Annotated in this window: 64 protein-coding genes (2 of these 64 running past the window's edge); 17 read left to right on the top strand and 47 right to left on the bottom strand. The window is 68.5% G+C overall.

What is annotated here, in order from left to right; all coding sequences use genetic code 11:
- The 4 genes from QSK25_RS29705 to eccCa all read right to left on the bottom strand — a co-directional run.
- Window positions 1–186, bottom strand: partial view of a tetratricopeptide repeat protein gene (locus QSK25_RS29705; protein WP_285643117.1) — the beginning only. 1,419 nt of this gene lie to the left of the window's left edge; 186 of the gene's 1,605 nt are visible here — the first part of the coding sequence; its start codon is at window positions 184–186; its stop codon lies beyond the left edge, outside the window.
- Between the two features lie 45 nt (window positions 187–231).
- On the bottom strand, window positions 232–1,005 hold the full coding sequence (locus QSK25_RS29700; RefSeq protein ID WP_285643115.1) for an AfsR/SARP family transcriptional regulator: 774 nt from the start codon (window positions 1,003–1,005) through the stop codon (window positions 232–234).
- 2 nt (window positions 1,006–1,007) lie between these two features.
- Window positions 1,008–3,707, bottom strand: coding sequence for an AfsR/SARP family transcriptional regulator (locus QSK25_RS29695; RefSeq protein WP_285643113.1), 2,700 nt, complete (start codon window positions 3,705–3,707; stop codon window positions 1,008–1,010).
- Between the two features lie 1,185 nt (window positions 3,708–4,892).
- Window positions 4,893–8,918, bottom strand: coding sequence for a type VII secretion protein EccCa (gene eccCa, locus QSK25_RS29690; RefSeq protein ID WP_285643111.1), 4,026 nt, complete (start codon window positions 8,916–8,918; stop codon window positions 4,893–4,895).
- Window positions 8,919–9,148: 230 nt separating this feature from the next.
- Between eccCa and eccD the strand changes: the two genes are divergently transcribed.
- Both eccD and mycP read left to right on the top strand, forming a co-directional pair.
- Window positions 9,149–10,552, top strand: a complete 1,404-nt coding sequence (eccD, locus tag QSK25_RS29685; RefSeq protein WP_285643110.1) for a type VII secretion integral membrane protein EccD — start codon at window positions 9,149–9,151, stop codon at window positions 10,550–10,552.
- Entirely contained in the window at window positions 10,549–11,952 is a 1,404-nt protein-coding gene (mycP, locus tag QSK25_RS29680; RefSeq protein WP_285643109.1) for a type VII secretion-associated serine protease mycosin, read from the top strand. The genes eccD and mycP overlap by 4 nt, the downstream gene beginning before the upstream one ends.
- A 76-nt stretch (window positions 11,953–12,028) precedes the next feature.
- Here the strand turns inward: mycP and QSK25_RS29675 are convergent, their stop codons facing one another.
- From QSK25_RS29675 to eccB, 4 genes are all read right to left on the bottom strand, one after another.
- A complete protein-coding gene (locus QSK25_RS29675) occupies window positions 12,029–12,361 on the bottom strand; it encodes a hypothetical protein (protein ID WP_285643107.1) in 333 nt (110 codons plus the stop codon).
- A gap of 85 nt (window positions 12,362–12,446) precedes the next feature.
- Entirely contained in the window at window positions 12,447–13,529 is a 1,083-nt protein-coding gene (locus QSK25_RS29670) for a WXG100 family type VII secretion target (protein ID WP_285643106.1), read from the bottom strand.
- Between the two features lie 8 nt (window positions 13,530–13,537).
- On the bottom strand, window positions 13,538–13,855 hold the full coding sequence (locus QSK25_RS29665) for a type VII secretion target (RefSeq protein WP_285643105.1): 318 nt from the start codon (window positions 13,853–13,855) through the stop codon (window positions 13,538–13,540).
- Window positions 13,856–13,929: 74 nt separating this feature from the next.
- Entirely contained in the window at window positions 13,930–15,543 is a 1,614-nt protein-coding gene (eccB, locus tag QSK25_RS29660; protein WP_285643103.1) for a type VII secretion protein EccB, read from the bottom strand.
- Window positions 15,544–15,816: 273 nt separating this feature from the next.
- On the opposite strand from eccB, the gene eccE reads away from it, so the two are divergent.
- From eccE to QSK25_RS29645, 3 genes are all read left to right on the top strand, one after another.
- Window positions 15,817–17,022, top strand: coding sequence for a type VII secretion protein EccE (gene eccE, locus QSK25_RS29655; RefSeq protein ID WP_285643102.1), 1,206 nt, complete (start codon window positions 15,817–15,819; stop codon window positions 17,020–17,022).
- Window positions 17,019–17,747, top strand: a complete 729-nt coding sequence (locus QSK25_RS29650) for a hypothetical protein (protein ID WP_285643101.1) — start codon at window positions 17,019–17,021, stop codon at window positions 17,745–17,747. Before eccE ends, QSK25_RS29650 begins: the two co-directional genes overlap by 4 nt.
- A gap of 221 nt (window positions 17,748–17,968) precedes the next feature.
- On the top strand, window positions 17,969–19,531 hold the full coding sequence (locus QSK25_RS29645) for a S8 family peptidase (protein ID WP_285643100.1): 1,563 nt from the start codon (window positions 17,969–17,971) through the stop codon (window positions 19,529–19,531).
- Window positions 19,532–19,956: 425 nt separating this feature from the next.
- Here the strand turns inward: QSK25_RS29645 and truA are convergent, their stop codons facing one another.
- The 9 genes from truA to QSK25_RS29600 all read right to left on the bottom strand — a co-directional run bounded on the left by truA (window position 19,957) and on the right by QSK25_RS29600 (window position 25,197).
- Window positions 19,957–20,805, bottom strand: a complete 849-nt coding sequence (gene truA / locus QSK25_RS29640) for a tRNA pseudouridine(38-40) synthase TruA (RefSeq protein WP_285643351.1) — start codon at window positions 20,803–20,805, stop codon at window positions 19,957–19,959.
- A gap of 2 nt (window positions 20,806–20,807) precedes the next feature.
- The gene (rplQ, locus tag QSK25_RS29635) at window positions 20,808–21,389 is read right to left on the bottom strand and encodes a 50S ribosomal protein L17 (protein WP_285643099.1); all 582 of its coding nucleotides are present in this window, start codon (window positions 21,387–21,389) and stop codon (window positions 20,808–20,810) included.
- Between the two features lie 44 nt (window positions 21,390–21,433).
- Window positions 21,434–22,492: a DNA-directed RNA polymerase subunit alpha gene (locus tag QSK25_RS29630; protein WP_285643098.1), complete on the bottom strand. Its 1,059-nt coding sequence runs from the start codon at window positions 22,490–22,492 to the stop codon at window positions 21,434–21,436.
- Between the two features lie 151 nt (window positions 22,493–22,643).
- Window positions 22,644–23,249, bottom strand: coding sequence for a 30S ribosomal protein S4 (rpsD, locus tag QSK25_RS29625; RefSeq protein ID WP_285643097.1), 606 nt, complete (start codon window positions 23,247–23,249; stop codon window positions 22,644–22,646).
- Window positions 23,250–23,272: 23 nt separating this feature from the next.
- Window positions 23,273–23,680, bottom strand: a complete 408-nt coding sequence (gene rpsK, locus QSK25_RS29620) for a 30S ribosomal protein S11 (RefSeq protein WP_030472036.1) — start codon at window positions 23,678–23,680, stop codon at window positions 23,273–23,275.
- Window positions 23,681–23,717: 37 nt separating this feature from the next.
- Window positions 23,718–24,098 carry a 30S ribosomal protein S13 gene (gene rpsM / locus QSK25_RS29615; RefSeq protein WP_045309821.1) on the bottom strand — a complete coding sequence of 127 codons (381 nt, stop codon included), beginning with the start codon at window positions 24,096–24,098 and terminating at the stop codon, window positions 23,718–23,720.
- Between the two features lie 220 nt (window positions 24,099–24,318).
- Window positions 24,319–24,432 (bottom strand): 50S ribosomal protein L36, encoded by a 114-nt coding sequence (rpmJ, locus tag QSK25_RS29610; protein ID WP_010148647.1) that lies wholly within the window; start codon window positions 24,430–24,432, stop codon window positions 24,319–24,321.
- A gap of 25 nt (window positions 24,433–24,457) precedes the next feature.
- Entirely contained in the window at window positions 24,458–24,679 is a 222-nt protein-coding gene (gene infA, locus QSK25_RS29605; protein ID WP_005166804.1) for a translation initiation factor IF-1, read from the bottom strand.
- 122 nt (window positions 24,680–24,801) lie between these two features.
- Window positions 24,802–25,197: a hypothetical protein gene (locus QSK25_RS29600; RefSeq protein ID WP_285643080.1), complete on the bottom strand. Its 396-nt coding sequence runs from the start codon at window positions 25,195–25,197 to the stop codon at window positions 24,802–24,804.
- On the opposite strand from QSK25_RS29600, the gene QSK25_RS29595 reads away from it, so the two are divergent.
- Window positions 25,187–25,393 carry a hypothetical protein gene (locus tag QSK25_RS29595; RefSeq protein WP_285643079.1) on the top strand — a complete coding sequence of 69 codons (207 nt, stop codon included), beginning with the start codon at window positions 25,187–25,189 and terminating at the stop codon, window positions 25,391–25,393. The genes QSK25_RS29600 and QSK25_RS29595 overlap by 11 nt on opposite strands.
- Window positions 25,394–25,595: 202 nt before the next feature.
- On the opposite strand, the gene map is transcribed toward QSK25_RS29595, so the two are convergent.
- The 28 genes from map to rpsL form a co-directional block, all read right to left on the bottom strand.
- Window positions 25,596–26,378 carry a type I methionyl aminopeptidase gene (gene map, locus QSK25_RS29590; RefSeq protein ID WP_285643077.1) on the bottom strand — a complete coding sequence of 261 codons (783 nt, stop codon included), beginning with the start codon at window positions 26,376–26,378 and terminating at the stop codon, window positions 25,596–25,598.
- Between the two features lie 59 nt (window positions 26,379–26,437).
- The gene (locus QSK25_RS29585; protein WP_285643076.1) at window positions 26,438–26,986 is read right to left on the bottom strand and encodes an adenylate kinase; all 549 of its coding nucleotides are present in this window, start codon (window positions 26,984–26,986) and stop codon (window positions 26,438–26,440) included.
- On the bottom strand, window positions 26,987–28,297 hold the full coding sequence (secY, locus tag QSK25_RS29580; protein WP_285643075.1) for a preprotein translocase subunit SecY: 1,311 nt from the start codon (window positions 28,295–28,297) through the stop codon (window positions 26,987–26,989).
- Window positions 28,298–29,315: 1,018 nt separating this feature from the next.
- Window positions 29,316–29,759, bottom strand: a complete 444-nt coding sequence (gene rplO / locus QSK25_RS29575; protein WP_285643074.1) for a 50S ribosomal protein L15 — start codon at window positions 29,757–29,759, stop codon at window positions 29,316–29,318.
- Window positions 29,756–29,941, bottom strand: coding sequence for a 50S ribosomal protein L30 (gene rpmD, locus QSK25_RS29570; RefSeq protein WP_090094710.1), 186 nt, complete (start codon window positions 29,939–29,941; stop codon window positions 29,756–29,758). Before rpmD ends, rplO begins: the two co-directional genes overlap by 4 nt.
- 1 nt (window position 29,942) lies before the next feature.
- Window positions 29,943–30,551, bottom strand: a complete 609-nt coding sequence (gene rpsE, locus QSK25_RS29565) for a 30S ribosomal protein S5 (protein ID WP_030473451.1) — start codon at window positions 30,549–30,551, stop codon at window positions 29,943–29,945.
- A 34-nt stretch (window positions 30,552–30,585) separates the two neighbouring features.
- Window positions 30,586–30,987: a 50S ribosomal protein L18 gene (gene rplR, locus QSK25_RS29560; RefSeq protein ID WP_236216131.1), complete on the bottom strand. Its 402-nt coding sequence runs from the start codon at window positions 30,985–30,987 to the stop codon at window positions 30,586–30,588.
- A 1-nt stretch (window position 30,988) separates the two neighbouring features.
- Entirely contained in the window at window positions 30,989–31,528 is a 540-nt protein-coding gene (rplF, locus tag QSK25_RS29555) for a 50S ribosomal protein L6 (protein ID WP_285643067.1), read from the bottom strand.
- A 12-nt stretch (window positions 31,529–31,540) separates the two neighbouring features.
- Window positions 31,541–31,939: a 30S ribosomal protein S8 gene (gene rpsH, locus QSK25_RS29550; protein WP_030473454.1), complete on the bottom strand. Its 399-nt coding sequence runs from the start codon at window positions 31,937–31,939 to the stop codon at window positions 31,541–31,543.
- Between the two features lie 124 nt (window positions 31,940–32,063).
- The gene (locus tag QSK25_RS29545; RefSeq protein ID WP_030473455.1) at window positions 32,064–32,249 is read right to left on the bottom strand and encodes a type Z 30S ribosomal protein S14; all 186 of its coding nucleotides are present in this window, start codon (window positions 32,247–32,249) and stop codon (window positions 32,064–32,066) included.
- Between the two features lie 4 nt (window positions 32,250–32,253).
- On the bottom strand, window positions 32,254–32,817 hold the full coding sequence (gene rplE, locus QSK25_RS29540; RefSeq protein ID WP_112262343.1) for a 50S ribosomal protein L5: 564 nt from the start codon (window positions 32,815–32,817) through the stop codon (window positions 32,254–32,256).
- 2 nt (window positions 32,818–32,819) lie between these two features.
- Complete coding sequence (rplX, locus tag QSK25_RS29535; RefSeq protein WP_045309812.1) at window positions 32,820–33,134, bottom strand: 50S ribosomal protein L24; 315 nt, start codon at window positions 33,132–33,134, stop codon at window positions 32,820–32,822.
- A gap of 2 nt (window positions 33,135–33,136) precedes the next feature.
- Window positions 33,137–33,505, bottom strand: a complete 369-nt coding sequence (rplN, locus tag QSK25_RS29530; protein WP_030478306.1) for a 50S ribosomal protein L14 — start codon at window positions 33,503–33,505, stop codon at window positions 33,137–33,139.
- Window positions 33,506–33,576: 71 nt separating this feature from the next.
- Window positions 33,577–33,858 (bottom strand): 30S ribosomal protein S17, encoded by a 282-nt coding sequence (gene rpsQ / locus QSK25_RS29525; protein WP_030473459.1) that lies wholly within the window; start codon window positions 33,856–33,858, stop codon window positions 33,577–33,579.
- The gene (gene rpmC / locus QSK25_RS29520) at window positions 33,855–34,097 is read right to left on the bottom strand and encodes a 50S ribosomal protein L29 (RefSeq protein ID WP_089915286.1); all 243 of its coding nucleotides are present in this window, start codon (window positions 34,095–34,097) and stop codon (window positions 33,855–33,857) included. The genes rpsQ and rpmC overlap by 4 nt, the downstream gene beginning before the upstream one ends.
- The gene (gene rplP, locus QSK25_RS29515; RefSeq protein WP_089915289.1) at window positions 34,097–34,516 is read right to left on the bottom strand and encodes a 50S ribosomal protein L16; all 420 of its coding nucleotides are present in this window, start codon (window positions 34,514–34,516) and stop codon (window positions 34,097–34,099) included. Before rplP ends, rpmC begins: the two co-directional genes overlap by 1 nt.
- A 3-nt stretch (window positions 34,517–34,519) precedes the next feature.
- On the bottom strand, window positions 34,520–35,353 hold the full coding sequence (gene rpsC, locus QSK25_RS29510; RefSeq protein ID WP_189160161.1) for a 30S ribosomal protein S3: 834 nt from the start codon (window positions 35,351–35,353) through the stop codon (window positions 34,520–34,522).
- Complete coding sequence (rplV, locus tag QSK25_RS29505) at window positions 35,353–35,751, bottom strand: 50S ribosomal protein L22 (protein WP_285643061.1); 399 nt, start codon at window positions 35,749–35,751, stop codon at window positions 35,353–35,355. Before rplV ends, rpsC begins: the two co-directional genes overlap by 1 nt.
- 34 nt (window positions 35,752–35,785) lie before the next feature.
- Complete coding sequence (gene rpsS, locus QSK25_RS29500) at window positions 35,786–36,067, bottom strand: 30S ribosomal protein S19 (RefSeq protein ID WP_030478300.1); 282 nt, start codon at window positions 36,065–36,067, stop codon at window positions 35,786–35,788.
- Window positions 36,068–36,085: 18 nt separating this feature from the next.
- Entirely contained in the window at window positions 36,086–36,919 is an 834-nt protein-coding gene (rplB, locus tag QSK25_RS29495) for a 50S ribosomal protein L2 (protein WP_089949047.1), read from the bottom strand.
- Between the two features lie 19 nt (window positions 36,920–36,938).
- Window positions 36,939–37,238 carry a 50S ribosomal protein L23 gene (rplW, locus tag QSK25_RS29490; protein WP_065915972.1) on the bottom strand — a complete coding sequence of 100 codons (300 nt, stop codon included), beginning with the start codon at window positions 37,236–37,238 and terminating at the stop codon, window positions 36,939–36,941.
- Window positions 37,235–37,921: a 50S ribosomal protein L4 gene (gene rplD, locus QSK25_RS29485; protein WP_285643056.1), complete on the bottom strand. Its 687-nt coding sequence runs from the start codon at window positions 37,919–37,921 to the stop codon at window positions 37,235–37,237. The genes rplW and rplD overlap by 4 nt, the downstream gene beginning before the upstream one ends.
- Window positions 37,921–38,571, bottom strand: a complete 651-nt coding sequence (rplC, locus tag QSK25_RS29480) for a 50S ribosomal protein L3 (RefSeq protein WP_285643053.1) — start codon at window positions 38,569–38,571, stop codon at window positions 37,921–37,923. The genes rplD and rplC overlap by 1 nt, the downstream gene beginning before the upstream one ends.
- Window positions 38,572–38,598: 27 nt before the next feature.
- Window positions 38,599–38,904, bottom strand: a complete 306-nt coding sequence (rpsJ, locus tag QSK25_RS29475) for a 30S ribosomal protein S10 (RefSeq protein WP_003938093.1) — start codon at window positions 38,902–38,904, stop codon at window positions 38,599–38,601.
- Window positions 38,905–39,494: 590 nt separating this feature from the next.
- Window positions 39,495–40,688, bottom strand: a complete 1,194-nt coding sequence (gene tuf, locus QSK25_RS29470) for an elongation factor Tu (protein WP_086669027.1) — start codon at window positions 40,686–40,688, stop codon at window positions 39,495–39,497.
- Between the two features lie 146 nt (window positions 40,689–40,834).
- Entirely contained in the window at window positions 40,835–42,937 is a 2,103-nt protein-coding gene (fusA, locus tag QSK25_RS29465) for an elongation factor G (protein ID WP_285643052.1), read from the bottom strand.
- A 78-nt stretch (window positions 42,938–43,015) separates the two neighbouring features.
- Window positions 43,016–43,486 carry a 30S ribosomal protein S7 gene (gene rpsG / locus QSK25_RS29460; protein WP_030473470.1) on the bottom strand — a complete coding sequence of 157 codons (471 nt, stop codon included), beginning with the start codon at window positions 43,484–43,486 and terminating at the stop codon, window positions 43,016–43,018.
- A gap of 1 nt (window position 43,487) precedes the next feature.
- Window positions 43,488–43,862, bottom strand: a complete 375-nt coding sequence (gene rpsL / locus QSK25_RS29455) for a 30S ribosomal protein S12 (RefSeq protein WP_030473471.1) — start codon at window positions 43,860–43,862, stop codon at window positions 43,488–43,490.
- A gap of 308 nt (window positions 43,863–44,170) precedes the next feature.
- On the opposite strand from rpsL, the gene QSK25_RS29450 reads away from it, so the two are divergent.
- The 10 genes from QSK25_RS29450 to QSK25_RS29405 all read left to right on the top strand — a co-directional run bounded on the left by QSK25_RS29450 (window position 44,171) and on the right by QSK25_RS29405 (window position 54,137).
- Entirely contained in the window at window positions 44,171–44,632 is a 462-nt protein-coding gene (locus tag QSK25_RS29450) for an LppU/SCO3897 family protein (RefSeq protein WP_285643051.1), read from the top strand.
- Window positions 44,633–44,677: 45 nt separating this feature from the next.
- Entirely contained in the window at window positions 44,678–45,238 is a 561-nt protein-coding gene (locus QSK25_RS29445) for a YbaB/EbfC family nucleoid-associated protein (protein WP_285643050.1), read from the top strand.
- Window positions 45,235–45,543 (top strand): WXG100 family type VII secretion target, encoded by a 309-nt coding sequence (locus tag QSK25_RS29440; protein WP_285643048.1) that lies wholly within the window; start codon window positions 45,235–45,237, stop codon window positions 45,541–45,543. Before QSK25_RS29445 ends, QSK25_RS29440 begins: the two co-directional genes overlap by 4 nt.
- 21 nt (window positions 45,544–45,564) lie before the next feature.
- Window positions 45,565–49,770 (top strand): WXG100 family type VII secretion target, encoded by a 4,206-nt coding sequence (locus QSK25_RS29435; RefSeq protein ID WP_285643047.1) that lies wholly within the window; start codon window positions 45,565–45,567, stop codon window positions 49,768–49,770.
- A gap of 8 nt (window positions 49,771–49,778) precedes the next feature.
- A complete protein-coding gene (locus tag QSK25_RS29430) occupies window positions 49,779–50,459 on the top strand; it encodes a hypothetical protein (RefSeq protein WP_285643046.1) in 681 nt (226 codons plus the stop codon).
- On the top strand, window positions 50,459–51,979 hold the full coding sequence (locus QSK25_RS29425) for a hypothetical protein (RefSeq protein ID WP_285643045.1): 1,521 nt from the start codon (window positions 50,459–50,461) through the stop codon (window positions 51,977–51,979). Before QSK25_RS29430 ends, QSK25_RS29425 begins: the two co-directional genes overlap by 1 nt.
- A 12-nt stretch (window positions 51,980–51,991) precedes the next feature.
- Window positions 51,992–52,816, top strand: a complete 825-nt coding sequence (locus tag QSK25_RS29420) for a phosphotransferase family protein (protein WP_285643044.1) — start codon at window positions 51,992–51,994, stop codon at window positions 52,814–52,816.
- A gap of 40 nt (window positions 52,817–52,856) precedes the next feature.
- Window positions 52,857–53,165, top strand: a complete 309-nt coding sequence (locus QSK25_RS29415; RefSeq protein ID WP_285643043.1) for a TFIIB-type zinc ribbon-containing protein — start codon at window positions 52,857–52,859, stop codon at window positions 53,163–53,165.
- Between the two features lie 91 nt (window positions 53,166–53,256).
- The gene (locus tag QSK25_RS29410) at window positions 53,257–53,703 is read left to right on the top strand and encodes a hypothetical protein (RefSeq protein ID WP_285643042.1); all 447 of its coding nucleotides are present in this window, start codon (window positions 53,257–53,259) and stop codon (window positions 53,701–53,703) included.
- Complete coding sequence (locus QSK25_RS29405; RefSeq protein WP_285643041.1) at window positions 53,700–54,137, top strand: hypothetical protein; 438 nt, start codon at window positions 53,700–53,702, stop codon at window positions 54,135–54,137. Before QSK25_RS29410 ends, QSK25_RS29405 begins: the two co-directional genes overlap by 4 nt.
- On the opposite strand, the gene QSK25_RS29400 is transcribed toward QSK25_RS29405, so the two are convergent.
- Window positions 54,134–54,541, bottom strand: a complete 408-nt coding sequence (locus tag QSK25_RS29400; protein WP_285643040.1) for a hypothetical protein — start codon at window positions 54,539–54,541, stop codon at window positions 54,134–54,136. The two genes, QSK25_RS29405 and QSK25_RS29400, sit on opposite strands and share 4 nt — an antisense overlap.
- Window positions 54,542–54,646: 105 nt before the next feature.
- Between QSK25_RS29400 and QSK25_RS29395 the strand changes: the two genes are divergently transcribed.
- Entirely contained in the window at window positions 54,647–54,928 is a 282-nt protein-coding gene (locus QSK25_RS29395) for a DUF4287 domain-containing protein (RefSeq protein WP_285643039.1), read from the top strand.
- A 245-nt stretch (window positions 54,929–55,173) separates the two neighbouring features.
- On the opposite strand, the gene QSK25_RS29390 is transcribed toward QSK25_RS29395, so the two are convergent.
- Window positions 55,174–56,166, bottom strand: the 3' portion of a protein-coding gene (locus QSK25_RS29390; RefSeq protein WP_285643038.1) for a DNA-directed RNA polymerase subunit beta'. The gene runs 2,904 nt beyond the window's last position; only the last 993 of its 3,897 coding nucleotides appear in the window; the start codon falls outside the window, past its right edge; it ends in the stop codon at window positions 55,174–55,176.

Here is a 56,166-nt window from a genome sequence, read left to right as displayed (position 1 = left end):
GGCGTCCACGCGCTCCTCGCCGAGCCTGCTGACCAGCAGTGTCCGCGCCTCTTCCGCGTCGAGCACGTCGAGCGCGAAGTCCTCGCGCGCCAGGCCGCTGAGCCGGTCGCGGCTCGTGACGAGCACGAACGACGGGCCGGTCAGCAGCGGGCGGACGTGCTCGGCGTCGCGGACGTTGTCGAGCACCACCAGCAGTCGGCGGCCCTCCGTCCGCTCGCGGTAGAGCGCGGCCTAATCGTCCAGCCCCGCCGGGATGCGGTCCGCCGGGACCCCGAGGGCTTCCAGGAACCGGGTCAGCACGTCGCCGGGTGCCATCGGGTCACGGTGCCGGTCGAACCCGCGCATGTTCACGTGCAGCACACCGTCCGGGAAGCGGTCGGCCACGCCGTGCGCCCACTGCACGGCGAGCACGCTCTTGCCGACGCCCGCGGTGCCGGTGATCGTGGCGGTGACCGGCTCGCCCCGGTCGGCCAGTGCGGTCAGCCCGCGCAGGTGCCCGGCCCGTCCGACGAAGCGCGGCAGGGTGGCGGGGAGCAACCGGGGCACGTGCCGCTCCGACCGGGCCAGCGCCTCGGCGCACTCCTCCTCCACGTGCCGGACCTCGGTGCGGTGCAACGTCTCCGAGACGACGTCGGTGAGCATCGGCCCGCGCCGCAGCGCCGCGGCGCCCGCGAAGTCCTGTGCCGCCACGAGTTCGCGGAACCGCAGCAGGTCGAGCTCTGCCGGCTGCACCCGTGCCTCGTAGCCGCCGGCGTGCGTCCGCACGCAGTCCGCCGCGCCCAGCGCGGCCCGCAGCCGCCGGACGACCTGGTGCAGCGACTGCCTGGGCTGCGCGGGCGGCGCGCCGTCCCACACCAGCTCCGCCAGTTCGTCGACGGACACGAACCGGTTGGGGCGCAACAACAACGCCGCCAGCAGCACGCGGCACCGCCCGATCGGCACCGGCACGTCGGCGCCGTCGAGCGTCACCTCCAGCGTCCCGAGAACGCCGTAGCGCACGGCCACCGCTACCCCAGCTCTGACGCCGACAGCACGGCGCGCACGTGGTCCGCCTGCGCGTTGCCGAGCTCGTCGTACACGTCGAGTGCCGCCCGGTAGTAGCCGCGGGCCGCGTCCAGCTCGCCCAGCTCCCGTTTCATGTCGGCCAGTCTTACCAGGGTGTCCGCCTGGTAGTGGCGGTACGACAACGTTGCCTGCAGCTCGACCGACCTGAGGTAGTTCGCCTCCGCCTCCTCGTAGCGGCCGAGCGCGCGGTAGATGCTGCCGAGGGTGTCGCGGTTCGAGGCGACCACGGTGTCCCGCTCGTCCGGCACCAGGTCGAGGTACATGTCGCGGGCCTGCTCGGCGCGTGCGGCGGCCTCGACGTGGTCGCCCAGCTCGTGGTGCACGAACGCGAGTGACGCCGCGACGCTCGCCAGTTCGATGCGGTCGCCGCTGCGGGTCGCCACGTCCAGGGCGCGCAGCAACGGGTCGAGCGCGCGCAGGTGCCTGCCCTGCCGGGAAAGCAGGTACGCGAGCCCGCGCAGGTCGTTGGAGAGGCCGATGAGGTCGCCCAGCCGTTCGTCCAGGGCGACGGCCTCGCGGAGCTGGCGTTCGGCCTCGTCGAACTCCTGCCGGGGGATGAGGCACGACACCAGGCCGCGCCGGGCCCGGCACTCGCCTTCGAGGTCACCGGCCCGTCGCGCGGCGGCGACGGCGAGCCGTTGCAGCCGTTCACCCTCCCGCCAGCGGCTCGTCGCGAGCAGGAAGTGCCTGATCGCCCACACCGTGCGCCACACGTGACCGTCGAAGCCCGCCTCGCCCGCGGCCACCACGGCAGGGCCGAAGACCGCGCGTTCCTCGGCGTACCAGCGGTCGGCGTCGGTGCTCACCTCGAACGCGAGCACGACCGCGCCGGGAGCCGGTTCGGGCGTGGTGATGGGCTGGCGCAACGGGTCCGACTTCGTGGCGGCGGCCAGCGCGGAGTGCATGAGGTGGTCGAAGAACCGCCGTTGGGCCTTCTCCCGTTCGTCGGGGGACAACCGGTGGGCCGCCTCCTCCGCCGCGTACGACCGCATCAGGTCGTGCAGCCGGTAGCGGCCGTTCTGGCTGTTGATGAGGCTGTAGCGGACCAGCTCGTCCAACGCCTCCGGCACCGGCCGTCCCATGAGGCTGGTCGCGGCGGCCTCCGTGACGTCCGGGCCGGGGTGCAGGCCCAGCAACACGAACAGCCGGGCCGCCACCAGGCTCAGGCACCCGAACGTCCAGGAGAACACGGCCCGCACGCTCGTCAGCGGGTCGTCGGTGTCCAACGCGTCGAGCGCGGCGTGTTCGAGCTCCTCGACGAGCATCTTGAGCGGGTGCTGGTCGAGCGTCGCGCGCGCCGCCACCACGGCGAGCGCCAACGGCAACCCCGCGCACAGCTCGACGAGCCGGGCGGCCGCCTCCGGCTCCTCCGCGACCCGTTCCGCCCCGACCCGGCCGCCGAAGAGCACCATCGACTCCTCGGGCCCGAGGACGTCGAGCTGCACCACGTGGTGCTGCGTGACCAGCCCGCGCAAGCGGTTGCGGGACGTGATCACGGCCAGGCTCTGCTCGCCGCCGGGCAGCAACGGCCGCACCTGGGCGACGTCCCGCACGTTGTCGAGCAGCACCAGCACCCTGCGCCGCGCCAGCAACGCCCGATAGTTCTCCAGCATCGCCTCGGTACCGGCCGGGATCTCCCCGGCGGGCACCCCGAGCGCGAGCAGGAAGTCGCGCGCGGTGTTGGCGGGGTTGACCGGCGAGCCGGTCGGGTCGAACCCGCGCAGGTCGCTGTAGAGCTGCCCGTCCGGAAACCGGTTCGCGATCCGGTGGGCCCACTGCACGGCGAGCGACGTCTTGCCGATGCCGCCGCTCCCGTTGATCACGACCTGCCCGGACGCCCGCACCGCGTCGAGCCGGTCGAACTCCACCTCGCGCCCGACGAAGTGCGGCAACGCCGTCGGCAGCTGCCGAGGGACGTGCTGCGGCACGTGCCGGGGCGGTTCGGCGGTCGTGAGCACCTGCTGCTGTGCCTCCCGCAGCCGCGCCCCCGGCATGACCGCCAGCTGCTCGGCCAGCACGACCGAGACCTCCTGGTACGCGGCCAACGCGTCCGCCTGCTGCCCGCTCCGGTGCAACGCCACCATCAACTGGGCCCAGAACACCTCGCGCAACGGGTGCTGCTGGGTGAGCGTCCGCAACTCGGGCACCAGATCCGCAGACCGCCCCCGCTCGAGATCGGCGTCGATCCGAGCCTCCAGCGCCCGCAGCCGTTCCTCCCCGAGCGCAGGCACGAGATCCCGGTGCAACGACTCCGACACGACGTTCGCCAGCACCGGCCCCCGCCACAACCCGGTGGCCCGTTCGTGCTCACCCCGCCGCACGTGCTCGCGAAACCGCAGGAGATCGAGCTGCTCGGCCGTGACCACAGCCACGTACCCGCCCTCACGAGTCCGGACGCAACTCGCCTCACCCAGCGCCCGCCGCAGCCGGGTGACCACCATGTGCAACGTCTTGCCGGCCCGGTCAGCCTGAGGCGGCGCCCCGTCCCACAACCGCTCCACGATCTCACCGACGGACACGAACTCGTTGGCGCGCAACAAGAGCGTGGCGAGCAACACCCGGCACCGCCCAGCGGGCACCACCACCGGCACACCGTCCCGCAGGACTTCGAGCGGCCCCAGAACGCGATAGTCGACCCGCACGCCACCCTCCCGTCCGCTAGGTGACCGAGCGCCGAGTGTATGGGTGAGAACTGGGTGTGACCGAAGTGTGAGCGCTAACGGGCAAAGTGAACAGCAGCCGGAGCGGAGAACGTGACACCAGAACTACTGGGGGGATGTCACGCTCACCGAACTCCCCTTCCCGCCGCCCTCCCAGTGGTGCGGCAGGAGGAGGAACTCCGGTCTGGGGGGAACACCGAGCAGTCCCCTGCTGTTCGGTCAAGGCCCGCAGCCCCGGCTGCGGGCCTTATTCATTCCCGGGCGCACCCCGCTCTCACGCATGTCATCGAGACGTGAGCGATGTGTGAGCGCGATGAGGCAGAGTTCGCGCCAGCCAGTTCGGAAGGGCCGGGTACCTGGGGGAACCACCCACCCGAACACGGTCCGGAACGCCGGTGCGGTCGCCTCCCTCTTGACCGCACCAGCGTTCCGGACCCGGCCATTGGGGGGCAGGTAGTACCCCTGCTACCTGCACGAGCCCACGGCTTCGGCCGTGGGCTCGTTCTAGTTGGGGCGCGCGACGGAGGCCGGGAAGCGGCGGCGGAGCGGCACGGCAGCGACCGGGTGGCGGGCTGCGGGGCGGCAGGTAGGCGGAGCACAAGGCAGTCGAGCGCAAGCCTGCCGAGCGTCGGGTGGCCGAGCGCTCGGCAGCAGTGGCTTGAGGAGATGCGAAGCCGGAGGCGAGCCCGTCAGAGCGCAAGGATCGCGACGGCGCAGCCGAGCTCGAGCCCCAACCGCAGTCGCCAACGCAAGCCGGCCACCGTCTTGGCCAGGCGCGCGGTGCGAACCGGACAGCCACAAGCACAAACCCAACCACCTACGGGTCCTGGCGTGGCGAAGCGGAGCGAGCCCGAACGGGCCGATCCTCATCACCTAGCCGGTTCCGCCGCTCTGGGCGATGGGGGCTTTACCTTGAGGGGGCGGGGTGCCAACCTGTTCGGTCCGGCAGGGGCGCTCTTAATCCCCGGCTTGTGAGGCCGCGAATGCGCCCCGCCAGAGGCTCGAGGTCAAGCCCCGATCGCACCCCAACTCTCTTTCGTCCCGACCCAACCCGACCACCCTCGCAACCGCAGCCCAACCAACAGAACGCGACCAACCCCACCAGCGACAAGTGGGTGGCCCCGCACCCAAGCGAGACCACCCACGAAGCCACAAACCCGAAGACCTTTAGTCCGGCGGGATCCAAGCGAACTGGATCCGCTGCTGCCCGCTCTTGCGGGTGACGAGCGTCCCCCGCCCGGGCGGCTGGGGCGAAGGCTTCAGGTTGCCCACGATGTTGCCCTCCTCCTTCGACCCGGACCCGACGAAGATCGGCGCGGCGATCTCCTTCAGCTTGCCGATGATCGGGTCGTACATGGCCCGGGAGGCACCACCCATGCGGCGCGCCACGACCACGTGCAGGCCGACGTCCTTGGCCTGCGGGATGAACTCCGCGAGCGGAGCCATCGGGTTGGCACCACCCTGCGGCGCGACGAGGTCGTAGTCGTCGACGATGACGAAGACCTCCGGCCCCTTCCACCAGGACCGGTTCTTCAGCTGCTCCTGCGTCACGTCCGGGCCGGGCATGCGGCCGGCCAGCGAGCCGCGGATCTCCTGGACGTTCTGCGTGAACTGCGGCCCGGAGACCGCGTAGCTCAGCAGGTGGTCGGTGTCGATGAAGCCGAGCATGGTGCGGCGGTAGTCCGCGAGCAGGATCAACGCCTCCGAGGAGGTGTAGCTCTGCATGATGCCGCGGACGATGGTGCGCAGCAGGTTCGTCTTGCCCGACTCGCCGTCGGCGAGGGCCACGAAGTGCGGGTCCGCGTCGAAGTCCAGGTAGACCGGCGCGAGTTCGTCCTCGTTGACGCCGACCGGGACCAGGTGGCCGCGGTTGGGGAACACCTGCTGCACGTGCGCCATGAACTGCCCGTGGTCGAGCAGGTCGGGCAACATCCTGACCTGTGGGGCGTGCGGGCCCTGCCAGGACTGGGTGAGCTTGTTGGCGAGGTCGGCGACGCCGGCGGTGACGGTGCTCGCGTCCTGCGAGGTGTCGATGCGCGGCAGGCCCACCAGGTAGTGCAGCTTGCGGCCGGTGGCGCCATCGACCGTGATGCCGCGGCCGGGACGGCCGGGCGGCACGTTGACGGCCACCTTGCGGTCCACCTCGGACTCGCTCGGGTCACCGAGGCGGAGCTCGAAGCGGGTGCCGAGGAGGTCCTTCATGGCTGGGCGAATCTCCGCCCAGCGGCTGGCGCCGACGATCACGTGCACGCCGTAGGACAGACCCTGGGCGGCGAGCGCCTGGATCTGCGGCTCGACCATCTCGAACTCCTGGCGGAAGTTCATCCAGCCGTCGATGATCAGGAACGCGTCGCCGAACGAGTCGTCCTTGATCTCACCGCGCCGCTTGCGGTTGCGGAACTCCTGGAGCTCGATGCGCTGGTCGCGCCAGCGGACTTCGCGCTCGGCGATCAGCGTCTGGAGTTCGGCCACCATGCGGCGGACCTTGTCGACGTCGAGACGGCCGGCGAACCCACCGACGTGCGGCAGGTCCTCCATCGCGGCGAGCGAACCACCACCGAGGTCGATGCAGTAGAACTGCACCTCCTCCGGCGTGTGGGTGAGCGCCATCGACGCGATGATCGTGCGCAGCATCATCGACTTGCCGGACTGCGGACCGCCGACGACCGCACCGTGGCCCGCGGCACCGGAGAAGTCGGCCCAGAGCAGGTCGCGGCGCTGTTCGAACGGCTTGTCGACGATGCCGACGGGGACCTGCAGCGTGCTGTTGGCCGGGTAGCCCGGCGACGTCAGACCGCGGTCCGGCGTCACGTCGAGCGGCGGCAGCATCGTGTCCATCGTGGGCGGCTCGTTGAGCGGTGGCAGCCACACCTCGTGCGCGGGAGGGCCCTGGCCGACGAGGCGGTCGACGATGAGTTCGAGCTGCGTGGGCTCGTTCGCGTCCTCCTTGACCGGCTCCGCGACCTTCACGGGCTCGATCGGGCGCTCGGGCTCCTTCGGGATCTCGATGAAGTCCGGCACGAAGAACCGCGGCCGCTTGTCGCTGCGCACGGCCACCGACTCGCCGACGGACTGCATGCCCGCCGGACGGTAGGTGCCCGAGACGTAGAGCGCCTTGAACCTGGTCAGCGGCATGCCCTGCACGCTCAGGTAACCCGAACCCGGGATCGGCGGCAGTTCGTACGCGTCGGGCACGCCGATCGCCGCACGGGACTCCGCCGCGTTGAACGTCTTCAGACCGATCCGGTACGAGAGGAACGTGTCCAGACCGCGCAGCTTGCCCTCTTCCAGTCGCTGCGACGCGAGGAGCATGTGCATCTGCAGCGACCGGCCGACACGACCGATCTGGAGGAAGATGTCGATGAAGTCCGGCTTCGCCGTCAGCATCTCGGAGAACTCGTCGATGCAGATGAAGAGCGCGGGCAACGGGTCGAGCTGGGCGCCGTTCTCACGGGCCTTCTCGTAGTCCCAGACGTTCTTGTAGTTGCCCTTCGCCAGCACCTCCTGGCGGCGGGACACCTCGCCCTCGATGGCGTCCTTCATGCGGTCGACGAGGCTGAGGTCGCCGGCGAGGTTGGTGATCGTCGCGGCGACGTGCGGTGCCTTGTCCAGACCGAGGAACGTCGCACCACCCTTGAAGTCGACGAGGATCATGTTGAGCGCCGTCGACGAGTGCGAGGCCAGCAGACCGAGCACCAGCGTGCGGAGGAACTCCGACTTGCCGGAACCGGTCGCGCCGATGCACAGGCCGTGCGGGCCCATGCCGTCTTCCGCGGCTTCCTTGATGTCGAGCTCGACCTGCTGGCCGTGCTCGCCGATGCCGAACGGGATGCGGTAGCGGTCGCGCTTGGGCCGGGGCCGCCACGCCTGCTGCACGTCGAACGTGATCGGGTCGCCGGGGATGCCCATGAACTCGAGCAGCGGCGGGTTGTTGCTCATCGCCAACGGGTCTTCACCGCTGTCGCCACCGGCCTCGCCGGCGGCACCCATGCGGTACGGCGACAGGCGGCGGGCCAGCGCCTCGGACTCGACGATGGTCAGCCGGTCCGGCGCGCCGAACCACTCGACGCCGGTCGCGGAACGGGCGCCCAGCTGGTTGTTCTCGACGACGAGACGCAAGCCCCGCCGGGCCGTCAGGTTGCCGAGGCACTCGGAGAGGTCGAGCAGCGTGACGCCGACCAGACCCTCCTCGAGGATGATCATCTCTTCGCGGCTGATGTCGCCGTCGTCGATGACGATCACGATGTGCGGCTGGTCCGGCGGCGGCGGGGCGTTGCGGGTGAACCGCTGGCGGTCGCGCAGGTTCTCGTCCAGCATCGCCTCGATCTCGGCGAGCGAGTTCGCCATCATGCGGCGCTGGCCGATGCCGTCGATGTCGGTGGGGTGCTGCGCGTGCGGCAGCCACTTCGCCCACTCCCACAGCTGCTTCGTGCGGCCCGCGCTGACGACCGCGATCAGCAGGTCGTCCGGGGCGTGGAAGGTGACGAGCTGGGCGATGAGGGCGCGCGCGAGGTCGCGGCGGTCCTCGATCTCACCGAGCAGGCCCACGGCCGCGAAGCCGCGCAGTGCGATGGAGATGGGGAGGTCGGGCACGAGCGAGTGGGCGCGCACGAACCGGCGCAGCGCCAGCGTCGCGATCGGCTCGAGCTCCTCGACGGGACCGGTCTGCGGCGGCACCAGCCGGGTCGCGAGGCGCTGCGAGCCCCGTCCCGCGCGCAGGTGGCAGAAGTCCGGGTCGTTCTGGCGGCGTTCCCACATGCGGCGCGTGGTGGCGAGCGACCACAGCATCTGCGGGTCCGGGTGGACCCACTCGCGCTCGGCGCGCTGCTCGTCGGCCGCCTCGCGGGCGCGGTCGCGCATCTGGCCGAGGTACCGCAGGTAGTCCTTGCGGTCCTCGTTCATCTCGGCTTTCTTCTGGCCCTTGCCCGAGCCCATGCCGCTCGCCATCATGCCGATGGTCGAGATCATCATCATGCCGGGCATGATCATCGCCGCGGGCTGGCGCGGCATGAAGACCAGCATCATGCCCATCATGCCCATGGATGCCACGATCATGACGACGGGCATCGCCTTCATCATGATGTTGCCGGGGATGATCCGGGGCACCTCGGGTGGCGGTTCGAGGTGGACCTCACCGCCCGGAGGCCGGGGAGCAGCAAGGCGTGCCGTTCGCTTGAACTGCAGCGTGCTCAACTGACAGGCACCTCTTCGACTCGTTACGCCACCAGTAGCAACCGACACTATTGCGCATCAGCGAGCGCCACGAAGGTGGGTCGGGAAAAAACCTGACCGAACGTGTTCTGCAAACGACACGTGCAGGAGACGTCGGTGCGTCCATACTAGGGCCGCCCGGCAACCGTCCGAGTGGACCAATAAGGTCGGGCACATTGTTTGCAAGCACTGATCTGACTTAGGGGGCCCTGGTGGCGACCGGTACGACGGTGTTCAGCCGTGTCACGGTGGTGGCACCTCGGACGCGTATCGACGTCGCGCTGCCTGCCGACGTGGCGGTGGCCGATCTCCTCCCGATGCTGCTGGACATGGCGAGAGAGGCCACTCCGGACGGTGGCGTCCGGCACGGTGGCTGGTGCATCGCCAAGCTCGGCGACAACCCGCTCGACCCGGCTCGCACGCTGGCGTCGCTGGGTGTCGTCGACGGCGAACTGCTGCAGTTGCGGCGCCGCAACGAGAATCCCCCGCCTCCGCTGTACGACGACGTCGTCGACGCGATCGCGGAGTCCGACCCGGACTCGTTCCGGCCGTGGACGAAGGAGACCGCGCAGAAGTTCGGTCACCTCGCCGGCGCGCTGGCGCTGATCGCCGCGGCGGTGGCGTTGTTCCTCTCCGGCCCCGTCACGACGGCGGGTTCGGGCAGCGGGCTCGCCGCCGCGATCGCCGGTGGTGTCGGCGCGATCGCCATGCTGGCGGCGGGCGCGACCATCGCGCGGGCCTACAGCTCGACGTCGACGGGTGTGCTGATCGCCGCGTGCGGATCGCTGCCGCTGGCGTTCGTCGCGGGCTTCCACGCCGTTCCCGGCGTGGGCTTCAACCCGAAGATGCTGCTCGCCTCGGCGTTGATGATGATCTTCGCGTGGGGCGGGATCCTGCTGATCGGGCAGGGCATCACGGTGTTCATCGCCGCCGCGACCGGCGGCACCCTGGTGGCGCTGGCGTTCCTCGTCGCGACGTTCGTGGAGCACCCGCTCACCGGTGTGGCCGCCGCGACCGGTGCCGTGGCGCTCGCCGCGTTGTCGTTGCTGCCGAGCCTCACGCTGCGGCTGGCCAAGATCCCGCCGCCCGTGGTGCCGACGAACGCCGAGGACCTCAAGGAGGACAGCGGCTTCCCGGAGTTCACCGTCATCGAGCGCCGCACGGCCGTCGCCCACGAGTACCTGACGGGCATGATCATCGGTACCGGCGTGGTCGCGGCGCTGGCGGCCATCGTCGCCGCGGGCGCACCCGGTGTCTGGGGCCCGATCTACGCCGTCGTCGTCGCGATCGTGCTGATGATGCGCGGTCGTGCGTACGCGAACGGCGCGCAGGCCGTGGCTCTGCTGTCGACCGGCATGGTCGCCAGCGCGGGCATCCTGCTCGGCTGGCTGATCGCCTCCAACTCGTTCGACCGCATCGCGTTCGTCTTCGGCGCGCTGCTGGTCCTGGGAGCGCTCGCACTGGTGCTCGGCGTGATCTTCCCCGGCCAGAAGTTCTCGCCGCCGTTGCGCCGCACCGTCGACATCATCGAGGCGATCCTGATCGCGTCGGTGCTGCCGCTCGCGCTCGCCGTGATGGACATGTACCAGGTGTTCCGAGGTCTGATCACGCTATGAGGACCGGCATCAGGCGCACCACGGCGGCAGCGACCGCCGGACTGCTGCTGCTGACGGGGACGCTGCCGCAGGCCTCCGCCCAGCCGTCCTCGACGTCGCAGTCCGCGCGGCCGAACTCGGTACCGCCGGACCTCCCCGCCGGCACCCCTCCTCCGGAGGACAAGGGTGTGCCGGACGTGGAGTACAAGCGCACCAACAAGGCCTGCGTCGAGTCGGACACGAAGAGCGAGCTGATCAAGACCAAGCCCTGGGGCCAGGTCCAGCTGAACCTCGACCAGGCGCACCGCTTCGCGACCGGCAAGGGCATCAGGATCGCCATCATCGACACCGGCGTCGACCCGCAGAACCCGCGGTTCGGCGGCCGGGTCGAGGGCGCCGGTGACTACGTCGCCAAGGCGAACGGCCTCGACGACTGCGACGGGCACGGCACCGAGGTGGCGGGCGTCGCGGCCGCGGCGAGGACCGAGGGCGACTTCGTCGGCGCCGCACCGGAGGCGACGATCCTCGCGATCCGCCAGACGAGCGACCGCTTCGAGTTCGACAGCCCGACGGACAAGCGCACCTCGGCCGGCAAGGTCGGCACGCTCGCGCAGGCCATCGTGCGCGCCGCCAACAAGGACGCCAAGGTCATCAACATCTCGTTGACGAACTGCAGCTCCCCCAAGGGTTTCAGCGCGGACGACAAGAACCTCCAGGCCGCCATCCGGTACGCGGTGGACGTCAAGGACGTCGTCGTCGTGACGGCGGCCGGCAACCTGAGCGACCAGGGCACCGGCTGCGCGCAGCAGAACAACAACATGGACCCGAACACCGTCAACTCGGTGTCGTCGCCGGCATGGTTCGCCAACGACGTGCTGTCCGTGGCGTCCATCGCGCAGTCCGGCGCGGTCTCGTCGTTCAGCGTGTGGGGCCCGTGGGTCAGCATCGCCGGGCCGGGCGAGGAGATCATCTCCGTCGACCCCAAGGGCACCGGCCTGACGAACGCGAACGTCACCGCGCAGGGCGTGCAGGACATCAAGGGCACCAGTTTCGCCTCGCCGTACGTGGCGGGCATCACGGCGCTGGTGCGCGAGCGGTTCCCGAACCTCAAGGCGCGCCAGGTGATGGAGCGCCTCAAGATGACGGCGCTGCACCCCGGTGGCGTGACCGGCAAGGACAACAAGACCGGGTTCGGCATGGTCAACCCGATCGCGGCGCTCACCGCCGTGCTCCCGGCGGAGTCCGCGGGGTTCAAGGCGCAGGAGCAGAAGCAGATCACGACCAGCGTGACGCCGCCGCAGGGGCTCGACTGGCCGCCGATCATCGTGGCGCTGAGCGGAATCGGCATCGGCGGTGTGCTGCTCGCGTTGACGTTGTTCATCCGCAATTCGTTGAACCGCAAACGCGGGCGTCCCGCCTGACGCTTTGTTTCGAAACGAGTTTCGAAACGACGGCCCCGCTGAAGATTTCTTCAGCGGGGCCGTTTTTCGTTTCAGCTCACGCGTGGAACCAGGAGCCGCAGTGGAAGCGGCCGCCGTTGCCCTCGAAGCAGGTGCGCCACCAGTAGTTCCCGAACGGCACCTTCTGCGTGTAGAAGGAGTTGCGCTGCGCACCGATCCAGCCGTCCCAGCGGCTGGGGTTGCCGCTGGTGGCGCGATCCATCCAGATCTGCGGGATCAGCGCGCCGTTGCTGCCGAACGCCTGCCCCTGCTCGAAGTGCTGGTAGCTCCAGTAGCCACCGACGTACTCCTGGTGCGCGACCGCACTGGCCGGCACCGCTCCCGCGAACAGGCCGGCGACGGCCGCCACCGCGACGAATGTCTTGCGCACGACTGAAGAACCCCCGGACGACCAGGTCGGACATTGCTCCGTCCAGCCTAATGTCGATCTTGGTGGGCCGCCCGGCGAACGAGCGTCAGTCGTCGTCGCCGATCGTCTTCGGCGCGGCCTTCTTGGGCTTGCCGAGCAGGTCCTCGATGGAGCCGGTGAGCCGTTGCCGCGGCTTGTGCTCCTTGTCGCCGCCCTGCTGACCACCGCCCATCGCACCCATCATCGGTGCCATGCCGCCGCCCATCATCCCGCCGCCGGCGGGAACGGCCCCAGAACGGCCTCCAGCGGCCGCGGCGCCCTGTCCGGCGCCACCACCCTGCTGAGCCGCCGGAGCCTGCTCAGCGACGCCCGTGGCCCCGCCGAACTGCATCGACTGCTCGGCCGCGGCGGGCGCTCCGACCGAGCCGACGCCACCGCCGACCCCGCCACCACCGCCGCCGACCGCACCACCGCCACCTCCACCGCCACCGGACGACGGCGCACTGCTCGCCGCCGCCGTCGCGGACGCACCGGCCGGCGCGGGCACCGCGGTCCCGGGCTTGGCGGGCGCGGTGTAGGTCCAGTTCTGGTCGGGGTAGCGGTGTTCCATCCGCACGGCGCCGAACGCCGACGCGTCACCGGAGAGCCCGTCGCAGAGTTTGAGGAACGCCTCCATCACCTGCCGCGCCGACTCGTGCAGCTCGCGGACCGGTTCCTTGAGCTCCTCGATGTGCCTGAGCGCGCGCTGGTCGCCGTCCAGCGGCAGCGAGGCCGTGCCGGACACCGAGTCCGCGGCGTCGGCGAGCACGTGCGCCATGTCCTGCACGATGGTCCGCACGCCGTCCGCGGTCTCCTCCAGCGCGTCCGCCATGGCGTTCATCGCCTCGGACAGGTCACCGCCCGCGAGCCCGACCTTGCGCATGTGCTCGAGGAACGCCTCGGCGTCCTTGCCGTGCCAGCGCTCGTCGACGCCGCCCAGCGGTGCCTTGACGTGGTTGTTGACCGCCTCGGTCACCTTCGCGGCCTTGCGCCAGCGTTCGGCTTCCTCGCGCAGGTCGTTCCAGTCGCCCACCAGCGGGTCGAAGAAGTCGTGCACGAGGTCCGCGACACCGAGCTTGCGGCTCACCCGCGAGAGGTAGTCGAGCTCGGGACCGACCTCGGCCGCGATCTGCTTGCCGTCCTTGGTCACCACAGCCCCTACCGCCGATCGGCCTTCTTGATGGCCTGCACGCTCTCCTCGTCCCCGGCCCCGTACTGCTTGGAGACCTCGTGCAGGCCCTTGGCCGCCGAGTCGAGCGCGTCGCAGGCGCGGGCGAGCTGGGAGTTGAGCAGCTCGGCCGCCCGCGCGTAGGCCTGGGCCGTGCCGACGGTCCTGCCGATCTCGCCGAACGACTGGGGGCGCAGCGGGGACACCTTCATGGCGTCCCGCACCCGCCTCAGATCGTCCGTCGTCCCGTCGATGCGGTCGGCGTACTTCTCCAACCACTCGGCATCGACGCTGATGCGACCGGCCACAGCTGATTCCCCCTAGGACACGTCCGGGTGCGCTTTCGTCCCTTTTCGACGGTGACGCACCCGGTCCGGTTCCGCTACTTCTGCACGGCGGCCGGATCCTGGATCTTGCCGCCCGGTGCCGGGATCGAGTCGTAGCTGCGGTTCGCGTCGTTCTTGTTGAGCTGCGGACCCATCGGCAACAGGCTCAGGATCTGGTTCGGCGCCGGCGGGAACGTGCCCTCGAGGCCGAGTGCCGCCGCCGTCGCCCCGTCAGGGACGCCGTAGCGGACGCCACGACCCGTCACGACCTGCACCGGTCCGGTGCCGAAGTCGTTCTTGCCCTGGCTCGCCCGCACGACCGACGCCTTGCCCGGCAGCATCAGGAACTCGTCGATGATCTCGCCGTTGGCACCGGCCGAACCGAGCTGCGCCGGGGTCATGTCCTTCGGGCCCGGCAGCGCGGAACCGATCGTCACCGACGTGTGCTCGGCGCGGTTGTCGGCCGTGAAGTTCTCGGCCTTCCAGCCCAGGCACAGCACGACGTTGTTCGGGTTCGGCTCCAGCGTCGTCGGGATCTTCTCCGGGTAGGAGTCGAGGGTGAGCGGCTTCGCCGGGCTGCGGTGGTTCGCGACGGCGCTCGGCGAGAGCCGGATCGCGGCGCGGTTGTTCGAGTAGGCGTAGCGCAGCAGGTCGCCGACCGTCTCCTCGACCGTCTGGAAGCCGTCCTCCAGCGCGACCATGGACTCGAAGCCCTCCTGGCGCTCGACCTGGACGACCTCACCGATGTTGACGTTGGTCTCGGTGACGTACGTGGCCTTCTTGCCCTGGTTCGGCATGGTCGGCGCGACCAGCGGGGCGACCTCGGGGATGGCGTTGAGCAGCGCGGTGCTGATCGCGCGCGGCTTCTTGCCGGTCAGCTTGAGGGCGTTGATCACCCGGTCGTTCTTGAGGTCCACCTCGGCGCGGACCGTCGACGACGAGACGTCGCGCAGGTTCTGCGGCGTCTTGTAGATCAGGTACGCCTTCTTGGCACCCGTGCGCTGCTGGACGAGCACGGCCTCCGAGCCCAGCTCCGCGTTGCCACCGCTGACACCGGCGATCACGGACGTCTTGATCTGGTTCTCCGCCGCCTGGTCCTCGCGGAACCGGTCGAGCTGGAGGGTGTCGCACACCGACCACTGCGCGTCGATGCGGAGTTCCGGCGCCGGCAGCACGTCCGGCGCGTCCGGCAGACCCGTGAGCCGGCCGCGCGGCAGGTTCGCCAGCGCCTTCTCGCTCACGAGCTTCGGGGTCCCGCCCGCGGCGCCCTGCGTCGCGCCCGCCTGGCCGGCCGGGGCGTCGCCGCCCGCCTGGCCCTGCTGTGCGTCGGGGTTGCTGCGCGAGAGCCAGAGCAGCCGGGCCGACGCCAGGTTCGTCATCGGGATCAACCGCCGGGGGGCGTTGTCCACGACGTAGACCTGGCCGGTCTCCTTGCTGATGGCGATCTGGGTCTGGTCGTCGAGCCTCGGCGCCGGGCTGAAGAGCCCGATGACGAGGAAGATGATCAGACCGAGGACGCCCAGCACCACACCCACGGCTGTCGCGCGCGAGTGGGTGCTCATCGGGTCGTTGAGCATCACCGCGTCTCTGCGGACCAGAGCTGACTGCATCCGCTTCAAGACGAATTGGTAGGCCTGGACCTGTGCCTTGGTGGTGGGTGTTGATGCCATTCTCGGCTCGCTGCTCTCCCAGTCGCGGTACGGTTCGGCAGGATAGCCGGACGCAGGTTGCTTCGTGGGCCGGTTCGCCAAGCCCACCGACCATCGAGGGGAAAGAGACCACAACGGATGTCCGTGACCACTCCACATCCGCCCCGGCCCAACCCAGGGATGGCACGGCCGCCGCAGGGACCCGCGGGCCCTGGTCAGCAGGCTCCCGCGCCTCCGCGTCCGGTCGGGCGTGTCCGTCGCAGAGCCGCGGGCGTGAGCCTCGGCTCGTTGCCCGTGTCGAACGTAGTCACGATCGAGGTCGGTCTCGCCATCGCCCTCCTCGTGCTGTCGATCATGGGTGTGAAGCAGGGTGACGCGCTCAACGTCGTCTCGGTGTCGATCGCCGGCGGTGTGCTGCTCATCGCACTGATCCTGGCGTTCACCCGTTCGCGTGGCCGCTGGCTCACCCAGTGGATCGGCGTCCGCCTGCGCTACAACTTCCGGTCGCACAGCCGGACCGCGAAGCGCCAGGAGCCGACGGAGTCCAAGCCCGGTGACGACGAGTTGCAGGTGCTCGGCCCGGAGGACCCGCGTGTCGCGTTGCTGCGCCTCGCGATCCCGGACCTGGTGATCGCCAAGGGCGTCGACCACGAACGCCGCCCGCTCGCGTTGTCGTGGCACGACGGTGTGTGGACCGCGGTGCTGCTGGTCGACCCGACGCCGCCGCTGATCTCCGCGGTCGGCTCGGCGCCCTCGCTGCCCCTGGGAGCGCTCACACCGTGCCTCGAAGACCGCGGTGTCGTCCTCGACGCGATCACCGTGCTCTGGCACTGCTACCCCGGCAGCGCGGCACTCCCGCCGAACTCGCCCGCCGTCAGCTCGTACATGGAGGTGCTCGGCCCGCTGCCCGCGGCGGCCAGGCGCACCACGTGGATCACGGTCCGGCTGGACCCGCGCCGTTGTGGCGAGGCGATCCGGGAGCGCGGCGGCGGCGTCGTCGGCGCGCACCGGGCGTTGATCGGCGCGCTTTCCCGCGTCCGCAACGCCCTGGAGTCCGCCGGCGTCACGATCCGCCCGCTCGACTCGGACGAGCTGCTGCGCGCGGCGATCTCGTCCGCCGAGCTCACCGCGGCCGTCGGCAACACGAACCCGGTGTCGTTGCGGGAGAAGTGGAAGGGCGTCACCGCGGGTGGCGTCGGGCACGCGAGCTACGCCATCACCGGCTGGCCGACCAAGGGCCTCAAGGGCAACCTCAACGCCCTGACCGGTGTGCGCGCTCTCTCGTCCACGCTCGCGATGTCCATCTCACCGTCCCGTGAGGACGGTCAGGTGTCGCTGCGCGGCCTGGTCCGGGTGAGCGCCCGCACGCCGAGCGAACTCGACCGCGCCGAGGACCAGCTGTCGAAGATCGGCGACAAGCTCGACATCACGCTGACCCCGTTGCGGGGCATGCAGCTCGCGGGCCTCGCCGCGACGCTGCCGCTCGGAGGTGTGGCATGAGCTCCTCGTCCCGTCTGCTCGACGCCCGCGGCCGCGGTGCGGTGGCACCGGAGTTCCTGGTGTCGCCGACCATGCTCGACCTGGTCAGCCCGAGCGGCGACCGCGGCGGCATGATGCTCGGCCAGGGCACCAAGGGCGAACCGCTCTCGGTGTCCGTCCTGCGCCCGACCCCGACCCGCATGGTCGTCGTCGGCGGCCTGTACCTGGCGCGCCAGATCGCGTTGCGCGCGATGGCGACCGGCGCGTGGATCATCATCGCGACGGGCCGCCCGCAGGCCTGGCAGCCCGTCGTCCGCGCGGCGGGTCAGGGCCCGGACGGCCGTCCGTCCCAATTGGTGCAGCTGCGCCGACTGTCCCCGGCGGACCTGCCGCGCCCGACCGAGGACATGCCGTTGCTCGTCATCCACGACGGTGGCCACGTTCCGCAGGAGCTGTTCCCGCCGCGTGCCGCGTGGCAGACCACGATGTACGTGCTGCCGTACCTGCACCCGCAGGCTTCGTCCACGGCGAACAACGCGGACCTCGTGCTGCTGCAGCGGCTGCCGATGGGCCAGGCCCAGCTGGCGGGTCAGATGTGGCGGCTGCGCCCGCAGATGTTCCAGCAGCTGACGCAGCTCAAGGACGACCAGGTCATCGCGATGGGCCAGGACATGTGGGCGCACCTGCGCCTCTACACGACCCCGGCCGAACAGCAGATCCTCGGAGCCGTCCGCAGAGGCGATTGAGACGCTCGACTAAATAGGCGAAACTTGCGCCCCGAACGGACAACCGTTCGGGGCGCAATTGTTTTGTAAAGAGATCAGCGGCACCAACTAATTCACAGGCCGAAGCAAATCTGTTGATTCGCCATTCGAACGCATTTGCGTGGACCACCTTGTGTGAAATCAGTCCGCACCACTAAGAAAATTCTCACCTGCACAACCCTGCGACGAGGGAGCTTGCTGCTATGGGAGAATCGTGGGCCAGACGCGCGGGTGGAATCGGACTGGTGGCGGGCACTGCGCTCGTCCTCTCGTCCGTCTCCGCCACCGCTGCGCCCGAGGGGGAGATTCGCAACCTCGGTGCGCCGAACTCGGTGAAGGACAGCTACATCGTCGTGCTGAAGGACGTGAGCACGGCGAGCGCGGAGAACCTCAGCGCTAAGTACGGCGCCACCGTCAAGCACACTTACCAGTCCGCTTTGCGCGGTTTCTCGGCAACGATGTCAGAAGCCCAGGCGAAGCGCCTCGCCGCTGACCCGAGCGTCGACCACGTCACGCAGGACGGCGAGGTCCGCAAGGCCGACACGCAGACCCCGACCCCGTCCTGGGGCCTCGACCGCATCGACCAGCGAGCACTCCCGCTGGACAACAGCTACACGTACCCGAACCGCGGCGCGGGCGTCACCGCGTACATCATCGACACCGGCATCCGCTTCTCGCACAACGACTTCGGCGGCCGCGCGGTGTCCGGCACCGACACCGTCGACAACGACTCGGACGCCTCGGACTGCGACGGCCACGGCACCCACGTCGCGGGCACCGTCGGCGGCACGAAGTACGGCGTCGCCAAGGACGTGAAGCTGGTGGCCGTCCGGGTCCTCAACTGCTCGGGCTCCGGCACGTTCGCGGGCGTCATCGCCGGCATCGACTGGGTCACCGCGGACGTCCAGGCCAACCCGGCCCGCAAGCCCGCGGTGGCCAACATGTCCCTCGGCGGCGGCGCCAACCAGACCGTCGACGACGCCGTGAAGCGCTCCATCGCCGCAGGCGTCACCTACGGCCTCGCAGCGGGCAACGACAGCGGCGGCAACGCCTGCAACACGTCCCCGGCCCGCACCCCGGAAGCCATAACGGTCGGCTCCACGGACCGCACCGACGCCCGCTCCTCGTTCTCAAACCTGGGCACCTGCCTCGACATCTTCGCCCCTGGCCGCGACATCACGAGCGCCTGGCTCACGAACGACGAGGCCACCAACACCATCAGCGGCACCTCGATGGCCACCCCGCACGTCGTAGGCGCAGCCGCCGTCTACCTCGGCTCCAGCCCCACCGCCACCCCGCAGCAGGTCCGGGACGCCCTCGTTGACAACGCCACGTCCGACGTTGTCACCTCCCCCGGTACCGGCAGCCCGAACAAGCTCCTCCACATCACCGGCACGGCCCCCGGCAACCCGCCCGGCCAGTGCCCCGCGGCGACCAACGACACCGACACCGCCATCCCGGACGCCAGCGAGGTCAAGTCGCCCATCACCATCGCCGACTGCAACGGCAAGGCCAGCGCCACCGCAACGGTGAAGGTGGCCATCAAGCACACCTACCGAGGTGACCTGGACCTGGCCCTGATCACCCCCTCAGGCGCCGTGAAGGTCCTGAAGGTCTCCAACGGCTCCGACAGCGCCGACGACCTCACCGCGACCTACAGCGTGAACGTGGCGACCGAGGACGCGAACGGCACCTGGCAGCTCCGCGTACGTGACAACTACCGCCAGGACACGGGCTACATCGACTCGTGGACGCTCGACATCTAGCCCCTGACCAGCCGCACCACCTTCGGAGCCCTCGGCACCCCGGCCGGGGGCTCCGCCCATGCCAGGACCCAGGACAGGGTGGGGCAACCGTGCGCCGAGGGCGCAAGCGCTTGGCAGCGGCGAGAGATGGGTGGGCGACGGCGGGCGGGCAAGGGTGGCGGCTGGCTGGGGCAGGGTGAGCGAGGTCGAAGGTGAGCCGCCCCGACGGCGAAGCCGAGGCGTCTTGGCTTCTGCCCTTGACCAAGATGGCCCCACCGCCAACGCAACCGGCAGCCGCCCAACACAAACAGGCGTGCCGTCAACCCGCTCACGGCGCGGGCCCCCGATCAGATTGCCGGGGGTCTGGGAGCAGAGCCCTCAGAGGGAAGCACGCAACCGCAACAGGCCGCATGCAACAGCAACCGCCCAAGGACCAAGCGACAGCATCAAGAGGACAACGTACGAACCCGCCGAGTCGCCTCAGCCCGAGCCGCCAACTCCGAATCCGAAGGAAAATCCACCCGCACCAATGACAACCCGTGGGCAGGAGCCACAGTCACCCCGCTGGCACGCCCGTGCAGCGACAAAAGGGAGCCCGGCCACTCAACTGCCTTCCGCCCCTCCCCCACCGCCAGCAACGCCCCGATCAACGACCGAACCATCGAGTGGCAGAACGCGTCAGCGGAAACAAACGCCGTGATCACACCATCCCCAGCAGCCCGAACCAGCTCGAGCCGCTGCAACTCCCGAATGGTCGTGGCTCCTTCACGCCGCTTGCAGAAAGCGCAGAAGTCGTGCTCCCCCAACAACAACCCGGCAGCCACGTTCATCGCGGACACGTCCAGCGGACGAGGCCAGGCCAGGGTGTCCAACCGCCGCAACGGATGCGCGCCGAACTCGGCATCCGTGACCCGGTACTCGTAGTGCCGCCGCAACGCCGAGAACCGGGCGTCGAACTCGAAAGGCACCACACGAGCGGAAAAAACCCGAACATCCGAGGGCAATGCCCGGGCCAGCCGCTTGGCCAACCCGGCAACATCCACGGACACAGGCAAGTCAGCGTGGGCGACCTGACCGGAGGCGTGCACGCCGGCGTCGGTCCGACCGGCCACGGTCAACGAAACGTCCTCGCGCAACACCATCGAAAGCGTGTCCTCGAGGACGCCACACACGGTCCGCCGGGACGGCTGGCGGGCCCACCCGGAGAACGAGGTCCCGTCGTACCCGAGATCAAACCGAACACGAACGAGCCCGCCGCCCCCGGAACCGGGAACGACGGGCTCGTCAGCGTTCAGACTCAGGACTTGTCCTTGGCGGACTCGTCCTTGGCCTCTTCCGCCTTGACGTCCTCGGCCGACGGCTCGCCGTCAACCTCGACAGCGCCCTCAGCGGGCTCTTCGGCAGCGTCCTTGGTCGCGGACTCGGGCGCGTCAGCGTCCTGGTCGACGACGGCGGTCTCGGCCGGCTTCTCGTCCTTGGCGAACTTGGTCTTGCGCGCAGCCTCGGCCTCGGTGGAGACGAGCTTCTGCTGCACCAGCTCGATGATGGCCATGGGGGCGTTGTCGCCCTTGCGCGCCAGCGTCTTGGTGATGCGGGTGTAACCACCGGAACGGTCGCTGAAGAACGGACCGATCTCGGCGATCAGCTTGTGGACGACGTCCTTGTCGCGGATCACCTTCATGATCTCGCGACGGTTGTGCAGGTCGCCGGCCTTGGCCTTCGAGATGATCTTCTCGGCGTACGGACGCAGCCGCTTCGCCTTGGCCTCAGTGGTCTTGATCCGGCCGTGCTGGAACAGCGCCGTCGCCAGGTTGGCGAGCAGCAGCCGCTCGTGCGCCGGAGACCCACCGAGCCGTGGGCCCTTGGTAGGGGTGGGCATCGCTTACTCCTGTAACTGAAAGAGATCCTCTGGCTCTGAGAGCGTCAGAGCTGCTCGGTCTCCGCGTAGTCCTGGCCGTCGTCGTGCGGGTCCAGGCCGGCACCGGCGCCCCAGCCCGTGTCACCGGGGTGGTAGTCGGCAGCAGCCGCGGACGGGTCGAACCCAGGAGGCGAGTCCTTCAGGGCGAGGCCGAGGCCGACGAGCTTCATCTTGACCTCGTCGATCGACTTCGCACCGAAGTTGCGGATGTCCAGCAGGTCCGCCTCGCTGCGCGACACGAGCTCGCCGACGGTGTGGATGCCTTCCCGCTTCAAGCAGTTGTAAGACCGGACGGTGAGGTCCAGGTCCTCAATCGGCATCGCGAACGCGGCGATGGTGTCGGCTTCGGCCGGCGACGGGCCGATCTCGATGCCCTCGGCGTCGATGTTCAGCTCGCGAGCGAGGCCGAACAGCTCAACCAGGGTCTTGCCCGCGGAGGCAACCGCGTCCCTCGGGGTGATCGAGGGCTTGCTCTCCACGTCGAGGATCAGCTTGTCGAAGTCCGTGCGCTGCTCGACACGAGTCGCCTCGACCTTGTACGTCACCTTGAGAACCGGCGAGTAGATCGAGTCGACGGGGATGCGGCCGATCTCGGCGCCCGCCTGCTTGTTCTGGACAGCCGGGACGTAGCCGCGACCGCGCTCGACGACGAGCTCGATCTCCAGCTTCCCCTTGCCGTTCAGGGTCGCGATGTGCAGGTCGGGGTTGTGCACGGTGACACCGGCCGGAGGCACGATGTCGCCCGCGGTCACCACACCGGGGCCCTGCTTGCGCAGGTACATGGTCACCGGCTCGTCCTCTTCGGACGAGACGACGAGCTCCTTGAGGTTCAGGATGACGTCGGTGACGTCCTCCTTCACCCCGGGAACCGTGGTGAACTCGTGCAGCACGCCGTCGATGCGGATGCTCGTGACAGCAGCACCGGGGATCGACGAGAGCAGCGTGCGGCGGATCGAGTTGCCGAGCGTGTAACCGAAGCCCGGCTCCAGCGGTTCGATGACGAACCGGGAACGGGTCTCGGAGACCGCTTCCTCGGCGAGCGAGGGGCGCTGGGAAATCAGCACTGGGTTCTTCCTTTCAGCAACGACGCCCGCTATTTGACGCCGTCAACAACAGCCAGCCGCGAGGACCGGCAAACGCACTCGGCACACCCTTCGCGCCGATGCGGGACCCGACCCGAGCCACCATCCACGAGGGACAGTGGCTCGGAGAGGATCACTTCGAGTAGAGCTCGACGATGAGCTGCTCGGTGACAGGCGTGTCGATCTGCGCGCGCTCGGGCAGCTGGTGCACGAGGATGCGCAGGTTCGAGGGAACGACCTGCAGCCAAGCCGGAATCGGGCGGTCACCGAACGACGCGCGCGCGGCCTCGAAGGGCAGCGTCGGCATCGACTTCGGCTTCACGTCGATGATGTCGAACTTCGACACCTGGTAGCTCGGGATGTTGACCTTGTGGCCGTTCACGATGAAGTGACCGTGGCTGACCAGCTGGCGAGCCTGGCGACGCGTGCGGGCGAGGCCCGCGCGGTACACCACGTTGTCGAGGCGGGCCTCGAGGATCTGGAGCAGGTTCTCGCCGGTCTTGCCGGGGCGGCGAACCGCTTCCTTGTAGTACCGGACGAACTGCTTCTCGAGCACGCCGTAGGTGTAGCGAGCCTTCTGCTTCTCCTGGAGCTGCAGCAGGTACTCGGACTCCTTGACGCGGCCGCGGCCGTGCTGGCCGGGCGGGTAAGGACGGCGCTCGAACGCCTGGTCCCCACCGACGAGGTCAACCTTGAGGCGACGCGAGATGCGCGTCGCGGGTCCCGTATAACGAGCCATGAGTTCTTACTCCTCCCCGTGCCTCAGACCCGGCGCCGCTTGGGCGGGCGGCAGCCGTTGTGGGGCTGCGGGGTCACGTCCTGGATGGTGCCGACCTCGAGACCGGCGGCCTGCAGCGAACGGATCGCGGTCTCACGGCCGGAGCCGGGACCCTTGACGAACACGTCCACCTTGCGCATGCCGTGCTCGGCGGCCTTGCGGGCGGCGTTCTCGGCAGCCATCTGCGCCGCGAACGGCGTGGACTTGCGCGAGCCCTTGAAACCCACGTGGCCGGCGGACGCCCAGCTGATCACGTTGCCCATCGGGTCGGTGATCGACACGATGGTGTTGTTGAACGTGCTCTTGATGTGCGCCTGGCCGTGCGAGACGTTCTTCTTTTCCTTGCGCCGGATCTTCTTGACCCCGGCGCCCTGGCGGGACTTCGGTGGCAAAACGAGCTCCTAAGTTGAGGGCAGTAGACGCGAGGTCTTACTTCTTGCCGGCCTTCTTCTTGCCGGCCACGGTCTTCTTCGGACCCTTGCGGGTACGGGCGTTCGTCTTGGTGCGCTGTCCGCGAACGGGCAGGCCGCGACGGTGCCGAAGACCCTCGTAGCAGCCGATCTCCATCTTGCGACGGATGTCGGCCGCGACCTCACGGCGAAGGTCACCCTCGACCTTGTAGTTCGTCTCGATGTGGTCCCGCAGCTTGGCGAGGTCGTCGTCCGTCAGATCCTTCACCCGGAGGTCCGGGGAGATCTCCGTGGCGGCGAGCAGCTCCTTGGAGCGCGTACGACCGATGCCGAAGATGTAGGTGAGCGCGATCTCCATCCGCTTCTCGCGGGGGAGGTCGACGCCAGCGAGTCGTGCCATGTGGCGGTTAACTCCTGTCGATTACTTCCAGGTCTGCTCCTCGCCCAATTCCGGTGACTGACTCGCTGTGTGTCGTGTCCGGCTGCTCTCACAGCCGGTGTCCCGGCCCCGGCCTGGAATCCGGGGGTGTCCGCACGCGTCTGGCCCGTGCGGTAGGTGCGAGGAGTGTCTCGTTACTGCGTCATCGAAGAAGATCTCGACGAGCGCGCGGTGGAACTGCTCAGCCCTGGCGCTGCTTGTGGCGCAGGTTCTCGCAGATCACCATGACCCGGCCGTGACGGCGGATCACCTTGCACTTGTCGCAGATCTTCTTGACGCTCGGCTGAACCTTCACGCCTGAGATCTCCTGCTACTGGAGGTCACTTGTAGCGGTAGACGATGCGCCCGCGGGACAGGTCGTAGGGCGAGAGCTCCACGACAACCCGGTCCTCAGGGAGGATGCGGATGTAGTGCTGTCGCATCTTGCCGCTGATGTGCGCGAGTACCTTGTGACCGTTCTCCAACTCGACCCTGAACATCGCGTTGGGGAGCGGCTCGACTACGCGGCCCTCGACCTCAATGGCCCCGTCCTTCTTGCCCATGTCCTCCGCGTTTCGTGACGGTGATAAATACGTTTGGGCACGTCCCAGCCCGGTTCGATCTCACCTGCGAGGGCATGACGGAACCGGCGCGACAGATGCGCCACCTGACCAGTGTACGCAGTTCACTGCGGCAACCCAAATCGGGTCCGCTCCGGGCCGGTGTCCGGCCGCGTGGCCCGCTCCAGGACGGGCTTGAGCCGCGCGATGTCGTTGATCTCGGCCTCGTGGGTGCCGAGCACCGACCTGAGCGTTCTGAGGCGTTGCGTGGCGGTCCTGACGCCGTATCCGGTCTCGTCAGAACACCTCTGAGCTGCGTTGTCGAGGGCGTGGTCGCCCTTGCCGAAGCCGTAGCCCTCGATGGTCGGTTCACCCGGCCCGGGGTGGTCGAACCCTGCGCGGTCGAGGCAGTGCCGCAGCACCGCCTCGGTGGCCCGCGTCTCGGCGGCCTCGGGCCCGCTCCGCAACCGCACCTCCCACTCGCGGACGACGGTGTCGTGCAGCGCAGTGATGCGATTCACGGCGTCGACGTACTCCCACGGTGCCGATGCCCTCGTCGAACCGCCGCAACCGCCGTCCACGGGCACGGGCGGGGTGACGAAGTTCGGGCTGCTGACGTTGACGTCGGAGAACGGCGGATCGCAGTGCTCGACCGCGGCGATCGTGCCGGCCAGGAAGATCCGGTCGGCGATCCGCGTCGCCGGGACGTCCTGGTAGGTGAAATCGGTGGCCGGCTTAGAGGCAGCGCAGCCTGCTAGCGGAATCAGTAGGGCGGACAGGACGAAACGGGTTACCCCCACAATGCCCCCAAGCATTGGACTCGCTCGTCACTTCGACCGTATCCGTTCCGGCAAACGAATTAGCCCCGTTCGCCTGAGGGCAGAACGGGGCTGATCCGGAAAACGGGGTGGTGCGGGACTCAGTCCTCTTCGGGCGCGGTGAGCACCCAGGGGCCGTCCTCGGTGATCGCGACGCTGTGCTCCCAGTGCGCGGCACGGGTGCCGTCGAGCGTGACGACGGTCCAGCCGTCCTCGAGCTCCTGGGAGTCGTCGGTGCCGAGCGTGAGCATCGGCTCGATCGCGATGGCCATGCCGACCTTGAGCCGGGCACCGCGGCCGGGCTTGCCGTAGTTCGGCAGGAACGGGTCCATGTGCATCTTGGTGCCGATGCCGTGGCCGCCGTAGTCCGCGACGATGCCGTACTCGATGCCGTCGCGGTCCCCGGACTCGATGGCCGAGGACTCGATGGCGAACGAGATGTCCGTGAGCCTGCCGCCGGGCACCGCGGCCTCGATGCCCGCGAGCATCGACAGCCTGGTGGCCTCCGACAACTTGTGGTCCGCGGGCGAGATCTCGCCGACGCCGACCGTCACGGCCGAGTCGCCGTGCCAGTCGTCGAGGATCGCGCCGCAGTCGATGGAGATGAGGTCGCCCGCGGCCAGCACCTGGGTCTTGCTGGGGATGCCGTGGACGATCTGCTCGTTCACCGAGGCGCAGATGCTCGCAGGGAAGCCGTGGTAGCCCTTGAACGATGGGATGGCGCCGGCGTCGCGGATGGTCTGCTCGGCGATCTCGTCGAGCTCCCACGTGGACACGCCGGGCTTGACCGCGGCCACCACGTTCTTGAGGGCCCTCGCCACGACCAGGCCGGAGGCGCGCATGGCCTCCAGCTGGCCGGGGGTCTTGATCTCGATCTTGCTCATGCCTTCACGATCTGTTGGGCCGGTGAGGACAGCACGGAGCCGCTGAAGCAGCCCGCCCGTCACTTCTCGTTGAGCGCCGCGAGAGCCCGTTCGCTGATCTCGTCGATCTCACCGACGGCGTCGATGGAGATGACCTTGTCCGCGTAGTAGCTCAGCAGCGGCGCGGTCTCGTTGCGGTACACCTGCTGGCGGTGCCGGATGACGTCTTCCTTGTCGTCCGTGCGCCCGCGCGCGAGCAGCCGCTCCACCACGACGTCCTCGTCGACCCGGAACTCCAGCACCGCGTCCAGCGAGTGGCCGCCGACCGCCAGGAACTCGCCCAGCTTGTCGGCCTGGGCCACGTTGCGGGGGAACCCGTCGAGCAGGAACCCGTCCGCCGCGTCGGCCTCGGCCAAGCGCTTGCGCACCATCTCGTTCGTGATGGAGTCCGGCACGAGAGCGCCCTCGTCGAGGATGCTCTGCACCTCCAGCCCGAGCTCGGTCTGGTTGCTGATGTGTGACCGGAAGAGGTCGCCCGTCGAGATGTGCGGCACGCCGAGCTTGCGGCTCAGAACTTCGGCCTGGGTGCCCTTGCCCGCGCCGGGCGGGCCAACGAGAACGAGTCGCATCTAGCGGAGGAACCCTTCGTAATTGCGCTGCATGAGCTGGCTCTCGATCTGCTTCACGGTGTCGAGACCGACACCGACCATGATCAGAACCGCGGTACCGCCGAACGGGAAGTTCTGGTTCTGGCCGTCACCGGTCAGGTCCAGGAACAGGTTCGGCAGGATCGCCACGATGCCGAGGTAGAGCGAACCGGGGAGCGTGATGCGGCCCAGGACGAACTTGAGGTACTCGGCGGTCGGGCGACCAGGTCGGATGCCGGGGATGAAGCCACCGAACTTCTTCATCTCGTCAGCGCGCTCGTCCGGGTTGAACGTGATGCCGACGTAGAAGTACGTGAAGAAGACGATCAGCAGGAAGTACGTGGCGATGTGCACCCAGCTCGACTGCTTGACCAGGTAGGTCTGCACGAACGAGGAGAACCAGTTCGGCTCGGTGGAGGAGCCCTGGGTCAGGCGCACGATCAGGTCCGGCAGGTAGAGCAGCGACGAGGCGAAGATGACCGGGATGACGCCGGCCTGGTTCACCTTGAGGGGGAGGTACGTCGACGTACCGCCGTACATGCGGCGGCCGATCATGCGCTTGGCGTACTGCACCGGAATGCGACGCTGGGCCTGCTCGACGTAGATGACGCTCGCGATGATGATCAGAGCCGCGACGACGACGAGCGCGAAGGTCAGCTTGTCCTTGTCGAGGATGTTCTTGCCCTCGGCGGGGATGCGGGCGGCGATACCGGTGAAGATCAGCAGCGACATGCCGTTGCCGATGCCCTTCTCCGTGATCAGCTCACCCAGCCACATGATGACCGAGGTACCGGCGGTCATGGTGATGACCAGCACGATGAGGGTGAAGATGCTGTCCTTGCCGGGGATGACGTCCTGGTCGCACTCGCCGAAGAGCTGCCCGCGCACCGCCAGCGCCACGAGACCGGTCGACTGCAGGATGGCCAGACCGATCGTCAGGTAGCGCGTGTACTGCGTCAGCTTGCCCTGACCGGCCTGCCCTTCCTTCTTCAACTGCTCGAACCGGGGAATGACCACGGTGAGCAGCTGAATGATGATGCTCGCGGTGATGTAGGGCATGATGCCCAGCGCGAACACCGAGAGGTTGAGCAGAGCACCACCGCTGAACAGGTTGATCAGCGAGTAGATGTTCTGGCCTTCAAGAGCTTCGGCACACGCCCGCACGTTCTTGAAGGACACGCCCGGCGCGGGCATGGTCGCACCAAGCCGATACACAATGATGATCCCGAGCGTGAACAGGATCTTCTTGCGTAGATCCGGCGTCGCGAGAGCCGAGCGGAATGCGCCGAGCACGCGAACCTCCTGAGCGTTGCCGACCCCCAGGGACCGGCACATGCGGTAGTTGGCAGGCCGAGTCAGGTAGCCACGACCAAGCAACCCGGAGGACATCCGGGTTCAGCCCGCGACTCTAACAGCCCTCCCGCACCACCCCGTACCCAGCGCCCAATCACAGGTTCCAACTCGTTGATCTCTGACCACCCCACTAGCCCATCCGGGGTACCGCAACCCCGATTTCCGTGCTACGACCACCCAAAACGCCGCCGGCGGACGCCTCGCGAAGCAGCAAAGTTCCCGCAGAAATCCCCGCAGAGCGAACCTGCGCCCCCCATCGAACCGAGACGAACTCGCGGCCAACTGGGGCCACAGCCGAGCACGCCGAAGGGGGCCGGGATCGCGCGGGAGATGAGGTGGGGCGGGAGATGGAGTGGGGCCGGGAGGCGGAGTGAGGCGGAGGGCGGAGTGGGGCGGAAGCAGCCGAGCGCTAGGTAGCTGAGCGCGAGGCAGCAGAGCGCTCGGTCGCAATGCGTTCGGCCACTGTGGCTTGAGGAGATGCGAAGCCGAAGGCGAGCCCGTCAGAGCGCGCGGATCGCGATGGCGCAGCCGAGCTCTGGCCCCAACCGCAGTCGCGAACGCAAGGTGACCACCGTCTTGGCTTCGGCGCGCGGTGCCAACCGAACAGCCACCCACGCAACCCAACCACCTACGAAACCTGGCATGGCGAAGCCGAAGGCGAGCCCGAACAGGCTGCTACCAGGTAGGCCAGCCGGTTCCACCGCTCCTGGCGATTGGGGCTTGACCTTGAGGGGCTGGATGCCAACATGACAGACCGGCCGGGGCGCTTTACAACCCCGGCTTTTAAGGCCGATCAGCATCCAGCTAGAGGCTCAAGGTCAAGCCCCAATCGCAACCCACTTCTTTCGTCACGACCCAACGGCACCACCCTCGCAAGGTGACCGAACCCCAGGGACGCAACAAACAGCAAAAGGGCCCCGGGGCAAACGCCCCGAGGCCCTTCAAACGCGAAACCGCGTCAGGCAGAAATCGTGGAAGACCCACCGGCAGCAGCCAGCTTCTCCACAGCGGACTTGGAGAACTTGTCCGCGGTCACGTCCAGCTTGACGCTGACGTCACCATCGCCCAGCACCTTGACGAGCGAGCCCTTGCGGACCAGCCCGGCCAGCACCAGCGCGGGAACGTCCACCGAGCCGCCCTCCGGGAAGGAGGCAGCGATGGCGGAGACGTTCACGACCTGGTACTCGGTGCGGAACGGGTTCTTGAAGCCCTTGAGCTTCGGGAGCCGCATGTGCAGCGGCATCTGGCCACCTTCGAAGCGCGGCGAGACGTTCTTGCGAGCGCCCGTGCCCTTCGTACCGCGGCCGGCGGTCTTGCCCTTGGAGCCTTCACCACGACCGACGCGGGTCTTGGCGGTCTTGGCGCCGGGGGCCGGACGCAGGTCGTGAATCTTGATGGTCACGACTGGACCTCCTCGACAACAACCAGGTGACGCACGGCGTTGATCAGGCCGAGCACCTGGGGGGTGTCCTCACGCACGACCGACTGGCGGATCTTGCGCAGCCCGAGGGTGCGCATCGACTCGCGGTGGTTGTGCTTGGTACCGATGGTGCTGCGGACCTGGGTGATCTTCAGCTGCGCCATGTCACACCCCCTGGCCCGCGCGAGCGCGGATCATGCCGGCGGGGGCGACGTCCTCGAGGGGCAGGCCACGGCGGGCCGCGACCTCTTCGGGACGCTGCAGGCCCTTGAGGGCCGCCACGGTCGCGTGCACGATGTTGATCGCGTTGTCGGAGCCGAGCGACTTCGACAGCACGTCGTGCACGCCGGCGCACTCGAGGACGGCGCGGACAGCGCCACCCGCGATGACACCGGTACCGGCCGAGGCCGGACGCAGCAGGACCACACCAGCGGCCTTCTCACCCTGGACCGGGTGGGGGATGGTGCCGGCGATGCGCGGGACGCGGAAGAAGTTCTTCTTCGCCTCCTCGACGCCCTTGGCGATGGCCGCGGGAACTTCCTTGGCCTTGCCGTAGCCGACGCCCACCATGCCGTCGCCGTCGCCCACCACTACGAGTGCGGTGAAGCTGAAGCGACGACCACCCTTGACCACCTTGGAGACGCGGTTGATCGCAACCACGCGCTCGAGGTGGGGGGTCTTCTCCTGGGCCGCGCCGCCGCGGCCGCCGTCACGACGGTCGCGGCGCTCTCCGCGCTCGCCCCCGCCGCCTTCGCGACGCGTACGTCCTGGCATCAGGCGTCCCTCTCAATTCCGGTGATGATCATTGTCAGAACTCCAGCCCCGCCTCGCGAGCGGCGTCAGCCAGAGCGGCGATGCGGCCGTGGTACGCGTTGCCACCGCGGTCGAACACGACCGCCGTGACGCCGGCGTCCTTGGCACGGGCCGCGGCCAGCTGGCCGACCTTGGCCGCACGGGCCTTCTTGTCGCCCTCGAGGGCACGGACGTCGGCCTCCATGGAGGAAGCGGACGCGATCGTGTGGCCCTTGAGGTCGTCGATGATCTGCACGGTGATGTGCTTCGACGAACGGTGCACGGCCAGGCGCGGACGCTCGGCGGTTCCGTTGACCTTCTTGCGGAGGCGGAAGTGGCGACGGGCCTTCGCAACACGACGCCTGGTGGAGATGTCCTTGCCCACCGGCTTGCGCTTCGTAACAGTCGACTCGCTCATGTCACTTACCCGTCTTTCCGACCTTGCGACGGATCTTCTCGCCCGAGTAGCGGACGCCCTTGCCCTTGTACGGGTCGGGCTTGCGCAGCTTGCGGATGTTGGCGGCGACCTCACCGACCAGCTGCTTGTCGATACCCGAGACGGAGAAGCGGGTCGGGGTCTCCACCGCGAAGGTGATGCCCGCGGGGGCCTCGACCTTCACCGGGTGGGAGTAACCGAGCGCGAACTCAAGTTCAGTGCCCTTGAGCGCGACGCGGTAACCGACGCCGTGGATTTCCATCTTCTTTTCGTAGCCCTGGGTCACGCCGACGACCATGTTGTGCACGAGCGTGCGCGACAGGCCGTGGAGCGCGCGGTTGCGACGCTCGTCGTTCGGGCGCTTGACCTCGAGCGTGCCGTCCTCAGCCTTCTCCAGGCTGATCGGCTCAGCGATCGTGATCGTCAGAAGGCCCTTCGGACCCTTGATGCTCACGTCCTGGCCCGCGATGTTCACGTCGACCCCGGAGGGGACAATGATCGGCTGCTTACCGATGCGCGACATGTCTACTCCCCCTTACCAAACGTAGGCGAGGACTTCTCCGCCCACGCCTGCCTTGTTGGCCTGGCGGTCGGTCATGAGACCACCAGAGGTCGAAATGATCGCCACACCGAGGCCACCGAGAACTCGGGGCAGACCGGTGGACTTCGCGTACACGCGCAGGCCGGGCTTCGACACGCGGCGGAGGCCGGCGATGCTGCGCTCCCGGTTCGGGCCGTACTTCAGCTCGACGACGAGGTTCTTCGCGACCTCGCCCTCCTCGTCGCGGTACGAGGCGATGTAGCCCTCGCGCTTGAGGATCTCGGCGATGTTGGCCTTCAGCTTCGAGTGCGGCATCACGACCTTGTCGTGGTAAGCCGAGTTCGCGTTGCGCAGACGCGTGAGCATGTCTGCGATCGGGTCGGTCATCGTCATGGTGACCTGGTCAACCTTTCTCGCTGCGGTTCACCGGCTCAGGGTCCAGACCCGCCCTCTCCCCAGAGGGGGAGAGAGCAGGACGGTCGTGTGCGGGCCTACAGCGAAGTAATGGAGCTTGGAATTACCAGCTGGACTTGCTCACGCCAGGCAGCTCACCGCGGTGAGCCATCTCGCGCAGGCAGATCCGGCAGAGGCCGAACTTGCGGAACACCGCGTGGGGGCGGCCGCAACGCTGGCACCGGGTGTAACCCCGGACCTTGAACTTCGGCTTCTTCGCGGCCTTGTTGATCAACGCCTTCTTGGCCATCGACTCAGTTCTCCTTGAACGGGAAGCCCAGGTGCTTCAGCAGCGCCCGGCCCTCCTCGTCGTTCGTGGCGGTGGTGACGACGGTGATGTCCATGCCGCGAGGCCGGTCGATAGCGTCCGGGTCGATCTCGTGGAACATCGACTGCTCGTTCAGACCGAACGTGTAGTTGCCGTTGCCGTCGAACTGCTTGCCCGAGAGGCCGCGGAAGTCGCGGATACGGGGCAGCGCGATCGTCAGCAGACGGTCGAGGAACTCCCACATGCGGTCGCCGCGCAGCGTGACGCGCGCGCCGATCGGCATGCCCTCACGCAGCTTGAACTGCGCGATGGACTTGCGGGCCCGACGAACCTCGGGACGCTGGCCGGTGATGATCGAGAGGTCGCGCACGGCGCCCTCGATCAGCTTGCCGTCACGAGCGGCGTCGCCGACACCCATGTTGACGACGACCTTGACGACGCCCGGGATCTGCATGACGTTGGCGAAGTTGAACTGCTTCTGCAGCTCGCCCTTCACCTCGTCGCGGTACCGCGTCTTGAGCCGCGGGATGATCTTCTCTGCGGTAGTCATGATCAGATGTCCTTCCCGTTACGACGGGAAATGCGGACCCGCTTGCCCTCGTCGTTCGTCCGGTAACCAACACGGGTCGGCTTGCCGTCCGAGTCGACCACCATCACGTTGGAGACGTTGATCGGGGCTTCCTGGGTCACGATGCCACCAGACTGCGCGCCCCGCTGGGTCTGCGTGATCTTGGTGTGCTTCTTGATCCGGTTGACACCCTCGACCAGGACCTTGCCGGTCTCCGGGTAGGCCTGGATGACCTTGCCCTTCGCGCCCTTGTCCTTGCCGGCGATGACGACGACCGTGTCGCCCTTCTTCACCTTCATGGTCAGAGCACCTCCGGAGCCAGCGAGATGATCTTCATGAACTTCTTGTCGCGCAGCTCGCGCCCGACCGGGCCGAAGATGCGCGTGCCGCGGGGCTCGTTGTCGTTCTTGATGAGCACGGCGGCGTTCTCGTCGAAGCGGATGTACGAGCCATCCGGACGGCGACGCTCCTTGACGGTGCGGACGATGACGGCCTTGACGACGTCACCCTTCTTCACACCGGCACCGGGGATCGCGTCCTTGACGGTCGCGACGATGATGTCGCCGATGCCCGCGTAGCGGCGACCCGAGCCACCGAGAACACGGATGCAAAGGATTTCCTTCGCACCGGTGTTGTCGGCGACACGAAGTCGCGACTCCTGCTGAATCACTTACTTGCTCCTTGACCATTCCTGGCCCGCCGGATTTCCGACCCGACGGGCTCGGTCTGTCTAGAAAGGACTTACTTGGCCTTTTCGAGGATCTCGACGAGGCGCCAGCGCTTGGTCGCCGACAGGGGCCGGGTCTCCATGAGCAGGACGCGGTCGCCGATGCCCGCCGCGTTCTCCTCGTCGTGCACCTTCACCTTGGTGGTGGAGCGCATGATCTTGGAGTAACGCGGGTGCTTCTTGCGGTCCTCGAGCGCGACGACGATCGTCTTGTCCATCTTGTCGGACACGACGAGGCCCTCACGGACCTTGCGGTCGTTGCGCTTCTCGGTCTGAACTTCGTTGCTGTCGGTCATGCCGCACCCTCACCAGTGGAATCCGGCGAAACGGAGAGCCCGAGCTCCCGCTCCCGCATCACGGTGTAGATCCGGGCGATGTCGTGCCGGACCGTGCGCAGCCGCCGGTTGTTGTCGAGCTGGCCCGTGGCCATCTGGAAACGAAGGTTGAAGAGCTCTTCCTTCGATTCCTTCAGACGCAGCACGAGCTCTTCCTCGGTGAGCTCACGCAGCTCGGAAGCGGTGGTACCCGCTGCCATCAGAACTCACCACCCTCACGCGTAACGATGCGGCACTTCATCGGGAGCTTGTGGATCGCGCGGCGGAGCGCCTCGCGAGCGACCTGCTCGTTCGGGAACGCCATCTCGAAGAGGACGCGACCCGGCTTGACGTTGGCCACCCACCACTCCGGCGAACCCTTACCGGAACCCATGCGGGTCTCGGCCGGCTTCTTCGTCAGCGGACGGTCCGGGAAGATGTTGATCCAGACCTTGCCGCCACGGCGGATGTGACGCGTGATGGCGATACGAGCGGACTCGATCTGCCTGTTGGTGACGTACGCCGGCTCCAGAGCCTGGATGCCGAACTCACCGAAGGTGACCTTCGTGCCGCCCTTGGCAGCACCCGACCGCTTGGGGTGGTGCTGCTTGCGGTGCTTGACCCTACGAGGGATGAGCATGACTCAGCTCTCCGTCTTCTCTGCAGAAGCCGGGGCCTCGGCCGACGCGGTGGCGTCAGCTGCGGCGCGGCCGGCCTCGGTGCTCGTCGCGGTGGTGCCACTGGCACCGGAGCGGCGGGCCCGGTTCGGACGCTCGCCACGGTCGCGGCGCGGGGCGCGGTCAGCACCCTGGGCCGGGGCCGCGTCGAGTGCGCGCTTGGCCGAGATGCCACCGACGATGTCGCCCTTGTAGATCCACACCTTCACGCCGATGCGGCCGAACGTGGTGCGGGCCTCGAAGAAGCCGTAGTCGATGTTGGCGCGGAGCGTGTGCAGCGGCACGCGGCCGTCGCGGTAGTGCTCCGAGCGGGACATCTCGGCGCCGCCGAGGCGACCGCCGCACTGCACGCGGATGCCCTTGACCTGCGGCGAACGCATGGCCGACTGGATGGCCTTGCGCATCGCGCGGCGGAAGGCGACGCGGTTGGACAGCTGCTCGGCGACACCCTGTGCCACGAGCTGCGCGTCCGACTCCGGGCTCTTCACCTCGAGGATGTTGAGCTGGACCTGCTTCTTGGTGAGCTTCTCCAGCTCACCGCGGATGCGGTCCGCCTCGGCACCACGACGGCCGATGACGATGCCCGGACGGGCGGTGTGGATGTCGACGCGCACCCGGTCACGGGTCCGCTCGATCTCCACCTTGGAGATGCCGGCACGCTCCATGCCCTTGCTGAGCAGGCGGCGGATCTTGACGTCCTCCGCCACGTACTCGGCGTACTGCTTGTCGGCGTACCAGCGGGACTTCCAGTCGGTGGTGATCCCCAGCCGGAAGCCGTGCGGGTTGATCTTCTGGCCCACTACCGCGTTCCCTTCGCGCTGGTCTTCTTGGGACGAGACTCCACCTCGATGGTGATGTGGCTCGTCCGCTTGCGGATCCGGTACGCGCGGCCCTGGGCACGCGGGCGGAAACGCTTGAGGGTCGGACCCTCGTCCACGTAGGCCACGGACACCCAGAGGGTGCTCGGGTCCAGGGACAGGTTGTTCTCGGCGTTGGCCATGGCGCTGGCGAGCACCTTCGCGACCGGCTCAGAGGCGGCCTGGGGCGCGAACTGGAGCACGGCCAGGGCCTCGCTGGCGTTACGACCCTTGATGAGCTCGATGACGCGACGCACCTTCATGGGGGTGTCGCGAACGTAACGAGCCCGAGCCACGGCGCGCGGAAACTCCTGCGCCTCAGCGTCCTTACGGGCGTTCATCGCTGCTTTTCCCTTGCTCTTCTCAGTTCGACGCCTAGCGGCGACGAGACTTCCGGTCGTCCTTGATGTGACCCTTGAAGGTGCGGGTCGGGGCGAACTCGCCCAGCTTGTGCCCGACCATCGCCTCGGTCACGAACACCGGGACGTGCTTGCGGCCGTCGTGCACCGCGATGGTGTGACCCAGCATGTCCGGGATGATCGTGGACCGGCGGGACCACGTCTTGATGACGGTCTTCTTGCCCGCTTCGTTCTGAACGTCCACCTTCTTGAGCAGGTGGTCGTCGACGAAGGGACCCTTCTTAAGGCTGCGAGGCATCCTTCACTCCCTCCCTGCTCAGCGCTTCTTACCGGTGCGACGACGCCGGACGATGAGCTTGTCGCTTGGCTTGCGGCGGCGGGTGCGACCCTCGGGCTTACCAGCCGGGTTCACCGGGTGGCGACCACCGGAGGTCTTGCCCTCACCACCACCATGCGGGTGGTCAACGGGGTTCATGGCGACACCGCGGACGGTGGGCTTCTTGCCCTTCCACCGCATGCGGCCGGCCTTGCCCCAGTTGATGTTCTGGTGCTCCTTGTTGCCGACCTCGCCGAGCGTGGCGCGGCAGCGCACGTCCACGTTGCGGATCTCGCCGGACGGCATACGCAGCTGGGCGTACGGGCCGTCCTTCGCGACGAGCTGCACCGAGGCACCGGCGGAGCGGGCGATCTTCGCGCCGCCACCGGGGCGGAGCTCGATCGCGTGGATCACGGAACCGACCGGGATGTTGCGCAGCGGCAGGTTGTTGCCCGGCTTGATGTCGGCCTTGGGGCCGTTCTCAACCGTGTCACCCTGCTTGAGCTTCTCCGGGGCGATGATGTAGCGCTTCTCGCCGTCCGCGTAGTGCAGCAGCGCGATGCGCGCGGTGCGGTTGGGGTCGTACTCGATGTGAGCGACCTTGGCCGGCACGCCGTCCTTGTCGTTGCGACGGAAGTCGATCAAGCGGTACGCCCGCTTGTGACCGCCACCCTTGTGCCGGGTGGTGATCTTGCCCGAGGCGTTGCGGCCACCCAGCTTGTGCAGCGGGCGGATCAGCGACTTCTCCGGCGTCGACCGAGTGATCTCGGCGAAGTCGGAGACGCTCGCACCGCGACGACCGGGAGTCGTCGGCTTGTACTTGCGAATGCCCATCTCTACGCAGTCCTCGTCATCAGGCGGCAGGGCCGCCGAAGATCTCGATCGCCTTGCTGTCAGCCGACAGCGTCACGATCGCGCGCTTCGTGTCCTTGCGCTTGCCGAACCCGGTGCGGGTGCGCTTGCGCTTGCCCTGCCGGTTGATGGTGTTGACGCTGACGACCTTCACGCCGAAGACCTTCTCCACGGCGATCTTGATCTGGGTCTTGTTCGACCCCGGCGCCACCAGGAAGGTGTACTTGTTCTCCTCGAGGAGCCCGTAGGACTTCTCGGAGATCACCGGCGCGAGCAAGATGTCCCTGTGGTCGGGGATCACTTGGAACCCTCCTCGTCCACGACCGCCGCCGAGGCCTCGGCCGAGCCAGAACCCTGCTGGGCCTTGCTGGCGAGGAACACGTCGAGCGAGTCCTTGGTGAACACCACGTCGTCGTTGACGAGCACGTCGTAGGTGTTGAGCTGGTCGGGCGCGATCACGTGGACGTGCGCGAGGTTGCGCACGCTGACCCAGGCGACCTCGTCGGTGCGGTTGAGCACCACGAGAACGCGACGGGCCTGGGTGACCGACTCCAGGACCTTGCGCGCGGTCTTGGTCGACGGGGTGTCCCCGTCCACCAGGCCGGACACGACGTGGACCTGGTTCGCGCGGGCCCGGTCGGAGAGGGCGCCACGCAGAGCGGCGGCCTTCATCTTCTTGGGCGTCCGCTGCGAGTAGTCACGCGGCTGCGGGCCGTGGACGACGCCACCGCCGGCGAACTGCGGCGCACGCGTCGAACCCTGGCGGGCGCGACCGGTGCCCTTCTGGCGGTACGGCTTCTTGCCACCACCGGACACCTCGCCGCGGGTCTTCGTGGCGTGCGTGCCCTGGCGCGCGGCGGCCTGCTGGGCCACGACGACCTGGTGCAGCAGCGCGACGTTCGCCTGCGCGTCGAAAACAGCCGAGGGGAGCTCGACCGTGCCGGCGGACTTGCCGTCCGGCGTACGGATCTCAACCGTCGACATCAGGCACCACCCTTCGCGGCCGTCCGGACGAACACCAGACCACCCTTGGGACCGGGAACGGCGCCCTTGATGAGCAGAAGGCCGTTCTCCACGTCGATCTTGTGCACCTTCAGGTTCTGGGTCGTGACGCGCACGTGGCCCATGCGGCCGGCCATGCGCAGACCCTTGAAGACGCGACCCGGAGTGGCACAGCCACCGATGGAACCCGGCGAGCGGTGCTTGCGCTGGGTGCCGTGGCTGGAGCCGAGGCCCCGGAAGTTGTGGCGCTTCATGACACCCGCGGTGCCCTTGCCCTTGCTGGTGCCGGTGATGTCGACAACAGCGCCGGCCTCGAACACCTCAGCGGTGATCTCCTGGCCGACCTCGTATTCGCCGGCGTCCGCCGTGCGCAGCTCCACCAGGTGGCGACGGGGCGTGACCCCGGCCTTGGCGAAGTGCCCCGCGACGGGCTTGTTGACCTTGCGCGGGTCAATCGCGCCGGCCGCCAGCTGGACGGCGGTGTAGCCGTCCTTCTCTTCGGTGCGAACCTGGGTGACGACATTGGGCTCAGCCTTGACGACGGTCACCGGGACGACCCGGTTGTTCTCGTCGAAGACCTGAGTCATGCCGAGCTTGGTGCCCAGGATGCCCTTCATCTGCCTGTCAGACATTGGTCCGTTACTCTCCGCGCCCAACGCTTACTGGATGTTGACGTCGACACTGGCCGGCAGGTCGATGCGCATGAGCGCATCCACCGTCTTCGGCGTCGGGTCGAGGATGTCGATCAGCCGCTTGTGCGTGCGCATCTCGAAGTGCTCGCGCGAGTCCTTGTACTTGTGCGGCGAGCGGATGACGCAGTACACGTTCTTCTCAGTGGGCAGCGGCACCGGCCCGACGACCCGAGCGCCGGTGCGCGTCACGGTCTCCACGATCTTGCGCGCAGACGCGTCGATCGCTTCGTGGTCGTAGGCCTTGAGCCGGATGCGGATCTTTTGTCCCGCCATGATGGCTTGCCGTTCCTCTGCTTCTCGTTACCGCTGCGGTGCGGTGCCTCGGATGAGGCCTGCTACAGCCTCTTGGCGCGCTCCGCCCCTGTTGAAGTGTCATGGTGCCCGGTCCACGCGGTCGGGCGTGTCGCGCCCGGTGCGCATACCGGTCCCACTCAAGGTCTCCCCGGTGGGATTGGGCCTACCACAGCCCTTGCACCCTGATGCCCATCTCCGCAAGGAGGCGTTCACTAACAGGGCGCGGACGCTCGATCGAAAGACTCGAACACGCCGTGAAGCGCGCTCGGCCTTCATCGAGCAACCCGTCAAGGATGCCACACGGGCGTGAGGCGCTCCAAATCGGGGTGGGTGTCTTGGAGGCAGATCACGTCTGGATCTTGGCCGGTGAGCCGCCCTGTCCGTCGCGTGTGGACTGACGGGCGGACCCGTTTGCGTTGCCCGGCAACAAGTCTCCGCGGCGAGCCTGCCAGAGCGCGCCTGCGAACAAATCCGGCGTGAGCTGACGCACACACCGGGTCGGACTACGACGAAGGCCGGGCCAACGAAGATCGTTGGCCCGGCCTCACGCCGAACTGGGTCGAGCTAGGTCACTTGATGATCTTGGTGACCGAGCCGGCGCCGACGGTGCGGCCACCCTCGCGGATCGCGAAGCGGAGGCCCTCGTCCATGGCGATCGGCTGGATGAGCTTGACGTCCATACCGGTGGTGTCACCCGGCATGACCATCTCGGTGCCCTCGGGCAGCGTCACAACGCCGGTCACGTCCGTCGTGCGGAAGTAGAACTGCGGACGGTAGTTGTTGAAGAACGGCGTGTGGCGGCCACCCTCGTCCTTCGACAGGATGTAGACCTGCGCGGTGAACTCGGTGTGCGGGGTCGTGGTGCCCGGCTTGACGATGACCATGCCGCGCTCCACCTCCTCGCGCTTGATGCCGCGGAGCAGCAGCGCGGCGTTGTCGCCCGCGCGGCCCTCGTCGAGGAACTTCTTGAACATTTCGATCGAGGTGACCGTCGTCTTCTTCGACGTCTCCTTGATACCAACGATCTCGATTTCCGAGTTGACGTTGATGATGCCGCGCTCGATGCGACCGGTCACCACGGTGCCGCGGCCGGTGATCGTGAAGACGTCCTCGACGGGCATGAGGAACGGCTTCTCGGTGTCGCGCTCCGGCTCCGGGATCGCCGTGTCAACGGCGGCCATGAGCTCGAGGACGGACTTGCCCCACTGCTCGTCGCCCTCGAGCGCCTTCAGCGCCGAGACGCGCACGACCGGCAGGTCGTCGCCCGGGAACTCGTACTCGGAGAGCAGCTCGCGGACCTCGAGCTCGACGAGCTCCAGGATCTCCTCGTCGTCCACCATGTCGGCCTTGTTCAGGGCGACAACGATGTAGGGGACGCCGACCTGGCGGGCCAGGAGGACGTGCTCCTTCGTCTGCGGCATGGGACCGTCGGTCGCCGCCACAACGAGGATGGCGCCGTCCATCTGCGCCGCACCCGTGATCATGTTCTTGATGTAGTCGGCGTGCCCGGGGCAGTCGACGTGCGCGTAGTGACGGTTCTCCGTCTGGTACTCGATGTGCGCGATCGAGATCGTGATGCCGCGCTGCTTCTCTTCCGGCGCCTTGTCGATCTGGTCGAACGCGAACGAGGCGTTGACGTCCGGGTACGCGTCGTGCAGAACCTTGGAGATCGCCGCGGTCAGCGTGGTCTTGCCATGGTCGATGTGACCGATGGTGCCGATGTTGACGTGCGGCTTCGTCCGCTCGAACTTCGCCTTGGCCACTGGATTGTCCTCCTGGACTTCTTTTTGCTGGTCCGGCGGGCATCTGTGGCCACCCGCCGGACTACACGTCAGGGTCGAAAAGTGCGGACCCCAGGGATTCACCCCCGGAGAGCCCGCGATGGAACTGCGGTGCTCCGGTTGGGGAATTACTCCCCGGTCGCCTTCGCGATGATCTCCTTCGAGACGTTCGCGGGAACCTCTGCGTAGGAGTCGAACACCATCGAGTAGTTGGCACGACCCTGGGTCTTGGACCGCAGGTCACCCACGTACCCGAACATTTCCGACAGCGGAACCAGTGCCTTGACGACACGGATGCCGCTGCGCTCCTCCATGGCCTGGATCTGGCCACGGCGGGAGTTCAGGTCGCCGATCACGTCGCCCATGTACTCCTCGGGCGTCGTGACCTCGACGGCCATCAGAGGCTCGAGGATCGCGGGAGACGCCTGACGGGCGGCTTCCTTGAGGGCCATCGAACCAGCGATCTTGAACGCCATTTCCGAGGAGTCGACCTCGTGGTAGGCGCCGTCGAGCAGCGTCACCTTCACGCCGACCAGCGGGTAGCCCGCCAGCACGCCGTACTGCAGCGCGTCCTGCGCACCCGCGTCGACCGACGGGATGTACTCGCGGGGGATGCGACCACCGGTGACGGCGTTGACGAACTCGTAGAGCGCGCCGTCTTCCTTCTTCTCCAGCGGCTCGACGGTGACGAGCACCTTCGCGAACTGGCCGGAGCCACCGGTCTGCTTCTTGTGGGTGTAGGAGTACTTCTCCACCGCCTTGCGGATGGTCTCCCGGTACGCCACCTGAGGCTTGCCGATGTTGGCCTCGACCTTGAACTCGCGGCGCATGCGGTCCACCAGGATGTCCAGGTGGAGCTCGCCCATGCCGGCGATGATGGTCTGGCCCGTCTCCTGGTCGAGGTTGACCCGGAACGTCGGGTCCTCCTCGGCCAGCTTCTGGATCGCGGTGCCGAGCTTCTCCTGGTCAGCCTTCGTCTTGGGCTCGATGGCGACCTGGATGACCGGCTCGGGGAACGTCATCGACTCGAGGACGATGGGGTTCGCCGGGTCGGCGAGGGTCTCACCGGTCGTCGTGTCCTTCAGACCGATCACGGCGTAGATGTGACCGGCGATGGCCTCGGTGACCGGGTTCTCCTTGTTGGCGTGCATCTGGAAGATCTTCCCGATGCGCTCCTTGCGGTCCTTGGTCGCGTTGATGACCTGGGTGCCGGAGGCGACCTTGCCCGAGTAGACCCGGATGTAGGTCAGCTTGCCGAAGAACGGGTGCACGGCGATCTTGAACGCCAGCGCCGAGAAGGGCTCCTCGGAGGAGGCCTTGCGCGACACGACGGTCTCGCCGTCCTGCAGCGTGCCCTCGACCGGCGGGAGGTCCAGCGGCGACGGCAGGAAGTCGATGACCGCGTCGAGCATGGGCTGAACGCCCTTGTTCTTGAACGCCGAGCCACAGAGGATCGGGTACGCGGTGCCCTCGGCGACGATCTTGCGGAGGCCCGCCTTGATCTCGTCGACGGACAGGTCGCCGTTCTCGAAGTACTTCTCGGTCAGCGCGTCGTCGGTCTCGGCGACGGCCTCGAGGAGCTGCTCGCGGAACTCCTGCGCGCGCTCGACGAGATCCGCGGGGATCTCCTCGATCGCGTAGTCCTCGCCCTTCTGGACTTCGCCACGCCACGTGAGAGCGCGCATCTCGATCAGGTCGACGACGCCGATGAAGTCGCTCTCGGCACCGATCGGGATCTGGATCGGGAGGGGCTTCGCGCCAAGACGGTCGGAGATCGTCTTGATGGTGAAGTAGAAGTCAGCGCCCAGCTTGTCCATCTTGTTGACGAAGCAGATGCGCGGGACGTCGTACTTGGTCGCCTGCCGCCAGACCTGCTCGGACTGCGGCTCGACGCCTTCCTTGCCGTCGAAGACGGCAACGGCGCCGTCGAGGACGCGCAGGTTGCGCTCGACCTCGACGGTGAAGTCGACGTGGCCGGGCGTGTCGATCAGGTTGATCTGGTGGTTCTTCCAGTAGCAGGTCGTCGCGGCCGACGTGATCGTGATGCCGCGCTCCTGCTCCTGCTCCATCCAGTCCATCACGGCAGCGCCGTCGTGAACCTCGCCGATCTTGTAGCTGATCCCCGTGTAGAAGAGGATCCGCTCAGTCGTCGTGGTCTTGCCCGCGTCGATGTGCGCCATGATCCCGATGTTGCGGACCTTGGCAAGATCAGTGAGCACGTCCTGTGCCACGGGTCTTTCCCCTGTCTTGAGCTTGTCAGCTCACTAGGGCTGGGAGCGCCCGGCCTGTCGTCCAGGCCGGGCGTCACATCACCAGCGGTAGTGGGCGAAGGCCTTGTTGGACTCGGCCATCTTGTGCGTGTCCTCACGGCGCTTGACGCTCGCACCGAGACCGTTGCTCGCATCGAGCAGCTCGTTCATCAGACGCTCGACCATCGTCTTCTCACGGCGCTGCCGGGAGAAGGTGATCAGCCAACGCAGCGCCAGCGTGGTGGAGCGGCCGGGCTTGACCTCGACCGGGACCTGGTAGGTCGCGCCACCGACGCGGCGGCTCTTGACCTCGAGGGCCGGCTTGACGTTGTCGAGCGCGCGCTTCAGCGTGACGACCGGGTCGGTGCCGGTCTTCTCGCGAGCACCCTCGAGCGCTTCGTAGACGATCTTCTCGGCCACCGAGCGCTTGCCGTCGACCAGCACCTTGTTGATGAGCTGGGTCACCAGCGGCGAGCTGTAGACCGGGTCGGAGATCAGCGGCCGCCTGGGGGCCGGTCCCTTGCGGGGCATCTCAGCTCTTCTCCTTCTTCGCGCCGTAACGGCTGCGAGCCTGCTTGCGGTTCTTGACACCCTGAGTGTCGAGAGAGCCACGGATGATCTTGTAACGAACACCCGGGAGGTCCTTCACACGACCACCGCGCACGAGCACCATCGAGTGCTCCTGGAGGTTGTGACCCTCACCGGGGATGTACGCCGTGACCTCGATACCGCTGGTCAGCTTCACGCGAGCGACCTTGCGCAGTGCGGAGTTCGGCTTCTTGGGGGTGGTGGTGTAAACGCGGGTGCACACACCGCGCCGCTGCGGCGAGCCCTTGAGGGCCGCCGTCTTCTGCTTCGCCACCTTGTCCTGGCGGCCCTTGCGGACCAGCTGCTGGATCGTTGGCATTCGCCGGCTGCTTCTTCCGTCCTTGCGGGATCCCCTTGCGGTTCACCCTCGTGTTTCTTGATCCCTCTCTGCACCCGAGGTCGGGCGTGTCGCCCGCTCCCAAGGTCCGCAGGCAACAGTTCAACTGCCCCTGCGAGTGGAGGACACCGCGGCCTCACGGGCACGCGGAGCGGCCCGACATGGGTCGGGCACGAGTAGCAAAGATACCCGCCCACGTCTACCCGGGTCAAAACGGGGGTACCACCCCGCCGCCGTGCAGTAGACATGGAACCCGCTGCACACGGTACTCGGGTGACGGAGAACGCACTGTGAAGGTTCGAGCCGCCGGACTGGCCGCCGGCATGGTCGCGGTCCTCGTGCTGGCCGGGTGCGCCGGTTGTTCGGTGCAGGCGGGGGTCGGCGAGTGCGCCGCCCAGGTGGACCTGAACAGCGCCGAGGTCGGGATGACCGAAGTGGACTGTTCCACTTCTGAGGCGGTGTACCGGGTTTCGTCCCGTGAGCGGCGCACGATGTGTCCGGAGGGCGACTACCTGACGGAGTCCTCCGGCCGTTCGCGGACCAACGGCAAGACGCGGCTCTGCTACGTCCTCAACGTCTCCGAGGGCGACTGCCTGAAGCCGGTGAACCAGTACTTCTCACGGGTGCCGTGCGGCGCGGGTGTGCGCAAGGTCTCCAAGGTCGTCGACGGCAAGGCCGACCGCGCGCTGTGCGACGGCGCCGACTCCCGGACGTACTCGCAGCCGCCGAGGACGATCTGCATCACGAACTGAGCCGTTCGGCCGACACCCGATGATCACGTTGGGTAGGTTGCCCGGGTGCTCGATGACGATCAGCTAGCAACTCGTAACGCAGAGTTGCGCGGCACCCTCGACAACCTGATGCGGGAACTCAAGGACCGCACCGACGGACTGCGCGACGCCCAGGCCGCGATCGCGGCCATGTCCGGGGTGGCGTCCTCCCCCGACGGGAACGTCGTGGTGACCGTGGACTCGACGGGCGTGCTGGACGTGCTGGAGCTCGGGCCGCGGGCGTTCGAGCGCGTCACGCCGGAGCAGCTGGCGCAGACGATCACGCAGGTGACCCGGCGGGCCGCCATGAACGTGCGCGAGCAGGTCACCGCGCGCATGGCCCCGCTGACGTCGGAAGAGGGCGTCATCGACCTGCCCGACGTCGTGCCGGGGGCGCCGTCGATCAAGGACATCTTCCGCGTCGAGCAGCGCTCGGAGCCCGCCGCGCCGCCGCCACCGTCCGACGAGGACTTCGGCTCCTCGGTGCTGCGCAAGGAGTCCCGTCCGGTGCAGCGGGCGGTGTCGTCACCTGACGAGGACGAGGACTTCGGCGGCGACTCGATCATGGGCAGGGGGAACCGCTGGTGACCGGCCGCACCTACCTGGAGGCCGCGGGCGTGCGTTCGGCCGCCGCGAAGATGGCCCGCGCCGGCGAGGACATGGCGACGGACGCGGCCGCGCTGGCCCGCGGCCTCGACGCCGAGGGCCGGTGCTGGGGCGGCGACGAGGCGGGCCAGAAGTTCGCCACCGACTACGTGCCCGCGGCCGACGGCGTCCGCAAGGTGATGGCGGAGGTCGCGAAGACGTTGCAGGACATCGGGAAGAACCTCGAAGAATCCGCGAACCTGATGGAACAGCAGGACCAGTTCAACGCTCGAGGGATCAGCGGCTAGCAGTCTGGGGGATTGCTGCACATGGGCATCGAGATGCCCGCCGAGGTCCGCTGGCTCATCCCGATCGTGGTGGGTGACAGCTGGCCGGAAGGCGACGAGACGGCGTTGCAACGGCTCGGCGAGGTCTGGCAGCAGGCCGCCACCGACGTCGACGCGGCGATGCGCGAGGCGGACGACGCCGTCAAGCAGGCCATGTCCAACATGGACGGCGAGGCCGCCGAGGCGTTCCAGAAGTACTGGGAGAAGTTCGTCAAGGGCGAGGAAGCCACCCTCCCCAAGATGAAGGACGTCTCCGCGAAGCTGGCGACGGCCTGCCGCAACTGCGCGATGCAGATCGAGTACGCCAAGCTCTCGATCATCATCGCCCTGGTCCTCCTGGCCATCCAGATCGCGATGATGCTGGCGTCCGCCGTGGTGTCGTTCGGTGCCTCGACCGCCGGCATCGTCCCCGCCCAGCTCGCGACCCGCGCGGGCGTGCAGATCGTCTTCCGCCAACTCGTCCAGCAGCTGACGCAGCAGGTCGGCCGCAATCTGATCGGCAAGCTCGCGCTGCAGGTGGGCATCGAGGTCGCCACGTCCGTCGCCACCGACCTGGCGGTCCAGGGCATCCAGCTGGCCAAGGGCACCCGCGACAGCCTCGACACCTCGCTGACCCTCGACGCCGCCAAGTCGGGCCTGATCTCCGGCGTGGTCGGCGCGGGCGTGGGCGCCGGAGCGGGCAAGGCGTTCGGCGACGGCGTCGGCGACTCGATCGGCCGTTCCATCGGCCGCAACGCCGCCGAGGAAGCCGTCATCGGCGCCGGCTCGGCCCTCGCCGAGGGCGCCTTCAGCGAGGAGGGCATCCAGGCGAAGGACGTCCTGTTCGGCGCGACCTCGGGCGCCGTGAGCGGCACGGTCTCCGGCACCAAGTCGGGCATCGAGGGCATCAACGCCGACATCGACGTCCCGACGTCCGGCGACATGCCCCGCCCGAACTCCACCGACCTGCCCGGCCCGACCGCGCGCACCGACGCGGCCCCGCGGCCCGACGCTCTCCCAGGCCCGTCCACGACCACGTCCTCCGCACCGACCGCGCCGGATGCCGACCCACCGCGCCGTTCGTCCGACGCGACGAACACCTCCTACGCGGCCCCGCCGACCGAGCAGCCTGCCCACCGCGCGGCGCCGGACTCCCCCGCGCCCGCACAACAGCAGCAGGGCTTCGCCCAGTCGCAGGGCCAGTCTCCAGGCCAGCCACCGGGTCAGGCCCCGAACGCCGCGGCACCGAACTCCTCGGCACCGAACTCCTCGGCACCGAGCGCCGCGGCGGCACCTCGCGCGGCGATGCCGGCCGCTCCGCCGACGGGTGGGCCGGCGCCGTCGAGCGGTGGCGGGTACTCGCCCAGCGGTCCGTCGTCCTCGCACGGCAACGCCCACGCCACGCCAACGGCCGGCACGCCCGCCCCGGCTGCGGGCAGTCCGAACCACGGTCCGGCAGGCCCCGGCCCCGGCGCGAACGCACCAGCCCCGAACCATTCGGCACCGCAGGCCGGCAATGCACCAGCCCCGAACCATTCCACGCCACCACCCGGCGGTGGACCGACCCCGAACCACTCCACGCCACCACCCGGCAGTGGACCGACCCCGAACCACTCCACGCCACCGACTGGCGGCGGACCGGTGTCGGGTGGCCCAGGTCCGGCAGGCGCGCACCACGCGTCAGGACCCGGAAGCCAGGTGCCCGCAGGCCCACCGGGCCACGGGCACACGCCCGCGAACCCCGCCGGGCCGATATCGGCCGGGCCGCACCACGGCGGCGGGCCGACGCAGGCAGGCGGGCCCGTTCCGAACCAGCACCGCGCACCCGCCGCGGACTCCGTGCATCAGGCGTCGACCGCGCCGCCGCTCGCCCCGCCGCCCCGGTTCCAGCAGGACCCGGCAGGCCCGCACCAGAACCCGGCCCTCCAGGCGCCTCCCCCGCACCAGGCACCGCAACACCAGGTGCCACCACGGCAAGCACCACAGCACCAAGCCGCGCAACGGCAGCCGCAACATCAGGCCGCCCAGCCCCACACGCCACCTCGCCACACGCCGCCGCAACACGCCCCGCAGCAGGGCCACCAGCACCGCAGCCCCCAAGCCGCCCAACACCAGGCGCCCCGATCCCAGGCGCCGCAACACCGGCAGGCACCCGCCGCCCCACCCGTCGCGGCGCCCCCTCCCACCCAGCACCCGAACCACCACGACCCGGCCCGCCACGACCACACCGGCTCGAACCCGGCTCCCCACCAGACCGGGCCCACGTCCGTGCACCACGCGCCCGACGCGGCGCCGGTCGTGCAGGCCGTCGACGCGCGCCAGGACGGGCCCGCGCCGGGTTCTGACGCGGGCGTGCCCGCCCACCTCGGGCACCTGCGCGGGATGGTCACGCACAGCCGGGCCGGGCTGTCGTTGCACCCGCGGGGGCACTTCACGACGCCGCTCGACCGGTCCGCCCAGCGGGTGGCGCCCGACCCGCAGCGGTTCACCGTGGACCTGCACGGGGCGTCGGACATCGCCAAGGTCGGCGACCACCGGCTCAGCGCCAAGGACGTCGCCGACGTCATCCGGGCCAGTGGCGGCTGGGACGGCAAGCAGCCGGTGCGGCTCATCTCGTGTCAGACCGGGACCACCAAGGACGGGTTCGCCGCGCAACTGTCGCGTGAGCTCGGAGTCGAGGTGCTCGCGCCCAGCAAAGACGCCTGGGTCGACGGCAACGGCAACGTGTTCGCCAGTTCGTCGCACGACAGCTTCAAGGCCGGGCAGCAGCACAAGCCCGGCTGGCCGCCGAACGGTGACTGGGTGACGTTCAAGCCGGACGGCACGAACGTCAAGCACGGCAGCCCGATTCCTCCCGGCCACACGCCCACGTGGGGTGACACGGCCCCCGACACCGCGCCGCATTCCCACCGCCGCAACGCGAACGACTCCGGCTGGGGCTCGTTCGGTCCCCGGGGAAGTCACAACGCGCACCTGCCGCCGCCCGGTCACGTGGTCGCGGGGCGCGACCCGCACGGCAACCCGATCTACCGGCTGGCCGAGGTGCGCCCGGTCGCGGTGGGCCTGGACGCGCAGGGACGTCCGATCGACCGGCAGGGCCGCGTCCTGGGCCCACCTCAGCAGCAGCACCCACAGCCACAGCACCAGCAGCACCAGAACCAGCGGCACCAGGACCAGGCCCGGCCGAACGAGCACGAGCCCCAGTCCGCTGCTCCCACCCAGCAGCCGCCGTTCCCGCCCACCCGGTCCCGGGCGTCCACGTACGACTTCACGCCACCGCCGCAGCAGCAGGACCTGGGCACCCCGGCGCAACGCCGCCAAGGCAACCAGGTCTTCGCCGAACGCCACGGCATCGACCTGGACTTCGCCGAGGAGTTCAACGCCGGCAAACCGCTGCGGTCGGACGGCACGTTCGCCGATCCCCTGCCGCCTGCACCGGGAATCCAGCGCCCGGAGCACTTCAGCACGCTCTGGCTGCAGGAGCAGCAGAAGCTGATGGAGGATCGGAAGCGCAAGGAGACCGAGTACGCGGGCATGGAGGGCTACGACTTCGTGCCCGGCTCGCGCCTGCTGCCGCCGGGCCTGAGCCGCGAGACCCCGGCCGAACTGCGGCAGCACCCGCTGCTGGCCATGAACCCGCACGGCCCCATGTACGCCGACACCCCCGGCAAGCAGAGCGTGATGTGGCACACCGCCACCACGCCGGCCGAAGCTCGCTCCTACCGCCGGGACGCCAACCCGCCGTGGGAGACGATGGAGCAGGGCATCCGGGTCCGCGGCACGGAGCTGGAGATGGGCGGCCACGTCGGCGGCGCCACGGAGAGCGGGTACAAGTCGGCGAGCAGGAGTCCCGAGCACGTCATGCGCCGCGAGGACCGTCCCGTCTCCGCTCGGGGCAGCAAGACCCCGACCGAGGGCCTCATCGAGGTCGGCGAAGGCGTGCGGATGAAACGCTTCTACATCACCGAGATCTACAGCAAGCACGTCATCGACGTGGATGCCACGGTCCGCGACGTCGACCGGGGCCAGTCGCGTGACAGCGGGCTGAAGGAGGGCGAGGTGCTCCACCTCGGCCACATCCGGCCCGAGCAGATCAGCCGGGTCTGGACCCAGGAGTGCTACTACGACGAGAAGGGCGAGATGCTCATGTCCCGCATCGTCGGCGAGCCCGTGACCAACCAACGCTTCCGCATGCCGGACTTCAGGTAGGACGAGCAATGAGCGAAGTACCGAAGCACCTCACTTACCTGGCTCCGTCGCCGCTTCCGCCGATCGACGACGCCCAGCGCGCCGAAGCACGGGCGAATCCCGGGCGCGGGATCACCTACTACGACCCCAACCAGCCCGCCGACGGACCGCTGAGCTCCATGAACGCCTTCGGCTGGCGCAACGTCGACGCGGACGGCAACTTCACCGGCGACGATCACCGCAACCCCGAGATCGTGCCGCACCCCGACACGGTCAAACGCATGATCACCTGCAAGCTCGACATGCTGCTGTGGCGGCTCGCCAACGGGTTCGTGCCGGTGATCGACCTCGTGCACGCCCTGTACAAGCACACGCTGAACGTCAAGGGCGACCCGCGCGGCGGCGACGAGCTGCTGCTCACCAGGGCCGGTGACACGACCGAGCTCGACGTCTGGTCGGCGGGCATGTGGATTCCGGAGGACTGCAAGCACGTCGTCGGGGTCGCCGGCGCCGACGTGATCGAGATCCTCGGCCGCGGGGCCGAGCTGACGCTGTGCTTCAACCGCGATGGCGGCCCGGCCCTGCGGGTCTCCGCGCAACTGCTGAGCGAGGCCGCCGACGCGGCCGCTCTCGACGCGATCGAACGGACGACGAAGCTGGCGCCGGTGCCCGCCGAGTTCACGACCACGGGAACCATCGGAGCGCAGTGATGAAGTCGATGATCTCCGGAGTCATGCCGTCCGGCAGCGCCCTCGTCTGGAACGGCCTGCTGCTCGAAGGCAGGCGCACGGTGGACGAGCAGCGCCAGGTCACGTACCTCGAGTTCGACGCGGGGCCAGGGCACGGCACGGTGTCGGTGCTGCCGAGCCAGGTCGAGTCGGAGTTCCGGCACCACGTGATGGCGCAGTCGCGAGGCGCCCACTACAAGTTGCTCGAGGTGCGTGACGACCAGTTCGTCGTCACCCAGCAGCTCCCGCGCACCCGGCCGGTGTGGAAGCTCGCGAGGCCGGTCGCCGAGTTCGACCGCGTCTACCGCCGCAGGGTGAACGACGGCGCCCACGTCCGCAACGAGCACCCGGTGGACCTGCTCCTGCAGCGGACGCTCCCCGTCAGGCCGCCTGACGAGATCACCGACGAGATCACCAAGTCCCTGCTCGCCGCCGCTCCCCCGCAGTGGCGCGAGATCCGGCTGCGCTGCGATGCGCTCGCCTCCCGCCAGGACCTCTCCGCGACCGTCGTCACCGAGGACGGGCAGGAGCACCACTGGCTGCCGCCGCTGATGGTCGACCAGTGGTTCGTCCGACTGCGCATCACGACCTCCGGCTACCCGCACGGTGCCTGGTTCCGCGCGGACTACGTGCTGCGGCGCGGTGAGCTGCCGCAGCTCGCGTTCGACTTCGACGCCGAGCCCGACTGGCGCTCGGTGCGCGACTCCAAGGAGGAGTTCGCGCGCTACGACTTCGAGGCCGAGACCGTGCACTTCCCGCGGCACCGCGACCTCATGCCCGAGTGGTACGTGGGGCTGCTCGCCGAGCTGCGCAGGAACCCGACTCCGCAGGAGCCCGTCGCCGGGGACCCGAAGCCGCCGGCGGACATGCGGCTGGCGCGCGTGTTCGACGGCTTCCGCGCGGACGGCACGCCGATCAACTACCGGGCTCCGCTGAGCATGCGAGAGATGAGCCTGGTGAGTAGCTACCTCAACGCCGGTCACGTGGTGCTGACCGGCCGCGGCCTCGCGCCCGACCTGCTCGCGGCCGGACGGCCGGAACAGGTGCCGATGGTGTTCCAGACCGACGGCCAGTGGGTCTGGTCGGCGGAGGTGGCGTACTACCTGGAGCGGTACGAACTGGCTCCCGCGCAGAACTTCCTCGCTCACATCCGCAGCCGGGGCTACCAGGTGCCGCAACGCCTGCCGTCGATCACGAGGAGCCGTGCGCTGGCCGCCGCGACCGGCGCCCCGGAACCGTTGCCGGGCTTCGACGGCGAGTGGGGCGGAGCGATGGACTGGTTCGTCGCGTCGCTCAGCCGGTTCCAGATCAGCGACGACCGCGTGTCGGTGGGCCAGGACCGTGAGAAGGCGCTGTGCCTCGTCCGCGCCGGCGACCGGTTCGCCGTGTACTGGCTGAACCAGGGCGAACGGCAGATGTACGCGGAGTTCGACACGCCGCTGGAGGCGGTCACGTACGTCTCCGGCTACCTGGCGATGTTCGGCGACCACATGCGGGCCTGATTCACTGTGCGCGTGGACGACCTGATCGCGGCGATGGCCTCGCTGACCGGCTCTTCCGCCGACCCGGAGGTGCTCGGCGGCGACCGCGGCGACGTCGTCGTGGTGCGCGTCGGCGACGTGGTGGCCAAGGCGCTGCCCGCGGACACCGACCTGGTGGCGCTGGGACAACGGCTGGAGATCGCGGCGGCGCACCCCGAGCTGTTCGTGCCGCCGCTGGCTCCAGTGCGGTTCGTGGACGACCGGCCCGTCACGGTGTGGCCGTACGGGACACCGGTGAGCCAGGCCGATCCGGACGGGGCGCCGTGGGAGGAGAGCGCGGCACTGCTGGCGAAGCTGCACTCGTTGCCGGCGTGGGGCCCGGTGGCCGGAACGCCGGAACGGATTGTGCGCGCAATTCGGGCATTGCCACCGGACCTGCCGCATGCCGATGTCGTGCTGCGCGCGTATGAAGTCTTGCCGCCGTTGGACATGAACGGCCGTGCGTTGATCCACGGCGATTGGCATCTCGGACAGCTCGTTCACCGGGGTTCGTGGCGACTCATCGACGTGGACGACGTCGGGGTCGGCGACCCGGTCTGGGACCTGGCCCGACCTGCGGCTCTGTTCGCCGCCGGGGTGCTTCCCGATGATCTTTGGGCGCGGTTCATGGGTGCCTACCGTGAAACGGGAGGTGTGGCTCTGCCGACATCGGAATGGGAAGCACTCAACATCCCGGCTCAGGCGTACGTTGTGCAGATGGCAGCGCGGGCTCTCATGTCCGGGTTGCAGGCAGTGGAACCGCTGGTTGAAGCCTGTCGTCGGATCGTCGCGACGCACGAGAGCAGTGACCGCGGCTAATATCGTATTTGTCCGGTCCCACCGCAGGAGGCTCACCACGATGCAGTGTCCCAAGTGTCATGCGAACATGCGCACGTTCGACCGCATGGGCGTCCACATCGAGCAGTGCGACGGCTGCCGCGGGGTCTTCCTCGACTACGGCGAGCTCGAGTCCATCACGCGCCTCGAGGCCCAGATGCAGGCGCCGCCGCCCGTGGCCGCTCCCCCGCCCGCGGCGTACCCGGCGCCGGCGCAGCCCGCCTGGGGTGCCCAGCCGCAGCAGATCCACCACCACCACGGCGGTCACGGCGGCTACGGCTACGGCCACCGCAAGCACCGTGGCCTCGGCGGCCTGTTCTTCTCCTCCTGATGTGACGCGACGGCCCCGGATCCCTGCTCCGGGGCCGTTGACGACTACCGAAAAACAGGTGGATAATCGGTAGTCAACGGGAGGAGTAGCCATGTCCGTCGCGACCGAGGCCGCCCAGATCCGCGACCTCTTCGACACGATCGAAGAACTGGAAGCCGTCGCGTCGTCCCTGTCGGAGGACGACGAACGCCGTGCGCGCCTCGACGGCGTGGTGGCCAAGACCCTCCGCCAGGCCCCGCCGGTACGTCCCGTGGTGGCAGGCGAACTCCTCGACCTCACCGAGAAGACCGTGAAGGCCTGGGCCCGTGAGGGCGTACTGGCCATCCACAGCCGAGAACCCCGGATGCTCCTCGACACCGTGCGCCTGCACGAGGTCCTCCACCTGGTCTCCGACCTCCGCCGCGCCGGCAAGACCCGCGCGCTCCTCGACGAGGTCCACCGCCGCCTGAGCGACCAGTCCCTGCTGGACCGCACCGACCTCGCCACCTCCCTCGACGAGATGCGCAGCGGCAAGGGACGCGTGGTCCGCCCGATTTGATCGAGGTCGTCGAAACCCCCACGGCTCACGCCCAGGCGAACGGCCTGCGCGGCCGAGCCCGCGTGGCCTACGAACGCTTCCTGGACGAACTGGCCCACTCGGGCTGCGCGGCCCTCGGCTACCGCGTGACCGGCCCCGAACCGTTGCCCCGCCTGTGCGTGAAGCACCTGCGCGGCGCCGACCGCGTCGTGGTCGCGTTCCCCTCCCCCGAAGTCGTGTGGGTGCTCCTGGTGGGCCCGCACGACGACGACCCGGGCCTGGACCTGTACGAGGCGCTGTACGAGATGGCGGGCGTGCGTCCGCGCATGTCGGAGAAGCGCACCAAACCGCGTTGCTGCACCGACGAGTCCGGTGTTCCGCCGCTCGTCGACGAGCACCTGGTGGACGACCTGGTGATCAGGGCCAGGGCGCTGGCACGGGCCCGCCGCCGCTAGCGCCGGTCCAGCACGAACCCGTCGGCGACGGGGTCGTAGTGCAGGTAGGGCTCCTGCGCCGGGTCGAGGCCCTCGAACGCCAGCGCGACCGGCTTCGCCCAGACCTGCCCCAACTCCCGCAGGAACGCCGACAGCAGGTCGAGTCGCTGCTGCCCCTGCAGCTCCCCGACGTGAACGTCGAAGACGACCTCGTCGGGGACCTCGAAGAAGTTCACGAAGAACCCCTCGGCGGGCGACACGAGCAGCGTCCCCTCCCCTTCCCGGGCGGACCAGGCGCGGGCCTTCACCAAGTCAGCCACCGCCTGCCACGCACCAGGCACGACCCCGATGACGCACCCGTCGTGCAACGCGCCGTGGTCCGGGTCCAACCACTCGCTGACGTCACTCCACCGCAGGTCACGCATGCCTTCATGGAATCAGGCGGTCGCAACCGGGTTTCACCGACAAATTTTCTTGTCAAGGCGAGAAACGTTGTCTACGCTCGTGACACCAGACGATCGGAGACCACGATGTCCTTCCAGGCCTACCTCGACGGCGCCGAGAAGAAGACCGGCAAGACCCCGGCCGAACTGCTGGCGACCGCCGCCGAACGCGGGTACGACGGCAGCACGAAGGCCGGCGTGTTCCTGGAGTGGCTGAAGACCGACTACGACCTGGGGCGCGGGCACGGCATGGCACTGTTCCACGTGCTCAAGAACGGTCCGCAGATCAGCGACAAGCACGTGGGCACGACCGGAACCCACCGCGACGAGTCGACGACACTGCGCCTGGACGGCATCGCGAACCGCTAGCTTCCCGCGCCAGAAATCCGGCACCCAAGCCGTTCTACGCCCGTTCACAAGGCACGCTGGCCCCCGCGTGCGGTGCGGACACGCGTGTTGTGGCGGGACACGCCGGGGAGGCTGGGGCACGCAGTCAGCGGATTCCTCGGGCAAGACGCCAGCGGTACGCCGTCGGCATCGCCGTGTCCGCCTGGCCCTGATACGCCGAACGGCCCCGGAGCCGAGGCTCCGGGGCCGTTCTACAAGACAACCGACTAGCGGTAGTCGCGACCGAAGTCGTAGTCGTCCAGCGGCACCGCAGCGCCAGTGCCCGTGCCGAAGACGTCGGGGGTGTAGTACCCGTCGTCGTACGAGGGGATCGCGTACGCCGCGGCGCGCGCTTCCTCGGTCGGCTGGACCTGGATGTTGCGGTAGCGGTTGATGCCCGTACCAGCCGGGATCAACTTACCGATGATGACGTTCTCCTTCAGACCGATGAGCTTGTCCGAACGCCCGTTGATGGCGGCGTCGGTCAGCACACGGGTGGTCTCCTGGAACGACGCGGCGGACAGCCACGAGTCCGTCGCCAGCGAGGCCTTCGTGATACCCATCAGCACCGGACGTCCGGCCGCCGGCTCGCCACCCTCGGCGACGACGGCGCGGTTGCCCGACTCGAAGTCCGCGCGCTCGACCAGCGAGCCCGGGAGGAACTCCGTCGCACCCGAGTCGATGATCGTGACCCGGCGGAGCATCTGCCGGACGATGACCTCGATGTGCTTGTCGTGGATGGCCACACCCTGGGCGCGGTACACCTTCTGGACTTCCTGCACGAGGTGCAGCTGCGCCTCGCGCGGGCCCATGACACGCAGGACCTCGTGCGGGTCGGGGGTACCTTCCAGCAGCTGCTGGCCGACGGCCACGTGGTCGCCGTCCTGCAGCGGGCCGGTCGCCGTGTTGGCGAGACGCTGACGCTTCGACAGCTTCTCGAACACGATCTCCTCGGAACCGTCGTCCGGGATCAGCGTGATCTTCCAGAAGCGGTCGCCGTCCTCGATGCGGACGCGGCCGTCGACGTCGGCGATCGGCGCCTTGCCCTTCGGGACGCGGGCCTCGAAGAGCTCCTGGACACGGGGCAGACCGGTCGTGATGTCGTCACCGGCCACACCACCCTGGTGGAACGTACGCATCGTCAGCTGCGTACCGGGCTCACCGATCGACTGGGCGGCGACGATGCCGACGGCCTCGCCGACGTCGACCAGCTGGCCGGT

This window comes from Lentzea sp. NBRC 102530 (assembly GCF_030269365.1).
Lineage (GTDB): Bacteria > Actinomycetota > Actinomycetes > Mycobacteriales > Pseudonocardiaceae > Lentzea.
This window is presented reverse-complemented; position numbering and strand designations above follow the sequence as displayed.

Bases quoted from the DNA above. Each gene is read 5' to 3' on its own strand.
- rpsM (WP_045309821.1), bottom strand. From the start codon at position 24,098: ATGGCACGACTCGCTGGCGTCGACCTCCCCCGCGAGAAGCGGATGGAG.
- rpsD (WP_285643097.1), bottom strand. From the start codon at position 23,249: ATGGCTCGTTATACGGGACCCGCGACGCGCATCTCGCGTCGCCTCAAG.
- QSK25_RS29430 (WP_285643046.1), top strand. From the start codon at position 49,779: ATGAGCGAAGTACCGAAGCACCTCACTTACCTGGCTCCGTCGCCGCTT.
- rpsG (WP_030473470.1), bottom strand. From the start codon at position 43,486: ATGCCCCGCAAGGGACCGGCCCCCAGGCGGCCGCTGATCTCCGACCCG.
- rpmD (WP_090094710.1), bottom strand. From the start codon at position 29,941: ATGGCGCAGCTGAAGATCACCCAGGTCCGCAGCACCATCGGTACCAAG.
- QSK25_RS29400 (WP_285643040.1), bottom strand. From the start codon at position 54,541: ATGCGTGACCTGCGGTGGAGTGACGTCAGCGAGTGGTTGGACCCGGAC.
- rpmC (WP_089915286.1), bottom strand. From the start codon at position 34,097: ATGGCAGCGGGTACCACCGCTTCCGAGCTGCGTGAGCTCACCGAGGAA.
- QSK25_RS29435 (WP_285643047.1), top strand. From the start codon at position 45,565: ATGGGCATCGAGATGCCCGCCGAGGTCCGCTGGCTCATCCCGATCGTG.
- rpsJ (WP_003938093.1), bottom strand. From the start codon at position 38,904: ATGGCGGGACAAAAGATCCGCATCCGGCTCAAGGCCTACGACCACGAA.
- QSK25_RS29395 (WP_285643039.1), top strand. From the start codon at position 54,647: ATGTCCTTCCAGGCCTACCTCGACGGCGCCGAGAAGAAGACCGGCAAG.
- rplF (WP_285643067.1), bottom strand. From the start codon at position 31,528: ATGTCGCGCATCGGTAAGCAGCCGATCATTGTCCCCTCCGGGGTCGAC.
- rplV (WP_285643061.1), bottom strand. From the start codon at position 35,751: ATGAACGCCCGTAAGGACGCTGAGGCGCAGGAGTTTCCGCGCGCCGTG.
- rplR (WP_236216131.1), bottom strand. From the start codon at position 30,987: ATGAGCGAGTCGACTGTTACGAAGCGCAAGCCGGTGGGCAAGGACATC.
- rpsH (WP_030473454.1), bottom strand. From the start codon at position 31,939: ATGACGATGACCGACCCGATCGCAGACATGCTCACGCGTCTGCGCAAC.
- map (WP_285643077.1), bottom strand. From the start codon at position 26,378: ATGAGCAAGATCGAGATCAAGACCCCCGGCCAGCTGGAGGCCATGCGC.
- rpsS (WP_030478300.1), bottom strand. From the start codon at position 36,067: ATGCCTCGCAGCCTTAAGAAGGGTCCCTTCGTCGACGACCACCTGCTC.
- rpsQ (WP_030473459.1), bottom strand. From the start codon at position 33,858: ATGACCGACAGCAACGAAGTTCAGACCGAGAAGCGCAACGACCGCAAG.
- QSK25_RS29595 (WP_285643079.1), top strand. From the start codon at position 25,187: ATGCGATTCACGGCGTCGACGTACTCCCACGGTGCCGATGCCCTCGTC.
- rpsE (WP_030473451.1), bottom strand. From the start codon at position 30,551: ATGCCAGGACGTACGCGTCGCGAAGGCGGCGGGGGCGAGCGCGGAGAG.
- QSK25_RS29545 (WP_030473455.1), bottom strand. From the start codon at position 32,249: ATGGCCAAGAAGGCGTTGATCAACAAGGCCGCGAAGAAGCCGAAGTTC.
- rplQ (WP_285643099.1), bottom strand. From the start codon at position 21,389: ATGCCCACCCCTACCAAGGGCCCACGGCTCGGTGGGTCTCCGGCGCAC.
- rplC (WP_285643053.1), bottom strand. From the start codon at position 38,571: ATGTCTGACAGGCAGATGAAGGGCATCCTGGGCACCAAGCTCGGCATG.
- QSK25_RS29585 (WP_285643076.1), bottom strand. From the start codon at position 26,986: ATGCGACTCGTTCTCGTTGGCCCGCCCGGCGCGGGCAAGGGCACCCAG.
- mycP (WP_285643109.1), top strand. From the start codon at position 10,549: ATGAGGACCGGCATCAGGCGCACCACGGCGGCAGCGACCGCCGGACTG.
- rplE (WP_112262343.1), bottom strand. From the start codon at position 32,817: ATGACTACCGCAGAGAAGATCATCCCGCGGCTCAAGACGCGGTACCGC.
- QSK25_RS29415 (WP_285643043.1), top strand. From the start codon at position 52,857: ATGCAGTGTCCCAAGTGTCATGCGAACATGCGCACGTTCGACCGCATG.
- QSK25_RS29645 (WP_285643100.1), top strand. From the start codon at position 17,969: ATGGGAGAATCGTGGGCCAGACGCGCGGGTGGAATCGGACTGGTGGCG.
- infA (WP_005166804.1), bottom strand. From the start codon at position 24,679: ATGGGCAAGAAGGACGGGGCCATTGAGGTCGAGGGCCGCGTAGTCGAG.
- eccB (WP_285643103.1), bottom strand. From the start codon at position 15,543: ATGGCATCAACACCCACCACCAAGGCACAGGTCCAGGCCTACCAATTC.
- rplB (WP_089949047.1), bottom strand. From the start codon at position 36,919: ATGGGCATTCGCAAGTACAAGCCGACGACTCCCGGTCGTCGCGGTGCG.
- rpsL (WP_030473471.1), bottom strand. From the start codon at position 43,862: ATGCCAACGATCCAGCAGCTGGTCCGCAAGGGCCGCCAGGACAAGGTG.
- QSK25_RS29650 (WP_285643101.1), top strand. From the start codon at position 17,019: ATGAGCTCCTCGTCCCGTCTGCTCGACGCCCGCGGCCGCGGTGCGGTG.
- QSK25_RS29410 (WP_285643042.1), top strand. From the start codon at position 53,257: ATGTCCGTCGCGACCGAGGCCGCCCAGATCCGCGACCTCTTCGACACG.
- rplP (WP_089915289.1), bottom strand. From the start codon at position 34,516: ATGCTCATCCCTCGTAGGGTCAAGCACCGCAAGCAGCACCACCCCAAG.
- rplX (WP_045309812.1), bottom strand. From the start codon at position 33,134: ATGAAGGTGAAGAAGGGCGACACGGTCGTCGTCATCGCCGGCAAGGAC.
- rplD (WP_285643056.1), bottom strand. From the start codon at position 37,921: ATGTCGACGGTTGAGATCCGTACGCCGGACGGCAAGTCCGCCGGCACG.
- QSK25_RS29425 (WP_285643045.1), top strand. From the start codon at position 50,459: ATGAAGTCGATGATCTCCGGAGTCATGCCGTCCGGCAGCGCCCTCGTC.